Source organism: Hungatella sp., assembly GCF_046966825.1.
The window spans coordinates 1-40,781 of sequence record NZ_JBKVCZ010000035.1; the positions used below are offsets into that span (position 1 = coordinate 1).

A 40,781-nucleotide genomic window follows, 5' to 3' on the forward strand; every position below is an offset into this window, starting at 1 on the left:
GGTATTGGGGACATTCTCCGCAATTTTGGGCTTATCGCCGGATTGAGCCATAAAAGTTACATTTGGGTCATCAGTATTTTCAGACCGTTGTGATGCCTTATCTTTCGGATAGGCCCGTACGCATTCTGAGAAATAGTAGTTAAAGGCAATCCAGTCAGGTTTACCGTCCGCAATGGTCTTCATATCTCCGGGAAGAATATCTGGCTGCCAGTTCCGGTCGGACAAATACTTCCAGAGTGCAGAAGGATATTCGCCATTTACCAGAAGATCGAGATACAGGGTATTGCGGAATTCACTGTAGTTCATAGCGGCCAGCGAATCTTCCGGAAGGTTGGAAGCCGGATAGATGGCTGTAATATTAGGGGCGGGTCCAATCAAACCACCCAGTTTCATCTCATGATATATGGCCATAGCCCTGGCTTGGGCAATACACATGTGATGATTGATGTTCATAACGGTTTTCCGTTCTTTTATCTTTTCTCCGTAGAAGAGACTGGCAACAGAAGACTGGCCGTAGACGATCATCATATTCTGTTCATTTATAGTCAGCCAATATTTTACCTTTTTTCCATACCGCTCAAACAGAATACGGCAGTAATGTACGTAATCGTCTATGGAACGGCGGGATATCCAGCCGCCATACTGCTCAATCAAAGAGAGTGGATAATCGAAATGATAGATGGTAACAATGGGTTCGATGTGATGTTCTAAAAGCTCATCGAACAGATTATCATAAAATTCCAGTCCTTTTTCATTGGGAACAAGATCGTTGCCGTGTGGAAGGATGCGGGTCCAGGAGATAGAACAGCGGTATGCCCGGAATCCCATCTCAGCCATGAGAGCAACATCTTCCATATAATGATGGTAATGATCGCTTGCTATCTTGTAATCAGTAACCCCTTGTGGAGTTTTACGTATATCTGCGGTAGATAATCCTTTCCCATCCTCATTCCATGCGCCTTCGAACTGGTGTGCACTTGTAGAAGCACCCCACAGGAAGTTATTTGGGAAGCCTGTTAATTGATTCTGTTTCATAATTGTTCCTCCGAGTAAGCAACTGCATCCATTTTTTTAAAGAACGGATAATAGCTGATAATAGAAAGCGGTATCAGTATAAGAAGCTGAAATGCTGCAACACGCCAGCCGCCGGCCAGAAAACCAGAGATGCCAAATGGAATTCCAAACATAAATATTCCATTCAGCCGTGGCAGTATGCCAATTATTGTAAGTAAATAGGCAAGAGTTCCGCTAATGAGTGGATTTAAGATAAATGGTATCGCCAGCATCGGATTTAACACGATGGGGGTACCGAAAATGATGGGCTCATTTACACCGCAGATTCCGGCTGGAAGCGCCAGCTTTCCTAAGGTACGGTATCGCTTGCTTTTCGCTTTCAGCATAAGAAGATTTAGCCCGATGGTATTGCCTGTTCCGGAAAACTGAAAGAACAGCATGCCAAATGCATAGCCTAGGATATAGGGAAGTGGGTCTCCGGCATTGTAAGCGGCTAAATTGGCATAATCCATGGACAGCCATAGCGGTACTGCAACTGAATACATGACAAGTCCTCCGTGAATTCCAAACATCCATAAAATATTGGTAATGAGTTTTAACAGCAGGAATACAAGCAGGGTGTTTCCAAGATTGGACAGGGGAGCCTGAAGAATCTGATAAACAAATGCGTGAACATTTTCAAAGGGCGTAAAGCGAAAGATAACCCGTACTGCAATTGAGATAATGATGATGATGATCATGGGAACAAGTCCCATAAATGCTTTGATTGTGGTCGGAGGTACTCCGGCGGGAAGTGTTATTGTAATGTTTTTGTCGATCAAGAAAATATACAGTTTTGTCATAATCAGGGACATGATAAAGGCAACAAAGAGTCCGCCTGCGCCAGTCCACTGAAAAGTCAGGGCCAGCGTGCCGCTGTCGCCGATCATTGTGAGCGGCGTAATGATGAAAAAACTGGTCAGCGATATAAAACCGGCTGTTAAGCCGTCTTTTCCAAAGGAGTCGGCAAGTTTGTAAGAGATGGAAAAGACTGCATAGACCGCAATCATTCCTGTCGTAAGCTGACAGGGAAGGTTGACAATTTCTTTTAATCCGGTATCGCTCAGAAAATTGACAAATGGTTCATACTGCAGGTTATTTACAATGGCAAATAGCGCACCAACCATAAGTATTGGAAAGATGGCGATCAGACCATCGGATACCGCATTAATGTATTTATTGCGTTTAAGCCGGTTCGTAAGCTTCATAAGTGTATTTTGCATAGCCTCAATCTTATTATTAATCCCCATTATAGTATCCCCCTTTTTTATAATAAGCGTAATGCTTTGGAAAGTACTGCACCGCCGTCCATCATGCCATAATCCATCATGTCAATTACAGCGACCTTCATCCCGGCTGGTCGGTATCGCGTTTCCATGTCTTCTCTCAGATAACCCACTTGCGGACCTAACAGCAGGATATCGGTATGTCTGCCGCAGTTCTCGAACTTTCCCTCTGGCATGGCCTCGATCTGCACATCCAGATGGTGGGAGGCTGCGTAGGCCTTCATTTTCTCCATCAGCATGCTGGTTGATAGGCCTGCAGCACAGATCAGTGTAATATATGTCATAAATACATCCCCCTTTTACATTAATTTACGACAGAGATCTACGATTTCCATAGCCAGATCCTTTACTGTCATGGCATTCATAAGATGGTCCTGGGCATGAATCATTAAGAGGCTGATTTGGGCAGGAGTATTACCATTTAATTCCCCCTGTATCAATTCAGTTTGATAATTATGTGCCGTGTTTAGCGACTCACTGCATTTTTGAAGATACTGGTCTGCTTCGGCAAAATGCCCTTCTTTGGCAGCTCGTATGGCCTGAATGGCCATACTTCTGGCATTCCCCCCATTTACTACCAGCTCCATAACAATATGTTCTATTGAAGTTTCACTCATTGTTCCTTATCCTTTCCGGGACCGCTTAATAATGGAAATAACATTAGCATTTTCCATATCACTAAATGTGATTCCAAAGGTCCGCTCAATGTCCTGCATACTTTCCTTCACAGCCTGATATAATTCTGGATTTCGTTCGATGATCTCCGGGGCATATATATTTACAGGCAGCTCCTTTCCCTCTGTCAAATGCTGGATACAGCAGAATATATGTACCAGAAGTCCTATTTTAATATCTTTAGTCATACCGTTGACAGAGGCTGTTTCCATATGACTGATTGCCTTAAGAAGCTTAGGCTTCAGCCGGTTGATATCTATCTGTGTGGACTGTTCCTTCAAATGATCAAAAATTACATCGTAATCATTCGTAGTCAGACTGCCTTCCGGAGGGAAAGCTGACTCCGGAGTGAGATTTAAGCGTGCCGGGAGATCGGATTCACTGCATTCAAGGACTTCTGAAATAGGAATATAGGAAATTCCTACGATCTGCGGATCATAGCTGCTTATAATGCATAAGATCCGGCAGTGACGGCGAAGTTCATCAATCTCTAATAGAAGTTCCTTTTTTCTGCTGATTGCCAGTGGAATAATCTCGGGACAGCTGGTTTTAAGTGTTTTTTCCAGGTATGTTTTTACTAAAATGGCACCGCCTTCCCCGCTCATGCAAAGAGTAATTATAACATCGCCGCCTTTTTTTCGATTTTTCCTGTCTGCATGGTAATTTTGTATGGCCCAGGAAGCTGTTTCCTCCATATCAGAATTCAAGAGTAACTTCCTGCTTATGTCCAGTGCCAGAGCTGTGATTGGAATCTCGATACCTTGGACTGGAATTCCGGTTTCCTGCTCAAGCATGTCCAACAGTTGCGAAACGGAACCCATATCGTACAGGGCGAAAACTCCCTTTCCCTGGTTGATTTTCAGGATAAGACTTCGCAGCCCCTCATAGGTTACGTTCAATGCCTGTTCGAGTGGAATATCGTAAGCCCAGACCTGAGTTCCGCTTAATGAACTGACCACTTCAGAAAGAGAAGCGGCACCGTGTGATCCATGCATAATGATGAGAAGGACTGGCTTGGGTGTATCAGGAAGTTCGCCTCCTTTACATAAAAACATGGTGAGAAAAACAGCTTCATCTACAGGAAGGGAAAGATTAAATTCCTGTTCCAGTCTGGCGATAAAGTTGGTACAGTAAGCATATTCCCGTTTGTGAGATTCGGCGGTTTCCAGGATCTGGCTGCCGTTTAACTTTCGGGAACGGTTTGAATGCTTGAGAGCAGAATCCAGATGTAGGCACAGTCCATAGAAGAGCGACTGCGAATAAATCCGGTCAAATTTCTGCACTGCCCCGTTTATAAATTCTGTTACAAGTTCAATTAAACGAGGGGTTGTCATCAGGGCGAGCTGCTCACGGTTTATGATATGGCTGCCTAGTCCTCTGCTGTATTCCTGAAATTCATGTTCAATATCGATACTGATTAATGTGTTGATTTCGACTGCCTCAAGACCGCGGTTCTTAAGTTCTCCAGTCCGTTTATCGATCCATTCATAGATATTAGTGGGTTTCGGGGTAGAACGCTGGTATCGGGTTTTTATTTCTTCATTCGGTGTAAATAAATAAGTGTAACCATCACGTATCGTTTTTTTCAAATCTTCCCGCTTTCCTTTTAGTTCAAGGTAACCAGATCTGACATAAAACGGAAAATCCGACAGAAGGAGCTCTAACTGCGTATTTTTCCTTTGGTAGTCTCTGGCGTAAGCGGTGGCACAGCCAAGCTTCATATCATTCTTAAGCTGACTGATGTTTTGACGGCACTGATAGAGAAGCAGACAGGTCATAATTTCGTAAGAGATACTTAGAGTTCGTCCGCACCGCATGGCCTCATTTGTGAAAAATCTGCATATCAGTCCAAAACGTTCCTGTAACGGTCGCATTTCAAGTGGTGTTAATTGGATTCTGACAGGAAAGGATATTGAACACATTTCAATAAGTGAATGATTTCCTTCTTCTCCGATGGAGCAGATTAAAATGATGTCGTGTTTCACTATATTTTTTGATAAGTCCATGATACGTATCCTGGTGTCTGCGTCAAGATATTCCAATCTGTCAATAAAGAGGATTCCGCCATTCGCCCGCTGCAGACAGGATAGTGCGTCTTCCTCCTTGGAAGATGAGATGCCGAAAAGCTCTAAGCCGGCTTTTTGCTGTTTTTCGGCGTACAGAGAGCAATTGAATGTGATAAACGGAGGATTTTGCTCCGTGACATTACTCTCCTGGGCAAAGCGTGATATCAGCTTTGCAAATTCCCGCTTTCCAGAACCTTCCGGGCCGGTTATCAGTACCGGAAGACTGTAACCGGGATACAGGATAGCTGCTTTAGCCAGTTGTACTGCGCCTTTTAGACTTCCTGCATTTCCGATCAGTTCTGAAAAGCATGATTTCTCCGTACCTGCGGCTGAGACCGAAGGAATCCGGTATAGAACGGGGCGTCCATCTGTTTTCTCGATCGCTCCTTCTTTAACCAGTTCGTTTAAAATGCTGCTTACATTGCTGCGCTGCATTTCAAGCCTTCTGGCCAGATATTGAGTGCTAACCCCTTCTAATGGCTTTCCGGAATCAGTTGATTGTTTAATAAAGTCATAGACTGTTTCTTTTTTTGATTTCATTCTGCCACCTCCAATTGAATTATACACTCGATACTGTGATTACACTATAATGAAAACAAAATGCTTTGTCAAATACAGGAAATACAAGAAAATCTCTGCAAAATATACACTTGTATTAGTGTATAACTGTATAAAACCATGACAGAAGTAAAGTCTGAAAAGTTTTAGAAAAAAAACTATACACTGTGCATTTCGATAAAAATAAATGAGAAAAATAATACAATAGATCAAAAAAAATCCTATAAATTCATACACTTAGTTTATAGAAATTTTATTATTTGTAATCGGATGTCTGAGAATAAAGGAAGGGTACATAGACAGATGTAATTAGGGAACAAGACCAGTGAGCATAAAAAGGTTGACATAAAATGGGTAACGTAAAAAATGGGTTGCCGGAAAGGAAATCTATGTAGACACAGTATATCTGCAGCCATTTGCCATTATCCTGGTCGGATATCCGAAAATGGAGAAGAAACAGGGAGACAGGTATGATGAGAGCCGCAGCCATTGGGGAGAGCAACGGATTTATTGAATATGTGGAAAAGTTTGGCGCAGGTTATCAGGGGATAGTCCTGGATTACGTCTATCGCCCGGCTGCTCTGCCGGAGGAGGTGGTTCGTGGGCCGCGAACCGTTATGCATTTTTCAGTAAAAAAGAGGGGAGAAGCCGACTGTTCTTGACAGGGAAAGAGCCAGAACCTATAATTTCTGTAGGACAAAACGATGAGGTTATGGGATATGGAAAGAATGGATGCGCTGCTTTACGACTGCGATATCAGGGAGCCCCTGTTTGACTACCTGGAAGAGCGGTTCGGGAAAGCAAGGATGTTTGAGGAGAAAATCATCGGAAAATCGAGAGCCGACGTCTTGATGGTGACGGAGGGCAGAATCACGGGGCTGGAGATTAAGAGTGATGCGGATACGTACGAGCGTCTGAAGAGGCAGATCCGTGACTACGACAAATACTGTGACGAGAATTACGTCGTGATCGGCAGATCGCACGCGAAACACGTAGAAGAGCATATTCCGGCCTATTGGGGAGTTCTGGTCGTTTCTGTGAACGGCAGAGAGATCGTGATAGAGGAAATGCGTCCCGCGCAGCAGAATCCTAAAATGAAGCGGGAATTGCAGCTTGCCATTCTGTGGCGGGCGGAGCTCCAGAACATTATCGAACAGAATCATTTGCCTCATTACAGGCAGAAGAGCAAACGGTTTGTGAGGGAAAAGCTGTTGGAAAAGCTGGAGTGGAACCGGCTGAAGCTGGAGGCCTGCGAGGAATTATTTGAACGGGATTATACGCTTCTGGAGGAAGAGGAGGAATGAAAGAGGAGAGATGAGATCGGAGAAATGAGAACGGAAAATATTTGAAAATGTAGTCTGGGAGATTAGGAAGATGGATTGTGATAATAGAAATGAATTGCTTGTGAACATAGATAAACTGCATACCACAGATTTGGGGGTGGTGCGGATTAAGAAGAATCTGACATTGAATACGGATGATGTGGTGGCGTGGTGCAGAGCGGTGATTGAAAACGTAAACACTGGTATAATCAGAAAGGGAAAGAACTGGTATGCGGAGAATGAAGCCTGTATCATAACAGTCAATGCGTTCAGCTATACGATTATTACAGCTCATAAGCGCAGGAAAATGTTGTAATCTACACGATATTGGTTTGGGGAGTCCTGATTTGATGTTGTATTATAAAGCAAGGATAGCGGGTTTTTTGGAGAATCTGAAGCAGTTATGGTGGAAGAGGCGGCAGCGATGCCTTGAGGACAGCGGATTTCGATGATTGTATGAAAGTCAGATGATAATTATCGTCAATTACATGTATGTGATTGGCGGTAATAAATTACAAGGTACCTAACTAATCAAAACATACCTAACAAATTGAAACGTAACGAATTAATAAATAAACAAAACAGGAAGATTTCTATATGGATGAAAATAAAACAACATGCCCATGCTGTCCAAATCAATGCTAGGCCGGAGCGCTGCAGTGCGGAAAAGGGAGGGCGTACTTCCGTAATGAAGACAATGGCGGAAGCGAGCGAAGCAATCGAAACGAGAGTGAGGATAACCACCACCAGGGTGAGGGGCGACAGAATCATGGCGGCAGGAGAGAACTGGGGGAACATAGAAGAGGCAGATCCATGGAAGGAACTGTGAAATGGGAGAGTGCCGTCATGGTTTTGTAATAGAAGAAAAGCTTCAGGGCCAGCTGCACGCCTGCGGCCATATCCTTCATTATAATATGGGGCAGAAAGTGGGGCAGGCCAGAATCTTAACTGTGCTTTTAGAGCGTGGAATTATTACCCAGCGGGAGCTTCAGGATATTCTGGAGGTGCGGTCCGGATCACTGAGCGAGATTTTAAATGGAACGCGGAGATATGACGTCCGGACTGTTTTCCTGTTTGAGCGGTGAGGAGAAGAAGACGCTGGCGGAACTGCTGGATAAGCTGTTGGACGGCTGGGAAGGCCCGGAGCGTGAACGAGGCTGCAGAGGCAGGGGACACGATCGGCGGATGCATGGCCGGGAAGCTGGCCAGACACTGTAAAACCATAGTAAATCTGCACAATATACAGGCGATTGTGAATGGATAGTTTTTAACAAACTTTTCCCGGACGGTAAAAAAACGCTGACAATTTATTTTCCAAAATGTTAAAATAAACCTATAGGAAAGGGAGGTTTTAACATGAGACGAATTGTAAGCGCATGTTTACTGCAGACCATGAGATTTGATACGACGAAGGAGGCTGATCCGGAGCAGGATTTTACCATCTTTTGCAAAAAGCTGGAAAAGAGCAGTGTCAAATATGTCATTGAAGAGAAGACAAAGGAAGCGGACGGCTCCCTGGTGGTGAAGATCAGGAAGCAGTATAACTCCTACAGTACGGAAGGATACCTGCAGTAACAAACGTTGATGCTTTGGAATCAATGAGATTCCAAAGCATCTATTTTAATTTCAGGAGGGAAACTATGTTTTCGGTAAATGATCATGTTGTATTTGGAAATCATGGAATCTGTGTGATAAAAGCGATCGGTCCTCTGGATCTCAGCATTGCGGAACGGGGACGGCTTTATTACACGCTGGAACCGCTCTATGCACAGAAAAATACCATTTATACGCCGGTGGATAACGAAAAAAGCTCCCTGCGCAGAGCGATTACAAGGGAAGAAGCGCTGGAACTGATTGACAGGATTCCGCAGGTGGAAACTGTTTGGGTCCTGGATGAAAAACGGCGTGAGGAAAAATACAAGGAAATTATGAAGCAGAATGACTGTATGGGCTGGATGCAGATTATCAAGACCCTGTATTTAAAGAAGCAGAAACGTTTGGCCGAGGGACGGAAGAATACGGCGCGCGACGACTTATATCTCAAACTGGCGGAAGACTTCTTATACGGCGAATTTGCCGCGGCTCTCGGAGTGGAAAAAGACCAGGTGGAAGAGCTGATCGGCCGGAGAGTAAGGGAAATGGAATCCGCTTAAAGGCCAGGTACGACTGTATCAGAGAAGAGAGGAGGAGGCCGTAAATTGGATAGTCCTGAAAAACATGAAGCAGTAAATGCGGAGAAACACACAGAACATCTGGAAGAATGCACAGTAGAACACACAGCAGAACTCAGGGAAATACTCACGGAAGAACAGGCAGAGTCGCCAGACGACTGCTTTGCAGAAGCTCTGGCGGACTGCCGGCTGGAAGAGGCGGAATCTTTCGATTTTGAAGACGAAGGACCGGAGCTGCCTGCGTTTAGCGAGGAGGACGAATATCTCCATGAGGACTCCGTCCATATCTATTTGAAAGAAATAGGAGGCGTGCGGCTTCTGAGCCCGGAGGAGGAGACGGAACTCGCCCTGAAGGTAGAGCAGGGAGATGACGACGCGAGAGACCGCATGGTGCGCGCCAATCTCCGTCTGGTGGTCAGCGTTGCTAGGCGATATGTGAAGGGCAGCGGTATGTCCTTCCTGGACCTGATTCAGGAAGGGAACATTGGCCTGGTGAATGCGGTAGAGAAATTCGACTGCCACAGGGGCTATAAGTTCAGCACCTATGCCATGTGGTGGATTCGCCAGTCCATTACCAGAGCGATTGCCGACCAGGCGCGCACCATCCGTCTTCCCGTCCATACGAAGGAACTGATGGGGCGCTTAACGAAGGCATCCATACAGTTCTTATCGGAAAACGGCAGGAATCCGGAGCCGCGTGAGCTTGCCGCTATGCTGGAAATCCCGGAGAAGAAGGTGGAAAATATCCTTCAGCTTTATGGGGATACCGTCTCTTTGGATGCGCCCGCGGGAGAGGAGGGAGATTCCCAGGTCATCGATTTTCTGTCGGACAAGTCTGCGCCGGAACAGTATGAGCAGGTGGAGGCAGGCATTATTCACGATCAGGTGGAGAAAGCTCTGGGCCATTTAAGCAAGCGGGAGCAGGAGATTTTAAAGCTGCGTTTTGGTTTTGTGGATGGGCGGATCTGGACGCTGGAGGAAGTGGGGAAGAAGTACCATGTGACGCGCGAGCGGATACGCCAGATTGAAGCCAGAGCCTTGAGGCGGCTTCGTGCAAAACAGGACATCCGGAATCTCAGGGTGTATTTGGAAGCGTAGGGTGAGTAGGCCCTGTCTGAAAAAGGAGATGTGTTTATGAAGATTATAAATAAGCTTCCCGTATCCCCAGGTATTTTCCGAAGGGAACATGAAGCTGATGGAAGATCTATTGACTTAACGTTTGTCCGGCGGTAAGATGAAGATAAGTATTGCGTGAATTTCCGTGATCAAACCGAAGAGGGAGGAATTGCATGAATGTACTTATCATTAAGGGAAGTCCTCATGAAAAAGGCACCACATCGCTGCTGGCGAAGAAATTCGAGGAGGGAGCACGGGCGGCTGGCCATGTTGTCCAGGAGATTGACGCGGCCCATGTGGATATTAAATCCTGTCTGGGCTGTAATTACTGCAGGAAGAATAACGGAATCTGCATCCACAATGACGATATGGCGGACGCATACCCGATGCTCTCCGACGCAGATGCGATCGTATTTGTGACTCCGCTCTATTACTTTGGCTTTACCTCGCAGATCAAGAAGGTGATTGACCGCTTCTACGCCATGAACTCCGAACTGAGGGCGGAAGCCAAAATGGCCTATTTGCTCGCGGCAGGAGCCGACAGTGAGGACTGGGCCATGGAAGGAATACGCGCCACATTTGATGTGATGTGCCGCTATCTTCGCTGGGAAAATGCGGGAAGCGTCCTGGCTCTCGGCTGCGGAAGCCGTGAGGAGATAAAGGAAAGCGAATATTTAAGCCAGGCAGAAGTGCTTGGAAGGTCAGTTTAACCGAAGAAGAAGCCGCTGTATCAGCAGATAAAAATACTGATACAGCGGTTTCTTCTGTTCTGTGCCGGTTGCAGTGCTCCGGTGTATTACCCTTTTGCGTTCTCCGGGCGGAGATTCGTGAGCCCGGTTACGATAACGCAGGGGCCTTTTTCCGCCAGGTCCAGAATGACATTTCTCTGGATTACCCAAAGGAAATCGTCGGCCGACATCCCGTTCATGGCTCCATTCATTCCTCTGGCGGCAAAGGCGTATCCGAAGATGCTATTCGAGGGAGCATCCTCGCCCTGTTTCTCGATATAGGATTCATCAAAGCCCGTCTCCACGGCCACTTTCTTGACCAGATCCTTGTCGTAGTAGGGGATTCCCAGTTTTTCAGCCGCCATTTTTCCTATGGTACGTCCGCCGCTGCCGAATTCCTGGCTGATGGTGATGATTCGATGATTCATGTGTTCTGACCTCCATTCGCTTTAAACATTTATATTCGTGTGAGACAAGAATAATTGTAAGAATCAGAGAAAGCACATCGGCAATAGGGGCCGCCCACAGCATTCCCGTGACGCCGAAGGCCATCGAGAGCAGGATGACGCCCGGAACCAGGAAGACGACGTCTCTGGACAGGGAAAGGACAGTCGCCTTCACCGGTTTTCCGATCGACTGCAGGAAAATACTGCTGGCCTTCTGTACGCAGCAGAGCAGGATGCCTCCCAGGAAAATACGGAAGCACATATTAGCGTATTCATTATACAGACCGCTCTCGCTGCCGAACAGGCTGACAATGACCTGCGGGCAGAATTCGAAGAGCAGTGTGGCAATGATGCCGATCACCGCATTGGCAGCGATGATATGGCGATACGTATCGAAGACCCGTTTAAAATTACCGGCCCCGTAATTATATCCGGCGATAGGCTGGCCGCCGACCGCGATACCCACGGAAAATGCGATGACGATGCCAAAGACCTTCATAACGATCCCGACAACGGAAAGGGGAATATCGGCCCCGTAAATGGACTGGGGCCCCTTGAGCCCGATCATGTTGTTGGACACACTCATGACGATGACAATGGCAATCTGCGTGATAAAGCTGGAGATGCCCAGCTGGCCGATCTGCCTCAGCAGCCGGCCATCCGGAAGAAAACTGGCCTTCGAGAAGCGAAAGGATTTCGGCTTCCGGAAATAGAGGATGGTGACGAAGCAGGAAACCACCTGACCGATGACGGTGGCTATGGCTGCGCCCCGCACCCCCATGTGAAATACGAAGATGGCGACAGGGTCCAGAATCAGGTTCAGCACGGCACCGATTACGGTGGAAAACATGGAATAAGCGGGGGAGCCGTCGGCCCGGATCGCCGCATTCATGCCGGAGGCGAAAATATAGAAGGGGATTCCGAGCAGAATGACCTCCATGTATTCTCTGGCATAGGGATAGCTGGCCTCTGTCACTCCAAACAGGCGGAGAATCTGATCCGTAAACAGAAAGCCGGTCACGGTCAGCAGGAGGCCGATGATTATAGTGGCCAGAATTCCATTACCGATGCATTTGTGGCTGTTTTCCTTGTCGCCGCTTCCGAGGGAGAGGCTTAATTTGGCTGCGCTTCCATCCCCAACCAGCAGGGCCAGGGCCAGAGCAGTCACGGTGAACGGATAGACGACATTAGTTGCCGCATTTCCGAGGTAACCGACGCTCTGCCCGATAAAGATCTGGTCCACGATGTTATAGAGGGCGCTGACCAGCATGGAAAGTACGCAGGGAACTGAAAATTTCAGCAGCAGCCTGCCGATGGGTTCTGATGCAAGATAGGCGTTTGCATCTCGTTTTGTCTCTGTCATAGATAATCACTCCTTATGAATAAAAACTGCGCGCAATCAAAGCGGAAGATTCCCGCTTATAGATTACACGCAGTTATTGCTGGATTTACATCTATTCTGATTAAACACGCATGGATAAAACGGAAATGGTAAGATTTTTCCGCCGTGAATCATTATAACCGATCGGACAATGCGGATGTAAGAAGAAAATTCATATTTTAGAAAATTTGTTAAAAATGCGCATAATGAAATGATAATGCCAGCGCTTATATCAGGAAGTAGGAAATCCAGAACACAGTTTAATAATAAAATTTTCACAAAACAGACACAGTCCGGCTTTATAATGCAGTTCAGTAACAGAAAAGACTGCGACAGGAGGACAAAACATGAGCACAGAAGCTGTAAAACAGGATGAAAGTAAGGGAGAGAAGGCAGCGGTTATCTCTTTTCTTTTGATATCTGCCGCATTTTTGATGGCGGAGATTGGACTGATGGATATTTCTTTACTAAAGGCCCCGGAACTGATCCAGTGGATCTATGATAAGGTAACACTGCCGGAGAGTCTGATTTTTATCAGCCATTTCAAGGGGCTGTTTGGATTTTTTGTGATGGTGATCAGCTGTCTGCCGGCACTGGCATTAATGGGGATCACAGGTATGGTAATGTCGAAGATTGCGGATAAGCAGTAGGAGTCTGATAGATGGCGGGAATCCGGGAGGAGCTGCCGGCGGTAAATGCCGTGAGAGATAATCAGCCAGGCTTCCGCGTTGAGCGGCTTTTGCAGTAATACGTATAAAATTCCTGAAAAACAAGCTTCTATACATATCCGGCGGGCAATTGGCGAAAGCTATTTAGACATATTTCATAAAAAAGCAGGTGGAATTCCGTTAAAAATCCTCTGTACAAACTGATATATTAGTACTAATATATCAGTATAGTGGGAACTGTAAACCAATCTTATTTATCATCAGGAGGAAAATCATATGAATATGTCACTTCGCTGGTATGGACCAGGCTATGACACCGTAACTCTGGAACAGATCCGTCAGATTCCGGGCGTGAGAGGCGTCATCACGACACTCTACGGAACGCAGCCGGGAGAGGTCTGGGAAAGGGAAGAGATCAGAAGCTTAAAGAAGACCGTCGAGGATGCGGGGCTTTCCATTCTTGGAATTGAATCAGTCAACGTCCATGACGACATCAAGACAGGGGCAAAGGACAGAGACCGCTATATTGACAACTACATCACGACGCTGGAACGCCTGGGCGAGGAAGACATTCATATGGTGTGTTATAACTTTATGCCTGTGTTTGACTGGACACGTTCTGAGCTGGCCAGAAAGAGGGCGGACGGCTCTACGGTTCTCGCTTACAATCAGGATATCATCGACAAGATTGACCCGGAGCATATGAGGGAATCCATCGAAGCCATGTCAGCCGGTTATGTCATGCCGGGATGGGAACCGGAGCGTATGGGCAGGCTGGCAGATTTATTTGCTATGTACCGGGAGGTCGATGAGGAGAAGCTGTTCTCCAATCTCGTTTATTTCCTGGAAGCCATCGGGCCGGTCTGCGAGAAATACGACATCCGTATGGGAATCCATCCGGACGATCCGGCGTGGCCGATATTTGGACTTCCGAGAATCATTACGGATAAGGCTCACATTGAAAAATTCTTAAAGGCAGTCGATAAGCCGTACAACGGTCTGACGCTCTGTACCGGATCCCTGGGCTCCAATCAGAACAATGATATTCCGGGTATCATCGAGGCCGCAAAGGGAAGAATAGCCTTTGCCCATGTCAGGAACTTAAAATACAATTCCGACCGGGACTTCGAGGAGGCCGCGCACCTGTCTTCCGACGGCTCCATGGATATGTATAAAATCATGAAGACGCTTTACGACACCGGCTTTGACGGCTGTATACGTCCGGATCACGGCCGTGCCATCTGGGGCGAGGATGCGATGCCTGGCTACGGCCTGTACGACCGTGCATTGGGCGCGATGTATTTACAGGGCTTATGGGAAGCGATCAGAAAGAATGGGTAGCCGGGAAGATCTCATGTATGACGTGCTCAGAACGGATATCCTGGATTTAAAGCTGAGACCCGGCCTGGTTTTCAGCATAAAAGACGTCTGTGATGCGTACGGGACGGGGCGAACCCCGGACAGGGAAGCGCTGATCCGGCTTTCCAAGGAGGGCCTCATCACATTTCTGCCGCAGAAGGGAACGATGGTATCGAAGATCGATTTCCAGAGGGCCGACAATGAACGTTTTCTGAGAAGCTGTGTGGAAGAACAGGTAATGCTGGAATTCATGGCTTTGAATGGCCATGACCGGGCTTCGGAGGCTGCCGCGGCCTTAAAGGCGTCTCTGGACCGGCAGGAAAAAATCGTGAAGGACAGGGACTGCCGCGGATTTCTGGAGGAGGATATCGTCTTTCACTCCGTATTTTACCAGGCAGTAAACCGGGATACCTGCGCTCACATCATCCATGCGAACTCAGGCGATTACCGCCGTATCCGGCTGCTTTCCCTGACGGAGACCGGAATCAGCGATGGAGTGGTGCAGCAGCACAAAGAGCTGATGGAGGCCGTTCTGGAGCGTGACGAAGAACGGATGCACCGGCAATTGGCCCTTCATTTGAATAAAATGGTGAATGAGGAGCGGTTCCTGGTGGAGAAATACGCGGAGCTGTTTACCAGCGGCGAGGCGGAGGAAAAACGGAAGAATGACGGCTTTGCCGAGGATTTTCTGATCAGCGCTGCATTGCGTGAGGGCTAAACACCCCGCCGCAGGCACTATTACTGTGGAATTAATGCAAAGCTGTACTAGCGGCAGTACCCGATAAAGCGGGGCATGCTATCGCCAGATGTTCATGCAGGCATGGCACCTGGCTCGCTGCTCGCGGGAATAAATGAGAGAGGTGTAAAGATGAATTTAACAGATACAGGATTACAGGAAAGACAGGCATGGGAGAAAGCGGGTATTGAGATTCCTTCCTATGACAGGGCAGCAATGGTGAAAAAGACAAAAGAGGCGCCGGGCTGGGTGCATTTCGGCGCGGGTAATATCTTCCGCGGCTTCATTGCGGGTCTTCAGGATGCGCTTCTGGAGGAAGGACTTGCCGACACGGGGATCATCGCGGCGGAAACCTTTGATTTTGACATCATGGACAAGATCTATGAGCCGTTCGACGATCTGGCCCTTTTAATCACCTTAAAGGCAGATGGGAGCACGGAGAAGAAGGTGATCGCCTCGATCGCGGAAGGCGTGAAGGCGGATTCCGCTGATGTGCAGGAATGGGAACGCCTGCGTACTATTTTTATAAGCCCATCTCTTCAGATGGTATCCTTCACCATCACGGAAAAGGGTTATGCACTGAAGGGGGCGGATGGGACGTATTTCCCATTCGTTCAGAACGATATCGACAATGGGCCGGAGCATCCGGCCGGCGCCATGGCTGTCGTCTGCGCCCTTTTACTGGTGCGGTACAGACAGGGCGCCGCGCCGCTGGCCGTTGTCAGTATGGATAACTGCTCCCATAACGGTGAGAAGCTTAAAAATTCCATTCTCACCATGGCGGAGGAATGGAAGAAAAAAGGCTTTGCGGACGATGGTTTCCTGGAATATTTAAAGAACGAAGAAAAGATCGCGTTCCCCTGGTCCATGATCGATAAGATTACGCCAAGACCAAGCGTTTCCCTGGCGGAGCAGCTGGAGGCCGACGGAGTCGCCGCCATGCAGCCGGTGATCACTTCTAAGAGGACGTATATCGCACCGTTTGTCAATGCGGAGGGGCCGCAGTATCTGGTGATTGAGGATAAGTTCCCGGCAGGAAGACCGGCGCTTGAAAAAGCGGGGGTCTATATGACAGACAGAGATACGGTAAACAGGGTGGAGCGCATGAAGGTAACCACCTGCTTAAATCCGCTGCATACGGCGCTGGCCGTATACGGCTGTATTCTCGGCTACACCTCGATCGCGGAGGAGATGAAGGATACCGAGCTCAGGGCGCTGGTGGAGAAAATCGGTTTGACAGAAGGTATGCCGGTGGTAACCGATCCGAAGATTCTTTCCCCGGAGGCTTTTGTGAACGAAGTCATCTATGACAGGCTTCCGAATCCATTTATCCCGGACGCGCCGCAGAGAATCGCAAGTGACACCTCCCAGAAGGTGGGAATCCGGTACGGCGAGACGATCAAATCGTATGTGGAACGGTACGGCGACGCGAAGAAACTGACCTTTATTCCGCTGGCGATTGCCGGATGGTGCCGTTATCTGCTGGCTGTGGATGATGAGCTGAAACCGTTTGAGCTCTCGGCCGATCCGATGGTTCCGGAACTTAAGGGATGGCTGCAGGGCGTTGAGGCGGGAAAGCCGGAGACGTATGCAGGGCAGCTGAAGCCGATTCTTTCCAACGAGAATATTTTTGGTGTTAATTTGTATGATGCCGGGATCGGCAGCCTGACAGAAGCGATGTTCCTGGAGGAAATTGCCGGAGCCGGTGCGGTGAGAGAGACACTTAGAAAATATCTGAATTAAATATTGAATGAAATGAATGGACAGAGCGGTTCCGCAATCCTGCAGGAAGCCGCTCTGTTTTTCATATTGACATACCGGCTGTGATCGGGTAATATGAAAGAGTTCCGCAGGAAGTTCTTTCCTGTGTGAAAATGATTCTTTATCTCTTAGTGGTCTCCACGAAAAACTCCATTGTATTGTATTACGAAAGAGAATAAATAAGAAAGCTGGTGATGCGGTTGTAATCGTATTTTCTTGAAGTTACCTGTTGATTAAAGTATAATAGAAGAAAGGAAGAAATATGGGAGATATTGCATACCAGAATAAGGATGTAACCGCTAAGGTTATGGCGGAGGCGCTTAAGGGAAAATCACTGGCTCCCTTTGGAATTCACCAGTTAAAAATCGTAGATATTCTGCCTACGAATTTACCGGTGATCGAAAGCAATGAGCTGCGGCTTGACAATTTATTTCTGCTGAGTGACGGCTCGATCGGGATCATGGATTATGAATCAGCCTATAACCAGGAAAATTTTGTGAAATACATAAATTATATCGCGAGAGTGATAAAGCGTTATGCAATAAACCATGAGCTGGATCGTATCAAACAGATAAAAATGATCGTTATCTACACGGCAGATGTGGACCATGCGGAAGCGGTTTATGATCTGGGAGGCATTGTGCTGAAGATTGAACCCACCTTTTTGGTGGAAGCAGACACAAAGGCGCAGTACGACAGGATCAGGCAGCGGATAGATGCAGGAGAACGTTTGACCGACGAGGAATTAATGGAGCTGATGATACTGCCGCTAACCGTAAAGGGAAAGAAGGAAAAACAGCCGGTGATCATCTCGGCAGTAGAACTGGCGAAGAGAATTGCAGACCGAAAACAGGCTCTGGAAGCGCTTGCAGGTATTTTGACGTTTTCTGACAAGCTGATAGACGAAGCCTATAAAAGGCAGATTAAGGAGGAAATGCGGATGACACAGATCGGACAGATGCTGATTGATGAGGGAATGGAAAAAGGAATGGAAAAAGGAATGGAAAAAGGAATTCAGGCATTGATTGAGGATAACAGAGAAGACGGTGTTTCAGAAGAAAGAATCGTCGAAAAGCTGCAGAAACGCTTTTCCATGGACAGAGGGAAAGCAGAAGCATATTTACAACGTTTTACACGATCTTAGAATCAGGAACAGACTTATGTATCCCCCCGGTCTCGACAGACCCGGGGGGAATTTTTGTGCATTAGTGTGTGTTTGAAAATTCATTCCTGTCATACGGAATGGTAACGATGACGCTGTTCTTCAAATAAGGAATACTGACAAAGGATATATTGGCTTCTGTGCCGTAGCACGCCATGAGTCTGCGATAAATATTGTTCAGACCAAAGTGATCTCTGCCTTCCGGCTGTTCCTCGGTCAGACAGGCTGTGGCTTTTGGGATATCAATCCCTTTCCCGTTGTCGGACACCTCGATGACCATGTGGGTGTGAGTCTGATCTAAGGTGATGGATATTGTGATCTGCGGTGCAACAGGCCATGTCTCCGGACTCATGTTTCCAAATCCGTGCTTTAAGCAGTTCTCAGCAAGCGGCTGAAGAAGTACCTTCATAATTTTGCAGTTTTTCAGATGCGAATCGATCTGACAGGTAAAATGAACGCCCTCCCTGGAATGACGGTTCATGATCTCCATGTAGGAGGTAACGTGTTCTGCCTCCTTTTCGGCAGAAATGAAGGTTTGCCCCACACTTAGCGTGATCCGCAGATAGCGTCCCAGGCTTTCCAGCATACTTCCCGCCGTATCGGAGTGTCCGTTTAATATTTGAAAATGAATACATTCCAGTGTATTATACAGAAAGTGCGGATTGATCTGTTCCGACATCATCTGAATCTCCGCCCTGGCTTTTTTCTGTTCCTCTTCTTTAATCTGCAGTAACTGGAGCTGAATCGTATCATACATCTGGTTCAATTGTTTTCCCAACAGGCTGATCTCATCAGAGCGGGGAAATACGACCTTTGTCTGGTAGGAACGGCGGTTGATTTGAGCAATGATATCTCCCAGCGTTTTAATATCCCTTGTCAGGAAATGGGACAGGCCGAATGCCAGCAGGGCTGCTGCGGCAGAACAGAACAGCCATACCATAAAAAAGAAAGACCGGAATTCCTGAATATCGCCGGTGAGTGCGGATTTTCGGCTGATATGGACTACCTTAAGATCACAAAAACGGATAGCAGCCGTTGAAACCACCAGCTCGTCCCGGTCTATGGCCAGATGCTCTCCGCGGAGATTATCCGTCTGTGCTACCAATGCTTCCAGACTGGTCCCAAAGGCATCGGGATACGTCTCTTCCTGTATATCCAGGGGAATTCCACTGGAGTCGGCCAGATACATGCAGTAAGTATAGCCGTTGGACATCTGGTCAAAGTATGACCGGATCTGTCCCGTATCCATCAAAATAATGACCCGCGCCTTATATTTGCCTTCTGTATCGCGGTATGCAAAGGTGCCGGTTCCCCTGCTGTAGGAGACCGGATAGGAGACGGGGATAGCGCCTCCCTGCCGGAACAGTAAATTCTGACGGGTTGGAAATACGGTAATAAGAGGATATTCCCAGATGTTTTCTGTAAAAAGCGTTTCAAAGCTGCCGCCGAATCCGAGAGAATAGGGACTGAAAAGAAAGCCATTTTCTCCGCAGATCAGAATGTTGTTGACCTGGGCATGGTTTTGGAAGAAGGAAGCCATCTCATCGGAAGCCGCCTGATAATAACCGGAGTAACCGTCGAAGCTGTTATTGGCAATATCGGCAATCATATCGGGAAACGGCTTTCTTACCAGAAGATTGTTCGTAGCGGCGGAGAGGGACTGAAACTGGGAGGAAAGTACGGCTCCGGCAGTTTCCACCGATTGTTCTGCTTTTTTCAGAACCTCCCTGGTGTTTCGCTTGTAAAAATAGGAGTAGGACAGCTGACTGATCAGCAGCAGGGCTGCCGTGGTGATGGCGATCATGCCGATCAGCAGCTTGTACCGAAATTTTAGATTAGAAAACCAGTTTTTCATAGTCAGCGCCTTCCTTCTCCGGTATACTGCTTCTGATAATCGGAAGGCGTCAGGCCGGTACGTGTTTTAAATGCGCGGCTGAAAGACCGGTAATCCTCGTATCCGAGAAGGATTGCCACATCGCCTGCTGTAATATCAGGATGTTTTAACTGCTCCTGGGCGTAGCTGATTTTTAAATCCAGCAGATAATCTCGGAAATTTAAAGAGGTCTTATTTTTAAAATACGTGCTGAAGTAGCTTTTGCTTAATCCCAGATAACTGCAGACCTCCTCCGTATGCGGATTCTTAAGCAGATTGGCATGGAGGTAGGCGATGGCCTTTTCAATCAGAGGCTCGTTCTTGGTGGCCCGGCTGACGGCGAGTTCGTTGGCAAAACCGTTTAAAATCTCACACATCCAGCTCCTGACCTCTTCCAGGGAAGAGAGATTCGACAGCGCGGCATAGGAGTTGCCGGTAAAGCTGATCGGGGGGCCGCCCAGATAATCAGCCAGCTGGCTTTGAATTGTAATGATGATATAATTGCACATACTGTAGAGATAAGAGGGCGGCGGTAGCGGGGCGGTGATAAGGCTGTCAAAATAAGAGGTAAACTGCAGCCGGATGTCCTTCGGATCATTTCTTAAAACTGCCTGAAGGATATCATCGCCGGGCATGATGACCGGCGGCGGAAGGCAGTTTGTCACTTCTGGTTCTATGACAAGACCGGCTTCCGGATAGATATGCCATGTGATGGCCTGTCGGGCATTCTGGTAAGAGGCGGGAATTTCGGACAGTGATGGTACCGGTTTTCCGATGGCCGCCGCCAGATTATCCCCTCGCCAGGAGGCCAGGCAGCGGTTCAGCAGTTTTGAAAGAGACTCCTGCGTGTGATGATGAAAAGGCAGATTGACAACGAGAATCAGTCCATCCGGTGGATATTCGGAGATGAGAACGGGACTGTCAGCCAGTTCATTCTCCAGGATTTTCTTTAATGCAACGAGACTTTGATTCAGCTCCACATTCTCATCCGGATCGAAGCGGGTTCGGAACGTCTGGATCAGTACCACACAGGATTGTGTGTTCCGGATGAGCAGTCCGTATTGAGAAGAAATACTTCCCAGCTCTTCCTCTGCCAGCTCCCCTCTTAACAGCTGGGGAATCAGGTTCTGCCTGTGAAGCGATACTTCGGCTTTCCTCAATTTGTGAAGTGTTGACAATTGATCGGTATGAAGATTTCTTTTATCCACAATAGATTCTTTCAGCTTACAGATCAGATTGGTCAGTTCCTTTATGGAGATCGGTTTCAGAAGATAATCTTCAATGCCGTACCGGATGGCAGTTCTTGCGTACTCAAAATCATCGTAACCGCTTAAGATGATGAAGGAGCACTCAAACTGTTCCTCCCTGGCCCGGCGGACAAGCTCCAGCCCGTTCATTCCAGGCATCTGAATGTCGGTGATTACAATATTCGGTTCATAATAACGTATCTTGTCAAGCGCTTCTGCACCGCTTGCAGCTGTCCCGATGACAGTGACAGAATAATCTTCCCAGGGAATGATGCTGCGAAGTCCGGTACGGATCTCGGCTTCGTCATCCACGATGAGAAGGGTGATAGCTGATAACGAATTCATAGGATTCTCCTCAAAACAAGGTTGAAATTTTAAAGCAAGGCCATTATAGCATTGTGAATAATGGAAAGCAATAAATTGACGTGAGATTTGTACAGTTCGAAAAAAATGCCGCATAGACAGTAAAAAATGCCATGTGAGTCATGGAAAATATGCAGTAATATGTGAGCACAGACAAACAAAAACAGTACAAAACGAACAGATTACAAAGCAAACGGAAAGGGAGTAAAAACTATGAGAAAAGGAAAGAAGATAGCGGCGCTGAGTCTGGCGGGATTAATGGCTGTTTCAGCTCTTACGGCATGCTCACAGGGGGAAACGAAAGAGAATACAGCAGATCTTACATCTGGAGCCTTGGCGGCAGAGGGGACCGGGGCAAATGAGGCAGGAAGCAGTGCGGCTTCCGGAGACCGAGTTAAGATCACTGTATGGACAGAGAATCGCCATGACCTGGATTATATGAATAAGATAGTCGAGGAGTTCAACAACACGAATGACCATATTGAGATTGAGTATGTGGTACAGACGGAAAATTACGTGAATTTACTGAGTATGGCCGCCAATTCCGGGCAGTCACCTGATATATTTACTCAGGTGAACATCACGGATTTTAAGAATTTCGTAGATAACGGAATCGTTCAGCCCATCAATGATTTTATAACCGATGAATTCAGAACGATCAATGAAGTAGATGACCACCTATACGAAGGGGCCAATGTGATGGGGGATGAGATCTACTGGGTTCCATGCGGGAAGAGAAGCGGTTCCAGATTTATTTACAACAAGGAAATATTTGACGGACTGGGCCTTGAAATTCCCAAATCTATCGGCGAGCTTCCTGAACTGGTTAAGAAGATCACAGAGGCGGGAAACGGAGAGTACTATGGAATCATATTCCCCGGTATGAGCGGTCCGTTCGAGCGCTGGCTGGAACACTCTGCGGAGATGAGCGGTGTCACACCCTACGACTATAAGACGGGGACCTTTGATTTTACTGGCTTTAAGCCATGGCTGGAAGTGACCCGCCAGATGTTTGAGGATAACAGTGTCTTCCCCGGATCGGCCTCCATGAAGATTGATCCGGCCCGTGTTCAGTTCTCCGAGGGGCATGCGGCAATCCACGCAAATGCTTCCCAGGAAGCAACCGTGCTGACGGAGCAGTTTCCGGCACAGATTGAATGGGCGGTAGCAGACCTTCCCACATTAAACGGCAGGATCGAAGGCTGCGAATATGCCAACCCCAATACCGGCTGGCTGATGAGCGCGTTTACGGAGCATCCGCAGGAGGCATGGGAGGTAATCGAATACTTTGGATCAGAGGAAGTTTTAAAGGGATACTTTGAGAACGGCTATTCTCTTCCGATTTCTCAGTATATGGACGAAAAAATCGATAAATCCAAGATCGGCCGCATGGCAGACTTTACCGGCGCAGATTATGAAGCGGTACTTCCGGTAGCACCGTCGGTAACACCGGAGGGAGAGAATTACCGCGATGCGTTGTGGAATGCTTGTCTGCAGGGCGGTCCAGACATCGATGAGACGATTGATAATTTAAATAAGACGTATAACGCTGCTCTCGATAAAGAAGTGAAGATGGGTAAGACAAAACGGCTCGTGATTAAGGATTACGATCCTCTTCATCCGGGAGACGGAACCATAGAGTATCTGGACAATTAATAAAAACTCAGTAAATTGAAAGGAGCCGGCTGCTGCAAATAGACTGTTGCAGCAGCCGGTTTCCATTTGGAAGGAGTAAAGGTTATGAATACGAAAAAATCATTCGGACAGCGGATGAAAAAGAGCTGGCAAAAAGGTGACATTACCATGTGGATTATGCTGCTTCCGACCATCTTTTTTATTCTGGTCATGTCCGTGTATCCATTTCTCTGGCTGATCCGGTACGTGTTTTATGATTATAACGGATTCAAGGCATATTTTGTCGGTCTGGACAATTTTAAACGGGTGCTTACGGATAAGATATACTGGAACAGCGTCCTGCATACCTTTGAATACGCGGTTATGAAGCTGCTGTTTGTAATTCCCCTTTCCCTGGTGACCGCCGTTCTGCTTCAGAGAAAACGGTTTGGGAGCGGGTTGTTTCAGGGAATATTTTTCCTGCCTACAGTCATCAGTTCTGCGGTATACAGCCTGATCTGGTACTTCATATTTGCCACCTACAACGGGGTGCTAAACGGTTATCTCCAGGCAGCGGGCGTTATTGGTGCCCCTGTTGACTGGCTCGGAAGTTCCAGGACCGCCATGGCAGCGGTGGTCATCGTGGCTATCTGGGGTGCCTTCGGCAACTATATGATACTGTTGATCTCGGGATTGACCGGAATTCCTGCGGATGTCTATGAGAGTGCCCAGATCGATGGGGCAAATGGAGTGCAGACCTTCTTCCGTATCACGCTTCCCATGCTGGGGCCCGTGCTGAAGGTGGTCATTATGCTGGCTATCACCACGGCATTTAAGGATTACCAGTCCATTCTGGTACTTACTGGCGGCGGCCCCAATAACCGTACCCACGTGATGTTCTCTTACATATTTGAAATGGTATTCGGGACTTCCGGCAAGGCCTCTCAGCTCCAGATCGGCTATGGTTCTGTTTTGAGCATTATTTCGGCCGTAATCGTGGGCCTCATTACGATTGTTTACTTAAAATTCAGCAAAAAGATGGATGAAATATCATAGAAGGGGAGAGCGGTGATGGCAAGAGAAAAAACAATTCATGCAGTGGAATCCAAAAAGACGAAAATGATCAATGCGGTGATTTTCATTCTGTTGTTGATTCTGGCCGTTTTAACGGTCTATCCGGTGGTTTATATTATTCTTGGATCTTTTAAGACCAACAGCGAGCTTGTAAGCGGCGGGTTAAATATTCTTCCTGAGAAATTCGTTCTTGATAACTACATTCAGGCGTGGAATATGGGGAATTTTTCCCGGTATACCGTGAACAGCCTCGTATTGAGCTTCGGTGTCATGTTCGTCTCTCTGGCAGTCAGCAGTATGGCGGGATACGTATTTTCAAGGCGGGAATTTCGTTTCAAAAGCCTGATCTACAATGCGATGGTCATGTTTATGTTTATTAATGTGGGCAGTGCTTCCCTGCGTCCGCTGTTTGAACTGGCAGTTAAGCTGAATATGAATAAATCCATGCTTTCCATAATCCTGATTTCGGCAGGAGGTGGTCAGGCCACCTATGTGTTCCTGATCCACGGTTTTATGAACAGCGTGCCGAAGGAACTGGACGAAGCGGCCAAAATGGACGGCTGCAGCTTCTTCGGTATCTACAGCCGGGTTATTCTTCCGGTATTAAAGCCGGCGCTGGCCAGTGTTGCGCTGCTGTCCTTCCGCGGAGGCTGGAATGAATATATTCTGCCTTTGATTTTTACCATGACCAATGAAAAACTGCGGCCTTTGACGGTAGGTGTCGTAGCTCTTCAGAATGCAGGAGACGGCGCGGCGGCATGGAACATTCTGTTTGCTGGATCGGCCATAGCAGTGATACCGATCATTCTGGTATATCTGTTTGCCAGCAGACAGTTCATGGGTGGTATGACCGCCGGAGCGGTGAAGGGATAAGCTAGTACAGCGTTGCATAAATTCCTAAGTAATAGCACCTGACGCAGATATCAGGCGCTATTACTCAGGAATTTATGCAATGCTGTACCAGGGCGTGATCGAGAGGAAAAGAGGAGAGAAAACATGAAATATCAGTTAAATGAATATGGCTTTATTACAAATTATCTGGTGAGCGGGAGAAAAGAGACGGACTTCTCCAGCAGTGCGGCGGATAAAAATCAGCTTGCCTGTGAAAAAATGATGCGGTCCGAGGCAGCGGATCACGATCCGGTTATGCCGGCTGGCCCCGTCGTTCTGGGGGCTTTGAGCGCCCTGGGACTGCCATGGGAGTACGAGTACACGTATGGAAGCTGGTTTGTGGACCGGTCTTCCTTCTATCCGCTGCTGACCAGGGTGGAGCTTCACGCTGCTACGATACTGAATGCCCGGGAGGAGATGGAGGCGGAGGTCTGGCTCTGGAGCTACGCTGCGGTGGATCTCTGGGTGAATGGGGTGTTTATAGGGGGGATTGAGACTCCCGTATACAAACCCATCAGCCGGAAGATCATGAAGCTGCCTTTAAAAAAGGGGGACAATACCATCTATATCAGGCTGGTGAACTTAGGCGTCCGGGACACGAGAACCCTGTTTGGAATCCAGATTCCGGGGCAGGAAAGGGAAATGCTTTCAGTGACTCTGCCGGATGCAGAGAAGGCCGCGCTCTGTTCGCAGGCAGCAGACTGGCTGTCAGGAATCATGATCAGAGAAAAAACAATGGTATTTCCCGCTCCGGCGCCGGAAGGAAGCCGCCTGATCTACGATGCCAGGCCGGTGGATTTTACGGAGTACCGTAACCGTTATTCCGGGATAACGCTGAGGGGAGAGACAGAGCTGGCTCTGGCACCGGATAAGCCCTATCTGAAGATTGTGGTTACCGTATCGGACCAGACCCTGTCAAGAAGCTTTGAACGACAGGAGCTGCTGACCATTCAAAAGGGAGAAAACGCAGACCCGGAAGAAAACAAAAGGCGCGTCTTTGAGAGAATTGCCGGTGTGAAACAGATTCCAAGGGGAGATTCGGAAAGCTTTTCCATGTATCCGATTCTGGCACGTTTCGCCTCAGGCAGAGTGGACCCGGAAGATGAGCGGGAGATATATAAGTCTTTTGACCAGATCGAAAGCAGACGGGACTGTTCAGACTTTCTTACCTGCGCCATGGTCCGTTTTATGAAGCTGTATCCCATGAATGAAGCCATGGCAGCACGGTGCAAAGAAGTCATGATAAACTACCGCTACTGGATGGATGAGGAGGGCAGTGACGGCATGTGCTTCTGGAGTGAGAATCATTCTCTGATGTTTTTTGTCAGCGCTTATGTGGCAGGTGACATTTATCCGGAGGAATTATTTATCCGTTCCGGAAAGACCGGACGGGAGATGAAGGAGACTGCGCGGCAGAGGATCCGTGACTGGATGGTTCAGACAGAAAGAGAGGGCTACGATGAATTCCACAGCGGCGGCTACACCCCTATCACCTTTGCCGCTATTTTAAATGTGGTTGATTTTTGTGACGGGGAGTTGTCGGCTCTTGCGTGGAAGGCGGCGGACCGGCTATTAAAGGATCTGGCAGTCCAGACCTTTCAGGGAGTCTCCATTTCACCTATGGGACGGGTATACCGGGAGGCGCTGTACCCTTATAAGCAGGATATTCAGTGTCTGATTAATTTAATAGATCCGGAGGCGCCGGACCAGTTCAGTGAGTGGATCATCTTCCTGGCTACCAGCAAGTACCGGCTGCCGGAGGGGCTTAAGGAGGTGATGTACAGCCCGGCGTCTCTCGTCTATGAGGAGAGCAATGCCAGAATCTGTGTGGAAAAACAGGAGGATTACATGCTGACCTCCGTGGAGTCTCCAAGACGCGACGGCAGGGTGCGGAAATGGGAAAATATAAGTGAACAGCCGGAGGCCGATACAGGAAGCTTCTCGTATGTGAAATCATTAAACGAATGTTTTCACGGAACAACCCAGTTTGAGCCCGGTGTATACGGCTATCAGCAGCACATGTGGTATGCCGCTCTCGATCCGGCGGCGGTGGTGTTTGTAAACCATCCGGGTGGAAGCTGTGAAAGCTGTACCACAAGGCCTGGGTACTGGTTTGGCAACGGAATTATGCCGGCTTTAAAACAGGTAAAAGAGGTTCTCTGTGCGATTTACCGGATTCCGGAGACCCATCCGATTCCATTTACCCATGTATATTGGCCATCCTCCAGATTTTCATATGAAATAATAGAAGAGACGTGGCTGGCCGGCAGCGCCGGCGGCGGATACGTGGCACTTTGGTGCAGCGACCCGTTTACGGCTTATGATGACCTGATGTTTCACTGCGAATACAGGGTAAAAAGCAGGGATGCTGCTTACGTCTGTATCTGCGGAAGCCGGAAAGATTATGGAAGTCTGGAAGAATTTCTGCTGGCATGCAAAGAGAGGAAGCCTGCTTATGACAGAGAGAAGGGAAGGTTAAGGGCAGGGAATGAAGAGATTACTTATAAAAAATATGAAAATATGACCCAGTATATTTAAAAACAGAAGATCAGTATTCCGATGCCTGCCGGTTTTTGCTGTACAGGCACCGAAATACTGATCTTCTTTCTGGTATTCTTTTTCTGCGATTCTAGATGGCAACCGGAATCTTATCCGTAAACGTATGGTATTGATAATTCTCCAGCCGGAAATGGTCTTTCGTAAACTGATAGAAATCCTGTACTTCCCGGTCCATAAGGAACGTCGGCGCCTCATAAGGCACTTTTTCAATCATTTCCTTAACAATCGGCACATGTCTGTCGTAAATATGGGCGTCTGCGATGACATGGACCAGTTCTCCAGCCTCTAAGCCGCTGACCTGGGCGAACATGTGAAGCAGAACCGCGTACTGGGTGACATTCCAGTTGTTTGCGGTCAGCATGTCCTGGGAGCGCTGGTTTAAAATCCCGTTCAGCACATTCCCGGATACGTTGAATGTCATGCTGTAGGCGCAGGGATAGAGATTCATCTCGTGAAGATCCTGATGATTATACAGGCTGGTAATGATCCGGCGGCTTAGTGGGTTGTGCTTCAGATCATAGAGAACCCGGTCCACCTGATCGAACTCGCCCTCTTTGTATTTATGCTTAATTCCCAGCTGGTAGCCGTATGCCTTTCCGATGCTTCCGTTCTCATCGGCCCAGGAGTCCCAGATGTGGCTGCTTAAGTCGTGAATGTTGCTGGATTTTTTCTGCCAGATCCAAAGTAGCTCACCGATTGCGGATTTAAACGCGGTCCGGCGGAGCGTCAGGATGGGAAACTCCTTTGACAGATCGTAACGGTTGATGATGCCGAATTTCTTTATGGTATGGGCGGGAGCGCCATCCTCCCAGACCGGACGCACCTCGCTGTCCGTATCCCATACGCCGTTTGATAAGATTTCTCTGCAATTCTGTATGAATAAAGTATCTGCGTAACTCATGATATTCCTCCATGATCCTGTAAGTAATTCAGTAACCGGCGGCAGGGGGCGTATATTCTTATAATCCGCCTGCGGCCGTTTCAATTATAACAGATAGCGCTCGATTCGAACAGGTATCTCATGAAAATAATCAGAGTCCTGTTTGTAACGTGTGATAATTTTTTCACGCACCGTTTTTCATATTGACATACCGGCTGCGATCGGGTAATATGAAAGCGTTCCGCGGGGAGTTCTTTCCTGTGCGAAAATGATTCTTTATCTCTTAGTGGTCTCCACGAAAAACTCCATTGTATTGTATTACGAAAGAGAATAAATAAGAAAGCTGGTGATGCGGTTGTAATCGTATTTTCTTGAAGTTACCTGTTGATTAAAGTATAATAGAAGAAAGGAAGAAATATGGGAGATATTGCATACCAGAATAAGGATGTAACCGCTAAGGTTATGGCGGAGGCGCTTAAGGGAAAATCACTGGCTCCCTTTGGAATTCACCAGTTAAAAATCGTAGATATTCTGCCTACGAATTTACCGGTGATCGAAAGCAATGAGCTGCGGCTTGACAATTTATTTCTGCTGAGTGACGGCTCGATCGGGATCATGGATTATGAATCAGCCTATAACCAGGAAAATTTTGTGAAATACATAAATTATATCGCGAGAGTGATAAAGCGTTATGCAATAAACCATGAGCTGGATCGTATCAAACAGATAAAAATGATCGTTATCTACACGGCAGATGTGGACCATGCGGAAGCGGTTTATGATCTGGGAGGCATTGTGCTGAAGATTGAACCCACCTTTTTGGTGGAAGCAGACACAAAGGCGCAGTACGACAGGATCAGGCAGCGGATAGATGCAGGAGAACGTTTGACCGACGAGGAATTAATGGAGCTGATGATACTGCCGCTAACCGTAAAGGGAAAGAAGGAAAAACAGCCGGTGATCATCTCGGCAGTAGAACTGGCGAAGAGAATTGCAGACCGAAAACAGGCTCTGGAAGCGCTTGCAGGTATTTTGACGTTTTCTGACAAGCTGATAGACGAAGCCTATAAAAGGCAGATTAAGGAGGAAATGCGGATGACACAGATCGGACAGATGCTGATTGATGAGGGCATGGAGAAAGGAATGAAGAAAGGAATCGAGAAAGGAATCGAGAAAGGAATGGAAAAAGGAATTCAGGCATTGATTGAGGATAACAGAGAAGATGGTGTTTCAGAAGAAAGAATCATCGAAAAGCTGCAGAAACGTTTTTCCATGGACAGAGGGAAAGCGGAATCGTATTTGGAGCGCTTTACACAGAAGTAGAATGAACCGATGATTTACATGTAAAACCGGGGCTTGAGGGACCCGGTTTTATTTTGGCTTAGACGGACGCCAATTGGAAAATGAGTTTTACGAACCATCGAAAATAATTTGCAAAAAAGAAATATTTGTATATAATGATGTTTAGAAACAGGACAGGAGGATACTACATGAAAGCGATTGTTGCGGTAGACGAAGCGTGGGGGATCGGGAAAGACGGAAAATTATTGACCCATCTCCCCGAAGATATGAAATTTTTCAGAACGGTTACAAAAGGGAAAGTGGTCGTTATGGGCAGAAAAACGCTGCAGAGCTTTCCGGATGCGAAGCCATTAAAAAACAGGATTAATATCGTTCTGACATCGGACGATGCCATAAACGGCGAGGGACTCATCGTCTGCCGCAGTGTGGATGATGCCTTAAATCAGCTGAAGGAGTATGACAGTGACGATGTCTATATTATTGGCGGTCAGAGCATCTATGAGCAGTTTCTTCCATATTGTGATACCGCGTATGTGACCAGGATGAAACGGGATTTCGGTGCTGACACCTGGTTTGTGAATCTCGACAGTCAGGAAGGCTGGGAAGAGACGGAAACAGGGGAAGAGAAAGAGTACGAGGGGCTGCATTTTGCTTTCTGTACTTACAAAAACAGGAATTGCCTGAATCGATAAAATCAGACCAGGACGGAGGACAAAAGAATGTTAAACTGCGAGAGAACAAGTGTAATGAATTTTGAAAATGCCATCCGGGGCGCGAGAAATCCCATGAACAGCTGGGGGCGTATGGACAGTGGCTACGACGAAGACGGTAATTTTGTGCTGGGACCCAATGACAGGAGCCTGGCCATACGGTTAAGAAATGCAGGCAGTGACCACCGCAAATACATCCGGCAGATTTTCGTATCCGTGGATATCACCGCACCGCTGTACTGGTGGAAGGAGTACGATACCTATAAAGTTGCCACCGTGGCAAACTCTACCAGCACGATGCACAAGATTCACAGCAAACCGTTTTCCATAGATGATTTCAGCCACGACCACATGACTCCGGAGACCCTGGAATTCATGAATCAGATGGTGGAGTATTTAGAGAAGGTGCGGAACCGCTATCTGGAGACGAAGAGCAAGGAAGACTGGTACGATATGATCCAACTGCTCCCGTCCAGCTACAACCAGATGAGGACGTGTACCATGAACTATGAATCCTTAATTAATATGTACTTTGCGAGAAGAAACCACAAGCTTGCCGAGTGGCACACCTTCTGCGACTGGATCATGACGCTTCCTTATGCAAAGGAGCTGATAGCGGCGGAAGAAGACGAAGAAGCATGATCCGCTTCGCGGAAAAACAGGAAAAGAGGTTATCATGAACATATTAGTAACCGTTGACAAAAACTGGGCGATCGGAAACCAGGGCCAGCTCCTGGTCTCCATCCCGGAGGACCAGCGCCTTTTGCGGGAGGAGACTCAGGGGGGAATCATCGTGATGGGACGAAAAACCTTTGAGACCCTTCCGGGAAAGCAGCCGCTGTACGGCCGAATCAACGTGATTCTGTCAAAAGACCGGAATTACCAGGTAAAAGGCGCGGTCGTCTGCCACTCTCTGGAAGAGACTCTTGAATTTTTGAAGCAGTACTCCCAGGCCTCCGTATTCATCATCGGCGGCAGCAGTATCTATGATCAATTCCTGCCTTACTGTGACACCGTCCACGCAACCTTTATCGATTACGAATACAGCGCCGATACCCATTTTCCCGACTTAGACAAGTCCGGGGAGTGGAGCCTTACCGCTGAGAGTGATGAGCATACCTACTTTAATTTGTGCTACAGTTTCCGGATGTACCAGAAGAAATGAGCCAAGCCAGGCCGCAGGAACTGCAGTAAGTTTATCCTTTATTTTTAAGAATTCATATTGTCAGGTTGGAAATTAGATGGTAAGATGATAAGAGTACCATTTCTCCTGATTGTTGGGGAAGGCTATCAGGAAAGGCGTACAGGTATAATTCACCAAAAGAATTAGGAGGATGAAGATGTATAAGATTTTAAAAGCAGAGAAATTAGCTGACAAGATCTATCTGATGGACGTAGAAGCGCCCAGGATTGCTAAAGCCTGCCAGCCGGGAGAATTTGTAATTGTCAGGATGGACGAGAGGGGAGAACGTATTCCTCTCACAATCTGTGACTATGATAGAGAAAAGGGAACAGTCACCATCGTGTTCCAGATCGTCGGAGCCAGCACAGAGAGAATGGCTGGTTTAAAGACGGGAGATTCCTTCATCGATGTCGTGGGACCTCTGGGTAATCCGTCGGAGTTCGTTCATGACGACTTGGAAGAAGTGAAAAACAGAAAGTATTTATTCGTAGCCGGAGGCGTTGGAACTGCTCCGGTATATCCACAGGTAAAATGGTTAAAAGAACACGGTGTTTCCGTTGATGTCATTATGGGTTCTAAAACAAAGGATTTACTGATTCTGGAAGACGAGATGCGGACGGTAGCCGGCAATTTGTACGTCACCACAGACGACGGTTCCTATGAGAGAAAAGGCATGGTTACAGAAGTGATTAAGGATCTGGTTGTAAACCAGGGCAAGAAGTACGATGTCTGCGTAGCCATCGGACCGATGATCATGATGAAATTCACCTGCCTGATGACAAAGGAACTGGGTATTCCGACAATCGTAAGCTTAAATCCGGTTATGGTGGATGGAACAGGCATGTGCGGTGCCTGCCGTGTATCCGTGGGCGGAGAAGTGAAGTTCGCCTGCGTAGATGGACCTGAATTTGACGGCCATCTCGTGAATTTCGACGAGGCGATGAAGAGACAGCAGATGTATAAGACGGAAGAAGGCCGTGCGCTGTTAAGACTTCATGAGGGTGCGACCCATCATGGCGGATGCGGCCATTGTGGAGGTGACGAGTAATGGATATGATGAAGAAAGTGCCTGTCAGAGAGCAGGATCCGAAGGTCAGAGCGACAAATTTCGAAGAGGTTTGTCTTGGATATAATGAAGAAGAGGCGAGAGCGGAAGCCAGCCGCTGTTTAAAGTGCAAGAATCCGAAGTGCGTGGGCGGATGTCCCGTTTCCATCGACATTCCGGGCTTTATCAAGGAGGTTCAGGAAGGGAACTACGAGGAGGCCGCAAAGGTAATCGCAAAATCCTCTGCGCTTCCGGCGGTCTGCGGCCGTGTGTGCCCGCAGGAGAGCCAGTGTGAAGGCCAGTGTATCCGCGGAATTAAGGGCGAGCCGATCTCCATCGGTAAGCTGGAGCGTTTCGTTGCAGACTGGTCCAGAGAGAATGGCTTCGTTCCGGCGGCTCCGGAGAAGACCAACGGCAGGAAGGTAGCCGTGATCGGTTCCGGCCCCTCCGGCGTAACATGTGCAGGCGATTTGGCGAAGATGGGATACGAGGTGACGATTTTCGAAGCCCTCCACGAGCCGGGCGGCGTACTGACATACGGTATTCCGGAATTCCGTCTCCCGAAGGAAGGCGTTGTACAGCCGGAGATCGATAACGTGAGAAAGTTAGGCGTTAAGATCGAGACAGACGTCATCATCGGCAAATCGGTGACCATTGACGAGCTGCTGGATGAAGAAGGCTTCGAGGCCGTATTCATCGGTTCCGGCGCTGGACTTCCGATGTTCATGGGAATTCCTGGTGAGAACGCCAACGGCGTATTCTCAGCCAATGAGTATTTAACGAGAAGCAATTTAATGAAAGCGTTCCGTGATGATTACGATACGCCGATCGTTGCAGGTAAGAAGGTAGCGGTTGTCGGCGGCGGAAACGTGGCGATGGATGCCGCGAGAACGGCTCTTCGTCTCGGCGCAGATGTACATATTGTATACAGAAGAAGCGAGGCAGAGCTTCCGGCCAGAGCGGAGGAAGTACACCACGCGAAGGAAGAGGGAATCATCTTTAATCTCCTGACAAATCCGATTGAGATTCTCACCGATGACAACGGATGGGTGAATGGCATGAAGTGTATCAAGATGGAACTGGGGGAACCGGATGCTTCCGGCAGAAGAAGACCGGTTGCCATTGAAGGCTCCGAATTTGTCATCGAAGTGGACACGGTTATCATGTCTCTCGGAACTTCACCGAACCCGCTGATCTCCGCCACTACCAGGGGTCTCGAAACTAACCGCAGAAAATGTATTGTAGCGGAAGAGTCAAACGGTAAGACTACAAAGGAAGGCGTATACGCAGGCGGCGACGCCGTTACGGGTGCTGCCACAGTAATTCTTGCCATGGAGGCGGGACGCGCAGGAGCGAGAGGAATCCACGAATACTTATCCGGACAGGGTGAATAAGAAGTATTACAATAAGAAATGCAGATAGAAGTATCATAACAGGATGCAGAGGGGCTGCCAGTAAGGCAGCCCTTCCTGATGATATATCGTTTCGTTTGAGGTGTATATGAGTAAGAAGATAGATTTGCTGCATGGCCATATTTTTACGTCTCTGACGGGACTGGCCCTGCCGATTATGGCGACGGCGCTGGTCCAGACGGCATACAGCCTGACGGATATGGCGTGGATTGGCCTGGTGGGGTCTCCCGCAGTGGCGGCAGTGGGCGCGGCCAGCATGTATACATGGCTTTCCCAGGGAGTTGTGGCGCTGGCCAAGATGGGAGGCCAGGTAAAGGTGGCCCATTCTCTCGGCAGCGGGAGACCGGAGGAGGCCGCTAAGTATGCGGCGGGAGCGATTCAGATGGGCGTTCTGTTTGCCCTGGTATTTGCCGCTGTTACGGTGTTCGGAGCCCGTCCGCTCATCGGATTTTTCGGTTTAAGTGACGGCGCCATTATTCACAATGCCCAGGTGTATCTGAAGATTACCTGCGGCCTGATATTATTTTCCTTTTTAAATGCGATAATTACCGGAATTCTGACGGCGATGGGGGACAGCAAAACCCCGTTTATCGCCAATGTTATCGGGCTTATCATGAATATGATACTCGATCCGGTTTTAATATTCGGTGTCGGACCGTTTCCCGTAATGGGTGTCGCCGGTGCGGCGGTGGCCACGGTCACGGCCCAGATGATTGTAACGATTGTATTTCTTGTGGTAGTGAAAAAGGACAGACTGGTGTTCGATAAGGTCCGTTTCCTGGAACGGATCCCCAGGGATTATTTCCGGGTGATGGTCCGCATCGGCCTTCCGGCTGCGGTCCAGAATCTGATCTATACCAGCATTTCCATGGTTCTGACCAGATTCGTGGCAGGCTTCGGCGACGCGGCCGTGGCGGTGCAGAGAGTGGGAAGCCAGATCGAATCCATCTCCTGGATGACGGCGGATGGGTTTGCGGCGGCCATCAATTCCTTTATCGGCCAGAACTACGGAGGACGCCAGTACCGACGGGTGAAGAAAGGCTATATGACGGCCATCGGCGTCATGTTCGTATGGGGGCTTTTCTGTTCGGGCGTGCTGATCGGATTTCCGAGGCAGATCTTCGGACTGTTTATCCATGAGGCAGATATTATTCCCATGGGCATCAGCTATCTCGTCGTCCTCGGTTTCTCACAGATGTTCATGTGTGTGGAGCTGACGACGGTCGGCGCGCTGTCCGGTCTTGGGAAGACGCTGCTCTGTTCCGTTATAAGCGTTGTGTTTACCTCGGCAAGAATACCGCTCGCCATGATTTTAAGCAGCACGCCGCTGGCGCTTGACGGTATCTGGTGGGCCTATACGATTTCCAGCGTGATCAAGGGAATCCTGTTCTTTATCTGTTTTCTGTATGTATCCGGGAAGCTTCCGGAGGATGGCGCGCAGGCGTCATGGTAAGTTTAGAAGGGGGAGTTTGCAAATGAAGAAACCGATGACACAGGAAGAACGCTTTGTACAGATGATCGAAACGCCGGTTTCCACACTGATTCCGCGGCTGGCGGTTCCAACGATTATCAGCATGCTGGTGACCGCCATCTATAATATGGCAGATACCTTTTTCGTCAGCCAGATCGGAACCAGCGCATCCGGTGCGGTGGGCGTCATGTTCTCCGCCATGGCCATGATACAGGCGATCGGCTTTACGCTGGGAATGGGGAGCGGGAATTACATTTCGCGTTCGCTGGGGGACAGAAACGGCGGGGAAGCGGAAAAATCGGCGGCGACCGCATTTTTTACGGCCCTGATCATCGGCGCCCTGATCTCGGTTTTCGGACTCATGTGCCTGCGGCCGCTCGTATTTCTTTTAGGGGCTACGGAAACCATCGCTCCATACGCCATGGACTATGGCAAATATATTCTGATTGCCGCCCCCTTCATGATGTCTTCCTTTGTTATGAACAATATTCTGCGCGCCCAGGGAAATGCCATGTATTCCATGATCGGTATTACCACAGGCGGTGTCCTGAATATGATTCTCGATCCTATTCTGATCTTCGGTTTTGATATGGGGATTGCAGGAGCGGCCATTGCGACGATGATGAGTCAGATGATCAGCTTCGGAATCCTGTTTTACCAGTGTAATTTCAGAGAAGGAAGCATTCGGATGAGGCTGTCCAAATTTACGCCTACCGGGAAAATGTACGGAGAGATTCTGCACGCAGGGCTTCCCTCCTTCTGCCGCCAGGGACTGGCCAGCGTGGCGACGGTGATCCTAAACTTTGCGGCCGGACCATTCGGCGATTCCGCTATTGCGGCCATGTCGATTGTCTCCAGGTTTATGATGTTTATTAACTCGGCGCTGATCGGCTTCGGCCAGGGCTTTCAGCCGGTATGCGGTTTTAATTTCGGGGCAAAGCGGTACGACCGTGTGCTGGAGGCGTTCTGGTTCTGCGTAAAGGTGGCGATTACGATGCTGACCTGTTTCGGCATCATCGCATTTGCGATCAGCCGTCCGATCATTACCGCATTCCGCCGGGAAGATTTAGAGGTGATCCGGATCGGTACGCTTGCGCTGCGGCTGCAGATCCTGACGCTGCCGCTTCAGGCGTGGGTGATCATGGTGAACATGCTGACCCAGTCCATCGGATACGGGTTCCGCGCTTCGCTGGTAGCCATGGGACGCCAGGGGCTGTTCCTGATTCCCTCGCTCCTTATTCTGCCGAACATCTGCGGCATACTGGGCGTACAGCTGGCCCAGCCGGTGGCCGATGTCTTTACCTTTGCGCTGGCGACCTTTATCGTGGTGAGAGTGCTGGAGGAATTGAAAACCATGCGGGAGGGGCAGAAAATGAGCGAAAAGGCCGGGAGGCCGGACTCCCATGCCGGAGCACAGCCGTTTTAGAGGCCATGTTCTGCGTGATTATAAAAAAATCATAAAAAATATAAAAAAGGGTTGAATTTTACCTATGGTTTCGGTTAACATAAGAGATAGAGTATTTCTACATAAAATTCCAGATGAAAATAGAGCGAAGGACCAGCGATGAATATAAAAATACAGTTAAGAAGCAATCATTTTCGGAAGTGGCTGAGGAGACTCGGCTGCAGCCTGTTAATCGGAAGTATGCTATGTACACAGACAGTTCCCGCGTGGGCCACATCCAAGGCGGAAAAAGAGAAGAAAGAGGCTCAGCAGAAGCTGGATGACGCCAAGAAGAAGGCGGAAGCGGCAGAAGCCAACAAAAAAGCCGCCAACGCCCAGGTGTCAAAGCTGACCTCGGACTTAACGGCGCTTCTTACCGATATTCAGTTCCTCGAGACGGATATCGCCAACAAGGAAGCCGACATCAAGCAGGCGGAAATCGATTACGAGGCAGCTAAAAAAGAAGAAGAAAAGCAGTATGCTGCTATGAAAAAGCGGATTCAGTATATGTATGAGAAGGGCGATACGGAGTACCTTGATATCTTTCTTCAGGTAAAGAGTATGGCGGATCTGTTAAACAAAGCGGAGTATGTGGAGAGTATCTATTCCTATGACCGGAAGATGCTGGATACGTATCAGGAGACAAAGCAGCAGGTGGCTGACAACAAGGCGCAGCTGGAGAATGACAAGGCCGAGATGGAGGTAATGGAGCTGGAGCTTCAGGGCCAGAAATCCCAGTTGGAGACGACGATTGCTAAAAAGAAGAAGGAAGTCAGCAATTTTGACTCCCAGTTAGCCCAGGCAAAGAGTGACGCGGCAGCCTATGCCAAGACCGTAGAGAAGAAGAACCAGGAGATTCAGAAGGCGAAAGAGGAAGAGGCCAGAAAGAAGAGGGAGGCCGAGGAAGCAAGAAAGAAAGCGGAAGCGGAAGCAGCAAAGAAAAAGAGTTCGGCTACGAGTACTTCGAAGAAGACATCGGCTAACGACAAGTACACCGGCCCGGCTGCGGTAAAGAGCAGCGGCGGATCGGCAGAAGGTCGCGCGGTAGCGGATTATGGTCTTCAGTTTGTGGGTAATCCCTACGTTTACGGAGGGACAAGCTTAACGAACGGAGCTGACTGTTCCGGTTTCGTGCAGCAGGTATACAAGCATTTCGGCTACTCACTTCCGAGAAGCTCTTCGGAGCAGCGTTCCGCGGGACGTGAGGTCTCTTATTCGGAGGCGCAGCCCGGTGATTTAATCTGCTACGCCGGCCATGTCGCGATCTATATCGGAAACGGACAGATTGTTCACGCCAGTACGCCTACAACTGGTATTAAGGTAGGTACGGCTACATACAGGACGATTTTATCGGTCAGAAGAATCGTATAAGGTGAGATTATAAAATTATGAAACGGCAGAACGACTGGTACACGGGGATCAACCATTACGACAACTATGTGGAGAAGGAGATCGGGATCGAGCGCAGAATCATCGACGGGCCCACCGATCCGTATCTCCACGAGCGTGTGGAGATATTCTATGTGTTGTCCGGAAAGGGCGCCATATCGGTAAACGGATATGCCTACGATGCGGTGCCGGGCAGTCTGTTCTGCATGTATTCCCACCACTTCCACCATGTGGAAGCGGTGGAGGAAAAGCTCGATGTGGCGGTGATCCGGTTCCACATCGGGCTTTTTATGTATATGAGCTGGGAAAAGCACCCGAAGCACGCCAATGCCAGGCTGGTATACGATACGAAGCCCATGGTGAGACTTTCCGGGGAAGAGGAGGAAGAGGTGGAGGCGCTGGTGCGCAGCCTTCTTCGTGAGGCAAAGGAAGCGCGTTTTGAGCGGCTTAACATGATCGAGTACAAGACGCTCGAGCTGCACGCCTATTACTGCCGGTATGCCTATGAGGAAATCGGTAAGGCGTCCCGGAAGGAACGGACGGTATGGAGCATCATCGAGAAAGTGATTCTGGCAACGGGAGAGGATATCACGCTGGAGGACATGACTGAGGAGGGGATAAGCCCTGAGACGATGAACCGGAGGATCAAGGAAGCCTGCGGATTCACATTTTTCCAGCTCAGGCAGTTTGGAAAGGTGATCAATGCCTGCGCGCTGCTGCATTTTCCGGAATTGTCCATGGAGTATATCGGCGATCAGCTGAATTTCTCTTCTGCCGCGGCATTTTACAAGGTGTTCAAACAGTACTGCGGGGTGACTCCGCGGGAGTATCAGATGGAGTATATCGGAACCATGGTTCCGGGAAGCGGCGCCGGTTCGGCAATGCAGTTTCTTCAGTATATCCATATCCATTTTTTCGAGGATATACGGCTGGAGGATTTATGTGAGAAGTTCTGTATGAAGCCGTATACGGTGAAGCAGATCTTTAGGCAGGTCTTTGGAAATCCCTTTGAAGAGCTGCTGGCCCAGGTCCGCGTCTCCTATGCCTGTTCGTTTCTGCGGACAGGGGACAGGACGGTTCTGGAAATCGCCTCTCTGTGCGGTTTTAACTCACAGTCTACCTTTCAGCGGCATTTTAAACGGTGGATGAACCAGACGCCGGAGGAGTACCGGGAAGTGATGAGAGAAAAGCCTGACAAAAAATGATAATAAAACTTTATAATGTGAATATAAGGAGAAGCCCTTCTTTGCTATAATGAAAGTATCATGTTCAATATGCGAAGGAGGTTTTTTCTATGTATGACAGATTATTTTCTCCGATTCAGATCAGGGGTCTGGAGCTGAAAAACAGGGTGGTCCTGCCTGCAATGGGAACCCGTATGGCGGGGGAAAAGGGGGAGATCACTCCGAGGCTTGTGGCCTATCACGCGGCCAGAGCGGCCGGCGGCTGCGGCTTAAACATCGTGGAGGTGGCTGCGGTACATACGCCCAGCGCTCCCGCACACTTTGTATCCATCAGTGACGACAGCCTGATCGGGGGGCATAAGAAGCTGACGGATGCCATCCACCAGAACGGCGGAAAGGCGGCGATTCAGCTGTGGCAGGGCTCAATCGCCACGACGTTTGACCCCAGGGCAGAAATGCTGGTGGTTAATGATATGGAGTTTGCGGGTAAGAAGCTTAAGGCTATTACAACAGACAGGATACAGGAAATTGTGGAGTGTTACGGAAAGGCCGCGGCGCGCTGTGTCGAGGCTGGATACGACTGTCTGGAATTCCACTGCGCGCACAATTATCTGCCCCATTCCTTCTTAAGCGGAGGCTTAAACCACAGGAC

Annotated in this window: 38 protein-coding genes and 1 pseudogene; 29 read left to right on the forward strand and 10 right to left on the reverse strand. The window is 48.5% G+C overall.

All coding sequences use genetic code 11. The features are described from left to right. The 5 genes from ACLTD4_RS12965 to ACLTD4_RS12985 all read right to left on the reverse strand — a co-directional run. Nucleotides 1-1,035: glycoside hydrolase family 1 protein (locus ACLTD4_RS12965; protein ID WP_412331350.1), on the reverse strand; the 1,035-nt coding region annotated here is incomplete at its 3' end. After that, the gene (locus tag ACLTD4_RS12970) at nt 1,032-2,303 is read right to left on the reverse strand and encodes a PTS sugar transporter subunit IIC (protein WP_117623669.1); all 1,272 of its coding nucleotides are present in this window, start codon (nt 2,301-2,303) and stop codon (nt 1,032-1,034) included. The genes ACLTD4_RS12965 and ACLTD4_RS12970, both read right to left, overlap by 4 nt. A gap of 17 nt (nt 2,304-2,320) precedes the next feature. Then, complete coding sequence (locus tag ACLTD4_RS12975; protein WP_117623668.1) at nt 2,321-2,623, reverse strand: PTS sugar transporter subunit IIB; 303 nt, start codon at nt 2,621-2,623, stop codon at nt 2,321-2,323. Between the two features lie 15 nt (nt 2,624-2,638). Next, the gene (locus tag ACLTD4_RS12980) at nt 2,639-2,956 is read right to left on the reverse strand and encodes a PTS lactose/cellobiose transporter subunit IIA (RefSeq protein WP_117623667.1); all 318 of its coding nucleotides are present in this window, start codon (nt 2,954-2,956) and stop codon (nt 2,639-2,641) included. A gap of 6 nt (nt 2,957-2,962) precedes the next feature. Beyond that, the gene (locus ACLTD4_RS12985; RefSeq protein WP_117623666.1) at nt 2,963-5,620 is read right to left on the reverse strand and encodes a PRD domain-containing protein; all 2,658 of its coding nucleotides are present in this window, start codon (nt 5,618-5,620) and stop codon (nt 2,963-2,965) included. A 488-nt stretch (nt 5,621-6,108) separates the two neighbouring features. Between ACLTD4_RS12985 and ACLTD4_RS12990 the strand changes: the two genes are divergently transcribed. From ACLTD4_RS12990 to ACLTD4_RS13030, 9 genes are all read left to right on the forward strand, one after another. Then, nucleotides 6,109-6,300, forward strand: coding sequence for a hypothetical protein (locus ACLTD4_RS12990; RefSeq protein WP_147335912.1), 192 nt, complete (start codon nt 6,109-6,111; stop codon nt 6,298-6,300). 57 nt (nt 6,301-6,357) lie between these two features. Then, nucleotides 6,358-6,942, forward strand: a complete 585-nt coding sequence (locus ACLTD4_RS12995; RefSeq protein ID WP_117623664.1) for a sce7726 family protein — start codon at nt 6,358-6,360, stop codon at nt 6,940-6,942. A gap of 70 nt (nt 6,943-7,012) precedes the next feature. Then, on the forward strand, nt 7,013-7,276 hold the full coding sequence (locus ACLTD4_RS13000) for a DUF3781 domain-containing protein (protein WP_181988700.1): 264 nt from the start codon (nt 7,013-7,015) through the stop codon (nt 7,274-7,276). Between the two features lie 372 nt (nt 7,277-7,648). After that, nucleotides 7,649-7,789 carry a hypothetical protein gene (locus ACLTD4_RS13005; protein WP_181988699.1) on the forward strand — a complete coding sequence of 47 codons (141 nt, stop codon included), beginning with the start codon at nt 7,649-7,651 and terminating at the stop codon, nt 7,787-7,789. Nucleotide 7,790: 1 nt separating this feature from the next. Next, a complete protein-coding gene (locus ACLTD4_RS13010) occupies nt 7,791-8,045 on the forward strand; it encodes a hypothetical protein (RefSeq protein ID WP_117623661.1) in 255 nt (84 codons plus the stop codon). Between the two features lie 271 nt (nt 8,046-8,316). Then, nucleotides 8,317-8,535 carry a hypothetical protein gene (locus tag ACLTD4_RS13015; RefSeq protein WP_055660378.1) on the forward strand — a complete coding sequence of 73 codons (219 nt, stop codon included), beginning with the start codon at nt 8,317-8,319 and terminating at the stop codon, nt 8,533-8,535. Between the two features lie 65 nt (nt 8,536-8,600). Next, on the forward strand, nt 8,601-9,113 hold the full coding sequence (locus ACLTD4_RS13020; RefSeq protein ID WP_117623660.1) for a CarD family transcriptional regulator: 513 nt from the start codon (nt 8,601-8,603) through the stop codon (nt 9,111-9,113). 45 nt (nt 9,114-9,158) lie between these two features. After that, nucleotides 9,159-10,229 carry an RNA polymerase sigma factor RpoD/SigA gene (locus ACLTD4_RS13025; protein ID WP_243008373.1) on the forward strand — a complete coding sequence of 357 codons (1,071 nt, stop codon included), beginning with the start codon at nt 9,159-9,161 and terminating at the stop codon, nt 10,227-10,229. 191 nt (nt 10,230-10,420) lie between these two features. Next, complete coding sequence (locus ACLTD4_RS13030) at nt 10,421-10,957, forward strand: flavodoxin family protein (RefSeq protein WP_117623659.1); 537 nt, start codon at nt 10,421-10,423, stop codon at nt 10,955-10,957. Between the two features lie 86 nt (nt 10,958-11,043). Here the strand turns inward: ACLTD4_RS13030 and ACLTD4_RS13035 are convergent, their stop codons facing one another. Continuing rightward, a complete protein-coding gene (locus ACLTD4_RS13035) occupies nt 11,044-11,403 on the reverse strand; it encodes a cytidylate kinase-like family protein (protein ID WP_243008372.1) in 360 nt (119 codons plus the stop codon). Beyond that, nucleotides 11,330-12,784 (reverse strand): MATE family efflux transporter, encoded by a 1,455-nt coding sequence (locus tag ACLTD4_RS13040; RefSeq protein ID WP_243008371.1) that lies wholly within the window; start codon nt 12,782-12,784, stop codon nt 11,330-11,332. Before ACLTD4_RS13040 ends, ACLTD4_RS13035 begins: the two co-directional genes overlap by 74 nt. Nucleotides 12,785-13,149: 365 nt before the next feature. On the opposite strand from ACLTD4_RS13040, the gene ACLTD4_RS13045 reads away from it, so the two are divergent. The 5 genes from ACLTD4_RS13045 (at nt 13,150) to ACLTD4_RS13065 (ending at nt 18,470) form a co-directional block, all read left to right on the forward strand. Next, nucleotides 13,150-13,452, forward strand: a complete 303-nt coding sequence (locus ACLTD4_RS13045) for a hypothetical protein (RefSeq protein ID WP_055660385.1) — start codon at nt 13,150-13,152, stop codon at nt 13,450-13,452. A gap of 294 nt (nt 13,453-13,746) precedes the next feature. Continuing rightward, a complete protein-coding gene (uxuA, locus tag ACLTD4_RS13050; protein ID WP_117623658.1) occupies nt 13,747-14,811 on the forward strand; it encodes a mannonate dehydratase in 1,065 nt (354 codons plus the stop codon). Continuing rightward, nucleotides 14,804-15,547: a GntR family transcriptional regulator gene (locus tag ACLTD4_RS13055; RefSeq protein ID WP_412331351.1), complete on the forward strand. Its 744-nt coding sequence runs from the start codon at nt 14,804-14,806 to the stop codon at nt 15,545-15,547. Before uxuA ends, ACLTD4_RS13055 begins: the two co-directional genes overlap by 8 nt. A gap of 150 nt (nt 15,548-15,697) precedes the next feature. Continuing rightward, nucleotides 15,698-17,308, forward strand: a complete 1,611-nt coding sequence (locus ACLTD4_RS13060; RefSeq protein WP_117634589.1) for a mannitol dehydrogenase family protein — start codon at nt 15,698-15,700, stop codon at nt 17,306-17,308. Between the two features lie 280 nt (nt 17,309-17,588). Continuing rightward, a complete protein-coding gene (locus ACLTD4_RS13065) occupies nt 17,589-18,470 on the forward strand; it encodes a hypothetical protein (protein ID WP_320995765.1) in 882 nt (293 codons plus the stop codon). Between the two features lie 61 nt (nt 18,471-18,531). Here the strand turns inward: ACLTD4_RS13065 and ACLTD4_RS13070 are convergent, their stop codons facing one another. Together ACLTD4_RS13070 and ACLTD4_RS13075 are read right to left on the reverse strand one after the other, a co-directional pair. Then, the gene (locus ACLTD4_RS13070; RefSeq protein WP_117624527.1) at nt 18,532-20,343 is read right to left on the reverse strand and encodes a sensor histidine kinase; all 1,812 of its coding nucleotides are present in this window, start codon (nt 20,341-20,343) and stop codon (nt 18,532-18,534) included. Nucleotides 20,344-20,345: 2 nt separating this feature from the next. Further along, entirely contained in the window at nt 20,346-21,953 is a 1,608-nt protein-coding gene (locus ACLTD4_RS13075) for a response regulator (protein WP_181988697.1), read from the reverse strand. Between the two features lie 231 nt (nt 21,954-22,184). Between ACLTD4_RS13075 and ACLTD4_RS13080 the strand changes: the two genes are divergently transcribed. The 4 genes from ACLTD4_RS13080 to ACLTD4_RS13095 all read left to right on the forward strand — a co-directional run bounded on the left by ACLTD4_RS13080 (nt 22,185) and on the right by ACLTD4_RS13095 (nt 28,088). Further along, on the forward strand, nt 22,185-23,627 hold the full coding sequence (locus ACLTD4_RS13080; protein ID WP_117624529.1) for an ABC transporter substrate-binding protein: 1,443 nt from the start codon (nt 22,185-22,187) through the stop codon (nt 23,625-23,627). An 84-nt stretch (nt 23,628-23,711) separates the two neighbouring features. Beyond that, nucleotides 23,712-24,641: a carbohydrate ABC transporter permease gene (locus ACLTD4_RS13085; protein ID WP_002602823.1), complete on the forward strand. Its 930-nt coding sequence runs from the start codon at nt 23,712-23,714 to the stop codon at nt 24,639-24,641. A 15-nt stretch (nt 24,642-24,656) separates the two neighbouring features. Further along, the gene (locus tag ACLTD4_RS13090) at nt 24,657-25,532 is read left to right on the forward strand and encodes a carbohydrate ABC transporter permease (RefSeq protein WP_055660400.1); all 876 of its coding nucleotides are present in this window, start codon (nt 24,657-24,659) and stop codon (nt 25,530-25,532) included. Nucleotides 25,533-25,655: 123 nt separating this feature from the next. Continuing rightward, entirely contained in the window at nt 25,656-28,088 is a 2,433-nt protein-coding gene (locus ACLTD4_RS13095) for a hypothetical protein (protein ID WP_117624530.1), read from the forward strand. Between the two features lie 91 nt (nt 28,089-28,179). Here the strand turns inward: ACLTD4_RS13095 and thyA are convergent, their stop codons facing one another. Further along, nucleotides 28,180-29,010, reverse strand: a complete 831-nt coding sequence (thyA, locus tag ACLTD4_RS13100; protein ID WP_117624531.1) for a thymidylate synthase — start codon at nt 29,008-29,010, stop codon at nt 28,180-28,182. A gap of 396 nt (nt 29,011-29,406) precedes the next feature. Between thyA and ACLTD4_RS13105 the strand changes: the two genes are divergently transcribed. The 11 genes and pseudogenes from ACLTD4_RS13105 to ACLTD4_RS13155 all read left to right on the forward strand — a co-directional run. Continuing rightward, complete coding sequence (locus ACLTD4_RS13105) at nt 29,407-30,312, forward strand: hypothetical protein (protein WP_270468117.1); 906 nt, start codon at nt 29,407-29,409, stop codon at nt 30,310-30,312. 167 nt (nt 30,313-30,479) lie between these two features. Next, nucleotides 30,480-30,983 (forward strand): dihydrofolate reductase, encoded by a 504-nt coding sequence (locus ACLTD4_RS13110; protein ID WP_117623440.1) that lies wholly within the window; start codon nt 30,480-30,482, stop codon nt 30,981-30,983. Nucleotides 30,984-31,010: 27 nt separating this feature from the next. Further along, nucleotides 31,011-31,643: a hypothetical protein gene (locus ACLTD4_RS13115; protein WP_117623439.1), complete on the forward strand. Its 633-nt coding sequence runs from the start codon at nt 31,011-31,013 to the stop codon at nt 31,641-31,643. 34 nt (nt 31,644-31,677) lie between these two features. Further along, nucleotides 31,678-32,166, forward strand: a complete 489-nt coding sequence (locus tag ACLTD4_RS13120) for a dihydrofolate reductase (protein WP_002602834.1) — start codon at nt 31,678-31,680, stop codon at nt 32,164-32,166. Between the two features lie 175 nt (nt 32,167-32,341). Next, on the forward strand, nt 32,342-33,232 hold the full coding sequence (locus ACLTD4_RS13125) for a sulfide/dihydroorotate dehydrogenase-like FAD/NAD-binding protein (RefSeq protein WP_002602835.1): 891 nt from the start codon (nt 32,342-32,344) through the stop codon (nt 33,230-33,232). Next, nucleotides 33,232-34,623: an NADPH-dependent glutamate synthase gene (gene gltA, locus ACLTD4_RS13130; protein ID WP_117623438.1), complete on the forward strand. Its 1,392-nt coding sequence runs from the start codon at nt 33,232-33,234 to the stop codon at nt 34,621-34,623. The genes ACLTD4_RS13125 and gltA overlap by 1 nt, the downstream gene beginning before the upstream one ends. A gap of 106 nt (nt 34,624-34,729) precedes the next feature. Further along, nucleotides 34,730-36,094, forward strand: a complete 1,365-nt coding sequence (locus ACLTD4_RS13135; protein WP_117623437.1) for an MATE family efflux transporter — start codon at nt 34,730-34,732, stop codon at nt 36,092-36,094. Nucleotides 36,095-36,116: 22 nt separating this feature from the next. Then, nucleotides 36,117-37,538 (forward strand): MATE family efflux transporter, encoded by a 1,422-nt coding sequence (locus ACLTD4_RS13140; RefSeq protein WP_181988675.1) that lies wholly within the window; start codon nt 36,117-36,119, stop codon nt 37,536-37,538. A gap of 138 nt (nt 37,539-37,676) precedes the next feature. Then, a complete protein-coding gene (locus tag ACLTD4_RS13145; protein ID WP_055660417.1) occupies nt 37,677-38,927 on the forward strand; it encodes an NlpC/P60 family protein in 1,251 nt (416 codons plus the stop codon). Between the two features lie 17 nt (nt 38,928-38,944). Next, on the forward strand, nt 38,945-40,150 hold the full coding sequence (locus ACLTD4_RS13150; protein ID WP_117623436.1) for a helix-turn-helix transcriptional regulator: 1,206 nt from the start codon (nt 38,945-38,947) through the stop codon (nt 40,148-40,150). A gap of 89 nt (nt 40,151-40,239) precedes the next feature. After that, a pseudogene (locus ACLTD4_RS13155) lies at nt 40,240-40,781 on the forward strand (NADH oxidase); the annotation flags it as partial.

What these genes read in the sequence shown, in the direction of transcription:
- ACLTD4_RS12970 (WP_117623669.1), bottom strand. Translation starts at nt 2,303, where the DNA reads ATGGGGATTAATAATAAGATTGAGGCTATGCAAAATACACTTATGAAG.
- ACLTD4_RS12975 (WP_117623668.1), bottom strand. Translation starts at nt 2,623, where the DNA reads ATGACATATATTACACTGATCTGTGCTGCAGGCCTATCAACCAGCATG.
- ACLTD4_RS12980 (WP_117623667.1), bottom strand. Translation starts at nt 2,956, where the DNA reads ATGAGTGAAACTTCAATAGAACATATTGTTATGGAGCTGGTAGTAAAT.
- ACLTD4_RS12985 (WP_117623666.1), bottom strand. Translation starts at nt 5,620, where the DNA reads ATGAAATCAAAAAAAGAAACAGTCTATGACTTTATTAAACAATCAACT.
- ACLTD4_RS12990 (WP_147335912.1), top strand. Translation starts at nt 6,109, where the DNA reads ATGATGAGAGCCGCAGCCATTGGGGAGAGCAACGGATTTATTGAATAT.
- ACLTD4_RS12995 (WP_117623664.1), top strand. Translation starts at nt 6,358, where the DNA reads ATGGAAAGAATGGATGCGCTGCTTTACGACTGCGATATCAGGGAGCCC.
- ACLTD4_RS13000 (WP_181988700.1), top strand. Translation starts at nt 7,013, where the DNA reads ATGGATTGTGATAATAGAAATGAATTGCTTGTGAACATAGATAAACTG.
- ACLTD4_RS13005 (WP_181988699.1), top strand. Translation starts at nt 7,649, where the DNA reads ATGAAGACAATGGCGGAAGCGAGCGAAGCAATCGAAACGAGAGTGAGG.
- ACLTD4_RS13010 (WP_117623661.1), top strand. Translation starts at nt 7,791, where the DNA reads ATGGGAGAGTGCCGTCATGGTTTTGTAATAGAAGAAAAGCTTCAGGGC.
- ACLTD4_RS13015 (WP_055660378.1), top strand. Translation starts at nt 8,317, where the DNA reads ATGAGACGAATTGTAAGCGCATGTTTACTGCAGACCATGAGATTTGAT.
- ACLTD4_RS13020 (WP_117623660.1), top strand. Translation starts at nt 8,601, where the DNA reads ATGTTTTCGGTAAATGATCATGTTGTATTTGGAAATCATGGAATCTGT.
- ACLTD4_RS13030 (WP_117623659.1), top strand. Translation starts at nt 10,421, where the DNA reads ATGAATGTACTTATCATTAAGGGAAGTCCTCATGAAAAAGGCACCACA.
- ACLTD4_RS13035 (WP_243008372.1), bottom strand. Translation starts at nt 11,403, where the DNA reads ATGAATCATCGAATCATCACCATCAGCCAGGAATTCGGCAGCGGCGGA.
- ACLTD4_RS13040 (WP_243008371.1), bottom strand. Translation starts at nt 12,784, where the DNA reads ATGACAGAGACAAAACGAGATGCAAACGCCTATCTTGCATCAGAACCC.
- ACLTD4_RS13045 (WP_055660385.1), top strand. Translation starts at nt 13,150, where the DNA reads ATGAGCACAGAAGCTGTAAAACAGGATGAAAGTAAGGGAGAGAAGGCA.
- uxuA (WP_117623658.1), top strand. Translation starts at nt 13,747, where the DNA reads ATGAATATGTCACTTCGCTGGTATGGACCAGGCTATGACACCGTAACT.
- ACLTD4_RS13055 (WP_412331351.1), top strand. Translation starts at nt 14,804, where the DNA reads ATGGGTAGCCGGGAAGATCTCATGTATGACGTGCTCAGAACGGATATC.
- ACLTD4_RS13060 (WP_117634589.1), top strand. Translation starts at nt 15,698, where the DNA reads ATGAATTTAACAGATACAGGATTACAGGAAAGACAGGCATGGGAGAAA.
- ACLTD4_RS13065 (WP_320995765.1), top strand. Translation starts at nt 17,589, where the DNA reads ATGGGAGATATTGCATACCAGAATAAGGATGTAACCGCTAAGGTTATG.
- ACLTD4_RS13070 (WP_117624527.1), bottom strand. Translation starts at nt 20,343, where the DNA reads ATGAAAAACTGGTTTTCTAATCTAAAATTTCGGTACAAGCTGCTGATC.
- ACLTD4_RS13075 (WP_181988697.1), bottom strand. Translation starts at nt 21,953, where the DNA reads ATGAATTCGTTATCAGCTATCACCCTTCTCATCGTGGATGACGAAGCC.
- ACLTD4_RS13080 (WP_117624529.1), top strand. Translation starts at nt 22,185, where the DNA reads ATGAGAAAAGGAAAGAAGATAGCGGCGCTGAGTCTGGCGGGATTAATG.
- ACLTD4_RS13085 (WP_002602823.1), top strand. Translation starts at nt 23,712, where the DNA reads ATGAATACGAAAAAATCATTCGGACAGCGGATGAAAAAGAGCTGGCAA.
- ACLTD4_RS13090 (WP_055660400.1), top strand. Translation starts at nt 24,657, where the DNA reads ATGGCAAGAGAAAAAACAATTCATGCAGTGGAATCCAAAAAGACGAAA.
- ACLTD4_RS13095 (WP_117624530.1), top strand. Translation starts at nt 25,656, where the DNA reads ATGAAATATCAGTTAAATGAATATGGCTTTATTACAAATTATCTGGTG.
- thyA (WP_117624531.1), bottom strand. Translation starts at nt 29,010, where the DNA reads ATGAGTTACGCAGATACTTTATTCATACAGAATTGCAGAGAAATCTTA.
- ACLTD4_RS13105 (WP_270468117.1), top strand. Translation starts at nt 29,407, where the DNA reads ATGGGAGATATTGCATACCAGAATAAGGATGTAACCGCTAAGGTTATG.
- ACLTD4_RS13110 (WP_117623440.1), top strand. Translation starts at nt 30,480, where the DNA reads ATGAAAGCGATTGTTGCGGTAGACGAAGCGTGGGGGATCGGGAAAGAC.
- ACLTD4_RS13115 (WP_117623439.1), top strand. Translation starts at nt 31,011, where the DNA reads ATGTTAAACTGCGAGAGAACAAGTGTAATGAATTTTGAAAATGCCATC.
- ACLTD4_RS13120 (WP_002602834.1), top strand. Translation starts at nt 31,678, where the DNA reads ATGAACATATTAGTAACCGTTGACAAAAACTGGGCGATCGGAAACCAG.
- ACLTD4_RS13125 (WP_002602835.1), top strand. Translation starts at nt 32,342, where the DNA reads ATGTATAAGATTTTAAAAGCAGAGAAATTAGCTGACAAGATCTATCTG.
- gltA (WP_117623438.1), top strand. Translation starts at nt 33,232, where the DNA reads ATGGATATGATGAAGAAAGTGCCTGTCAGAGAGCAGGATCCGAAGGTC.
- ACLTD4_RS13135 (WP_117623437.1), top strand. Translation starts at nt 34,730, where the DNA reads ATGAGTAAGAAGATAGATTTGCTGCATGGCCATATTTTTACGTCTCTG.
- ACLTD4_RS13140 (WP_181988675.1), top strand. Translation starts at nt 36,117, where the DNA reads ATGAAGAAACCGATGACACAGGAAGAACGCTTTGTACAGATGATCGAA.
- ACLTD4_RS13145 (WP_055660417.1), top strand. Translation starts at nt 37,677, where the DNA reads ATGAATATAAAAATACAGTTAAGAAGCAATCATTTTCGGAAGTGGCTG.
- ACLTD4_RS13150 (WP_117623436.1), top strand. Translation starts at nt 38,945, where the DNA reads ATGAAACGGCAGAACGACTGGTACACGGGGATCAACCATTACGACAAC.